Here is a 55,413-nt window from a genome sequence, read left to right as displayed (position 1 = left end):
CTGGCGCGCTTGGTCTCCGGCTCGGAGCGCATCGCCACCGCCGGCTCCTTCTTGCGCGCCGGCTCCTCGCGCCGCGTCGGCTCCTCCGGCTTCCTGGCGACCGGCTCGTCCTTGCGCCGGACGCAGTCGCCCTCGTCGTCGCGGATCTGGCCGGCGGGACAGCTGACGGTGACGCAGCTCTCGCCTTCGGCGCGCTGCCCCTTGCCGCAGACCAGCGGGCAGACGCGGCTCGTCCTGGCCTTCACGGCGTCGAGGGCATCGACGCTGGCAACCTTGATGTCGAACGTGGTGCCCGCCTGCTGGTTGAAGCGCTCCAGCGCTCGCCGCGCATTGCCGTCCCAGCTGCCGGCATTGTCGGCGGTGCCGCAGCCGACCCGGCGCAGCTCGCCGGCGAGCAGGCGCGGCAGATCCGGCGGAGGTGCGGCTGCCGCGGGCTTCTCGGCGGGCGACGGCAACGCTGCCACCACCGTCGGGTCCGACGGCTTGTCCGCACGCTGCGCCGGCTCGGGTGGGCTGCGCGTGACCTCGGTTGCCGAAGGCTCGGGGGCGCGTGCGACATCGACCGGCTTGTCGCGCGCCGGCTCTGCGCCCTTCGCGGCCGTCCCTGCGGACGAGAGCTTGGCACGCTGCGCCTTGGCGAGCGCTGCATAGAAACCACCGGGATATTTCTCGAGGAAGGCGTCGAAAGCGGCCTGGCTGCCAATGCGCTCGGCCAGCTCGTAGTCACGTCGCATCGCCGCGTCCGGGTCCATCGCGGCGGTGGCCGCCGGTGCCGCCGGCACCAACGCGACGTCGTTGCCGCCGAGCGAGCCGTAGACATAGGGCTCCTGGCGATAGCCCGTCGCCTTCAGCACGTCGTCGCGGACGAAGCCGAAGGCGCGGCGCAGATCGAGGCCGGGCTTCGGCAGATGCGTCACCAGCGCCGTCGCGAACGGGCTGTTGCTGGCATCGCCATCGGCGGCGGTCGAGCCGGCCTTGGCCGAGAACGCGATCATCGTGTTCGGACTCTGCGGCTCGACCTTGGCGAGGCCGCGGCCGATGCTGCGCGAGGCGACGCTGCGCTTCATCGTCTTGGCGAACGGATTGTCGCGGCAGGCGTCGAGCACGACGAGGCGCAACTGCCTGGCCGGTTCGATCGCGAACAGCACCCGCTCCAGAGCGATCGCTTCGTCGAGCACGTCGCTGTCGGCCTCCAGCGAGGCGTCGGTCGGGATCAGATAGTTGACGCCATCGAGCTCGATGCCATGGCCGGCATAGTAGATCACCGCGACCTCGGCCTCGCGCGCCCGCGCACCGAACTCGCGCAGTGTCCTGCGCATCTCCTGGACGCCGAGATCCAATTTGACGTCGACGCGCTCGAAGCCGGCGCTGCGGAACATGTCGCCGACGAGCTTCGCATCATTGGCCGGGTTCGATAGCCGGGCGACGGTCTTGTAGGTGGAGTTGCCGATGATCAGCGCGACGCGCTTGTCGGCCCACGCGGCGGTGCTGCCGGCGCTGATGAGAACGAGGACAATGCATAGGTAACGAAATGCCGCCATGACAACCCCAGAGTCGCTGGAGCTTCAGACTATCCGGCGATCACGGCGAAGCAAGGTCGGCGCGATGAGCGGGCGGGATGACGGGAACCCGAAGGCATGGTTTGATCATCGCGGATGGCGCCGATCGCTGGCGCGGTCCTTGCTTTGCTGAGCCAACTCGCATCACCTCAGAAGAGAAACGAATGACAAGCACACGTCTCGTCGCGTACGCCGCCCTGGTCGCAACCATGCTGGCGTCGCCGGCGTTCGCCGAGGAGCTGACCGGCACCCTGCAGAAGATCAAGGAAACCGGCGCCGTCACCATCGGCTATCGCGAAACCTCGCTGCCGTTCTCCTACATCGACGACAACCAGAAGCCGCTCGGCTTCGCGCTCGACATCTGCAACAAGATCGTCGACGAGATCAAGGCGACGCTTAAGCTCGATAAGCTCGAGGTCAAGCTGACGCCGGTGTCGTCGGCGACGCGCATCCCGCTGATGACCAACGGCACCATCGACCTCGAATGCGCCTCGACGACCAACAACATCGAGCGTCAGCGGTTGGTGTCGTTCTCCCACTCCTACTTCCTCACCGCCAGCCGCTTTGTCGCCAAGGCCGCGAGCGGGCTCAAGACCATCGATGATCTCAAGGGCAAGACGGTGGCCTCGACCTCGGGCACGACCAACATCAAGCAGCTCTACGAGGCCAACACGGCCCGGCAGCTCGGCCTCAACGTCGTCGCCGCCAAGGACAATGCCGAGGGCTTCCTGATGGTCGAGAACGGCCGCGCCGACGCTTATGTGATGGATGACATCCTGCTGGCGGGTCTCGTCGCAAGCGCGAAGACGCCGTCGGACTTCGCGATCTCGCCGGACCAGTTCTCGTTGCCCGAGCCCTACGGCATCATGCTGCGCAAGGACGATCCCGCCTTCAAGGCCGTGGTCGACCGCGCCACCGCCAAGCTCTACACCAGCCCGGAGATATCAACGCTCTACGCGAAGTGGTTCATGACCCCGGTGCCGCCGAAGGGCGTGAACTTCAACTTCCCGATGGCGCCCGTGCTGCAGAAGGCGTTCGCGCAGCCGAACGACAGCGGGGATCCGAAGGCGTATTGAGGGCGAGAATGTCGCTTGTGGATTTCGCCTGACGCTTGGTCCTCAGCATCGGATGCAGTGCGGCGCGACTTCCACCCCCAACCCTGAGGAGCCCGCCGAAGGCGGGCGTCTCGAAGGGCGAGGCCCGAGCGGGGGCCTCATGGTTCTCAAGGCGATGCGAATGCATCGCCTGAACGCGCCGCCACTCCGATTGTCCGCGGTGGCCGCACCGGTGGCGCGGCGCTCCTCACCATGAGGATCGGGCACTCGCAACCAACAATCCTGGCAGTTAGTTACTCCGTCATGGCCGGGCTTGTCCCGGGCATCCACGCCGCTCTCAGCGCGCTGAACGACGTGGATGGCCGGGACAAGCCCGGCCATGACGATGTTGAGACAGGCGGGTGCAACACTCCGATTGTCAAATGCGATCGCCCCGCCGAAAGCGGGGCGAGGAGCACCGAGCGAGCGGCACGACTTTCGCGCCTTTCGCTCGCCTGAACTACTTCAGAATCCGCACCGCGCCCTTGGCGGCGCTGCTGGCGAACGCCGCGTAGGCCTTCAGCGCGGTCGAGACCTTGCGGGCGCGGGTCTTCGGCTTCCAGGCGTGGTCGCCCTTCGCCTCCATCGCCGCGCGGCGCTGGGCGAGTTCGGCGTCGGACACCGCGAGATGAATGGTGCGGTTGGGGATGTCGATCTCGATGCGGTCGCCTTCCTGCACCAGGCCGATCAGGCCACCCTCGGCGGCCTCCGGCGAGACGTGGCCGATGGAGAGGCCCGAGGTGCCGCCGGAGAAGCGGCCGTCGGTGATCAGCGCGCAGGCTTTGCCCAGGCCCTTCGACTTCAGATAGCTGGTCGGATACAGCATCTCCTGCATGCCGGGGCCGCCGCGCGGGCCTTCATAGATGATGACGACGATGTCGCCGGCCTTGATCTTGTTGGTGAGGATCGCTTCGACCGCGGCGTCCTGGCTCTCCATCACGCGCGCGGGACCTGCGAATTTCAGGATCGAGGCGTCGACGCCGGCGGTCTTCACGATGCAGCCGTCGACGGCGATGTTGCCGGTCAGCACCGCGAGGCCACCGTCCTTGGAGTAGGCGTGGTCGATGTCGCGGATGCAACCTTTTTCGCGGTCGAGGTCGAGCTCCTGGTAGCGGCGGTCCTGGCTGAACGCCACCTGCGTCGGCACGCCGCCGGGCGCGGCCATGTAGAAGTTCTTGACGCTCTCGCTCGCCGTGCGGCGGATGTCCCAGCGCTCCAGCGCAGCACCCAGCGAGGCCGAATGCACGCTCGGCAATTCGGTGTGGACGAGACCGGCGCGGGCCAGTTCGCCGAGGATGGCGAACACGCCGCCGGCGCGATGCACGTCTTCCATGTGCACGTCGGCCACGGCCGGCGCGACCTTGCACAGGCAGGGCACCTTGCGCGACAGACGATCGATGTCGGTCATGGTGAAGGGGATCTCGCCCTCATGCGCGGCGGCGAGCAGATGCAGCACGGTGTTGGTCGAGCCGCCCATCGCGATGTCCAGGCTCATCGCGTTCTCGAACGCCTTGAAGTTGGCGATGTTGCGCGGAAGCACCGAGGCATCGTTCTGCTCGTAGTAGCGGCGGGCGATGTCGACCACGAGGTGACCGGCTTCCACGAACAGGCCGCGGCGGTCGGCATGCGTCGCCAGCACCGAGCCGTTGCCGGGCAGCGACAGGCCGAGCGCCTCGGTCAGGCAGTTCATCGAGTTGGCCGTGAACATGCCCGAGCACGAGCCGCAGGTCGGGCAGGCCGAGCGTTCCATCACCTCGACATCGGCGTCCGAGACCTTATCGTCGGCGGCCACGATCATCGCGTCGATCAGGTCGACCTTGCGCAGCTTGCCCTCGAGATTGACCTTGCCGGCCTCCATCGGGCCGCCCGAGACGAATACCGCGGGGATGTTGAGGCGCATCGCGGCCATCAGCATGCCCGGGGTGATCTTGTCGCAGTTGGAGATGCAGACCATCGCGTCGGCGCAATGCGCGTTGACCATGTATTCGACGCTGTCGGCGATCAGTTCGCGCGACGGCAGGCTGTAGAGCATGCCGTCATGGCCCATCGCGATGCCGTCGTCGACGGCGATCGTGTTCATTTCCTTGGCGACGCCGCCGGCCTTCTCGATCTCGCGCGCGACCAGCTGGCCGAGGTCCTTGAGATGCACATGGCCGGGTACGAACTGGGTGAAGGAGTTGACCACGGCGATGATCGGCTTGCCGAAATCCTCGTTGGTCATGCCGGTGGCGCGCCACAGGCCGCGGGCGCCGGCCATGTTGCGGCCATGGGTGGAGGTGCGGGAGCGATAGGCGGGCATGACGGGTTCCTCGGGCGTTCCTCAGAGAACGGCAATGTTGGTCCGGGCGGGCAGGCGCCCCCGAACGGGCGGCAATGACGCGGCGAGGCATACAGCGAAGTGGTTGAGGTTTCGACCCTAAATTTCGCCGCACGGGGATGCCGGGCGGGCAGGGCCGGCGCTTGCCTCCGGACGCTGTCCACAGCTCCGCTCACGCGGTTGTGGCTACGTGTGGAACGCCGACGCGCCGTAGATTAGAACGGAGCCGTTCTTTTCGGACGCAGCTCTCCCGCACGATGCCGTGCCTCGTCAGCCCTGACTGATTGAACCCATGCTGTCTCGTTTCGTTCGCCCGCTGCCGCCGTTCGTCGCGCTTCTGCTCGCCCTCGTTCCCGGCGTCGCCTCCGCCCATGCCGTCATCGTCTCGTCGCAGCCCGCCGCGGGCGCCACCATCGACCAGCAGGCCACCGCGATCCGGCTGCGCTTCAACAGCCGCATCGATCATGCCCGTTCGCGCCTCAAGCTGCGCGCGCCTGACGGCGCCGAGCAGGCGTTGAGCCCGGCTGGGGATGCGCCGTCGGATGAGCTCGATGCACAGGCCCAGGCGCTCGGTCCCGGAACGTGGCACCTGCAATGGCAGGTGCTCAGCGTCGACGGCCACATCACCCGCGGCGACATCCCGTTCAACGTGCGTTGAGCGGACATGGCGCTGTTCCTCGACATTTTCGGCTACCTCTCGGTGGTGCTGCGCGGGCTCACCCTGCTTGCGCAGTCCTTCACCATCGGCGGCTTGGCGTTTCAGCTGCTGCTGCTGCGTCCGCTGCAGGGCGAGCTGTCCGCCGACGCCATCGTGGTCGGGAAGCGTAGCCAGCTGGTCCTGCGCCGCAGCGCGATCGCCTGGGTCGCGGCCATCATCGCCGCGCTCGCCGTCAACATGGCCGCGCTGACCGGCACGCTCGACCTGCCGCTGCGTGAGGCCGCCGGCGCGGACTTCGCGCGCGCGGGCCTCTTGGTCGCCGCTTGCGCGCTCGGCATCGCGCTGCTGGCCCGCACCGGCGCGTGGACGACCTGGCGCGTCGCGGCACTGGTCGCACTCGCCGGCCTGGCGCTGACGATCCAGCTCAATCTCACGCATGCCGCGAGCCGGCTCGAGCTGCGCTGGCCGCTGCTGGCAGCCGACTTCCTGCATATGCTCGGCGCCGGCGTGTGGATCGGCGGCCTGCCGTATTTCCTGATCGCGCTGAACGGCTGCAAGACCGCTGACGACCAGCGCAAGATCGGCCGGCGCTATTCGCTGATGTCGATGGCCTCGGTCGCGGCGATCGTCGCGGGCGGCACGGTGATGGCGGTCGTCTATCTCGGCTCGTTCGAGGCCGTCTATGGCACCGCCTATGGCGTGATGACCTCGGCCAAGGTGGCGATGCTCGTGATGCTGCTCGCGCTCGGCGCCGGCAACTATTTTGCCGTGGAGCGGCTGCGCCGTCGCGATCCGGCCGCGCCGCTGTCGCGGATGAAGCGCTTCGTCGAGGTCGAGCTCGGCATCGGGCTCACGGTGCTGCTCACCGCGGGATCGCTGACCTCGCTGCCGCCCGGCATCGATCTCCGCCAGGACCGGCTGAGCTGGCACGAGATCGTGGAACGCGCCGCGCCGCAATGGCCGCGGCTGACCAGCCCCTCCGTCGACCAGCTCACGGTCTCGCAGCTGCAGGCGAAGATCGACGCCGCCGATGCGCAGCGCGTGACCGCGCCGCCGGCCTATGTGCCGGGCGAGGGCGTGATCCTGCCGCGTAGCGCCGCTGATATCGCCTGGTCGGAATACAACCACCATTGGGCCGGCATCTTCGTCGTGCTGATCGGCGTGCTCGCGCTGATCGAGCGCTTCTCCTGGGGCGGCTTCGCGCGGCACTGGCCGCTGCTGTTCCTGGTGATGGCGGCGTTCCTGTTCCTGCGCGCCGACGAGATGGCCTGGCCGCTCGGCCCGATCGGCTTCTGGGCCTCGTGGCGCGATCCCGAAGTGGCGCAGCACCGGATGTTCGTGGTGCTGATCATCCTGTTCGGCCTGTTCGAGTGGCGGGTGCGTCTGCGCGGGCAACAAGCAGGGCGCGCGGCGCTGGTGTTCCCGCTGACGGTCGCCGCCGGCGGCGCGCTGCTGATGACGCATTCGCACGCGATCGCCAACATCAAGGACCAGCTTCTGATCGAGATGAGCCACACGCCGCTGGCGTTGTGCGGCATCACCGCCGGCTGGGCGCGCTGGCTCGAGCTGCGCATGGACGGCCGCATCAGCCGCGCGGCGGCCTGGGTCTGGCCGGTGGCCTTCGTCCTGGTCGGGATGATCCTGCTGGATTATCGCGAGGCGTGAGGTGCGCGCGCCGAGGTCGCGAGGCGTGCCGATCAGGTGCAATTCTTGCGTGTGCTCGCGATGTATCAATATCGAGATAATTCGTCGACGGGCTTTAGAGAGTTCTTATAAGTTTCACCCTTAGGTAGCGAACGCGTTGGTGTCAGGAGAGACCACAATGACGTTCGGCAAACGCCAGTCCGGTGTTGGCGCCTCGGCGCAGACGTTCGGTGCCGGGATGGCCACTGTAAGACCGGATACTGCAAGGACCGATACTGCAAGAACCGACGTCGCGACCGAGGACCCTCCAGTCAAGGGCGGTCCGATCCGCTGGGCCATTGCCACACTGGTCTGTGTCGCGATGCTCTATGGATTTCTCACGAGCTACGGCCCGGATCTCCGGCGCGATCGGCACCTGGCCGGCACGTGGCAACCAGCTTACGATTTGCGGGCGACGGAGGGAAGGTGCAAGCGAACGAACTTCGTGATCACCAACTGCACCGCCACGATCGTCTCCGTTGCCCAGCCTGATCGAGAGCCGATCAAGGTCGACTTCTTCATGCTGTTCGCGGGCGGCGGCGGGGAGGCGATCGTGCCGGTGCGCTCGACGGCGGATCGCGCGGCGGTCTCGATCCACTACGCGGTGGAAACGAAGCTCTGGAACCGGACGCTGACGTTCGTCTTCGGGACGGTCCTCCTGGCCCTGATGACAGCAGCTGCGGCGCTCACTTTCTGGAAGACGGTCAATTCCTGACAACGCGGTGCAGGTTCACTCCTGCTTGGATTGTGTAGGCCACCGTGCCCCTGTTGAAATTGCTCGGCATCATCTGCGGCGTCCTGCTGTTCTGGGGCTACTTTCAATTGCCGTCCGGCTCGGGCGACGTCGCGTCCCGGCAGATCCTGTCGGTCAAGGAAGAGCCTGACCGCATCGTGCTCGGCTGGAGCGGGCCGGTGGAGCCGCCGATGAGCGAGCGCGTCGGCGCGGCGCTGGATCGCTACCGGGCCGACCCGCGCCGGCTGGTGCTGCTGCTGAATTCGCCGGGCGGCTCGATCCAGCATGGCCGCGACGTCGTCGCCGTGATCCGCGGACGCGATCGAACGGTCGACACGCTCGTCGAAAGAGCAGGGGTCTGCGCCTCGATGTGTGTGCCGATCTTCCTCGCCGGCGCCAGGCGCATGGCTGACCCCGAAGCCAATTTCATGTTTCACGAGGCCAGCCTGAACAGCAATGCGCGTGATGAGCTGAAGCGCCGGGAGGTAGGCGCCGCCGAGGAAGCGGTGTTGTCGACGCTCGTCAAGACCAAGGTCACCGACGAGATGTTCCGTCACGACATGGGCCTTCGCGGCGTCAGTGTGGTCTGGCTTGCCGGCTTGCGGAAGAAGATCGCGGGGCGGGATGTATGGATGAGCGCTCAGCAACTCGTCGATGAGGGCTCCGGCATCGTCGATGGTCTCGTGCGCGCATCGGGTCGATAGCCGCCGCATCCGGTCGCGTGCTTGGTCGGGCTGATGCTGCTGGGATGATCGCGCGGCGTGAGGGCACTCACGTCACGCAGTTCACCCAGAGCACGACGGCCTTGGCGTCGCCGGATGGATTGGAGAAGCGGTGCGGGCGGCGGCTGGCGAAGCGGAAGCTGTCGCCTTGCTTGAGCGACCAGGTCTCGGCATCCACCGTCAGCATCATCTCGCCTTCGAGCACGAGACCGGCTTCCTCGCCGTCATGCGTGTACAGCTCGTCGCCGGTCGAGCCGCCGGGCTCGAGATGCACCAGGAACAGATTGAGCTTGTTGTCGCCACCGGCGGAGCTGAGCAGCTGCTTGGAAATGCCGGTGCGCCAGAGCTTCAGCTCTGGACGCTGCGGCGCGCGCGTCACCACCGAGTCCGAGGCGGCGTCGCCGCCCGGGCTGGAGCCGAACAGCGCCGCGATGCCGACGCCGAGCACGTCGGCAAGCGTCGCCACCACGCGCAGCGACGGTGAGGAGAGGCCGCGTTCGATCTGGCTGAGAAAGCCGATCGACAGCGACGTCCTGGCCGAGACGGTTTCGAGTGACAATCGCCTGATGCGCCTGAGATCACGGATGCGACCGCCGACCGCGACATCCACCGGCGGCTCGGCCGCCTTGGCGACCGACCGGGACGGCGCCTTGCCTTTTCCTCCAGGCCTGGAAGCGCCCGGTTTGCGCAATGTCTTGCCGCCGCTCACGTCAGACCGCTTCCTTCATGTGCATGAAAACCGCTTGCATCATCCGCCAAAGTATGTCCAAATTTTCATATTGGTGAAAATAGGCTGAAACGGCGCGGCCTGCAACGGCTGCCATCGCGACTGACGGGACGCGCCGCGAGAGCTCGAATCCAACAGGGGGATGCGATGTCGTTGAAGCGTTTTGTCCAGGCCGCGGTGGCGGCGCTCGCGCTGGCCACCGTCGCGCCGGCCTCGGCGCAGCAGGTGCTCAAGGTCGGCTCGACCCCGACCGGCATTCCCTTCACCTTCCTCGATACCAAGACCAACCAGATCCAGGGCGTGATGGTCGATCTCATCACCGAGGTCGGCAAGGACGCCGGCTTCAACGTCCAGATCGAGCCGATGCAGTTCTCGACGCTGATCCCGTCGTTGACGTCGAGCAAGATCGACATCATCGCGGCGGCGATGTTCATCACCCCGCCGCGCAAGGAGGTGGTCGATTTCTCCGATCCGATCTACACCTATGGCGAAGGCCTGATCGTACCCAAGACCGACACCAAGGCCTATGCCTCGCAGGAGGATCTCAAGGGCGAGGTGGTCGGCGCCCAGGTCGGCACCGCCTTCGTCGATGCGCTGAAGAAGTCCGGCCTGTTCTCGGACGTGAAGGCCTACGACACCATTCCCGACATCCTGCGCGACGTGAACACGGGTCGCCTCAAGGCCGGCTTCGCCGACTATCCGATCCTGGCCTACAATCTCAAGCAGGGCAGCTTCCCGGAGGCACGGCTCGTCAGCAGCTACAAGCCCGTCACCGTCGGCTCGGTCGGCATCGGCGTGCGCAAGGGCGAGGCCGAACTGCTCGGCAAGATCAACGCTTCGCTGGCCAAGCTGAAGGCGAACGGCACCGTCGACAAGATCCTCGACAAATGGGGCCTGAAGGGCTGACCCGACAATGAATCGGTTCTGGCACGACGCCGTCGAGTTCTTTCCGATCCTGCTCAACGGCGTGGTGCTGACGATCGTCGTCACCTTGGGATCACTGCTGCTGTCGACCGTGCTCGGGCTGGTCTGGGCGATGATGCGGGTCTCCGGCATCCGCGCCCTGTCGAGCACGAGCGCCGGCCTGATCAACGTGATCCGCGGCATTCCGATCATCGTGCTGCTGTTCTATCTCTACTTCGTGATGCCCGATCTCGGCGTCACCTTGTCGGCGCTGCAGGCCGCCATTCTCGGGCTCGGCATCGCTTATTCGGCCTATCAGGCGGAGAACTTCCGCGCCGGGATCGAGGCGATCGACAAGGGCCAGATCGAGGCGGCGCAGTCGATCGGCATGGGCTGGTGGATGACGATGCGCCGCGTGGTGCTGCCGCAGGCGGTGCGCATCGTGCTGCCGCCCTACGGCAACGTCATGATCATGATGCTGAAGGATTCCTCGCAGGCCTCGACCATCACAGTCGCCGAGCTGGCGCTGCAGGGCAAGCTGATCGCGTCCTCGACCTTCAAGAACTCCAGCGTCTTCACGCTCGTGGCGCTGATGTATCTCACCATGAGCGTGCCGCTGATCCTGCTGGTCCGTCACTTCGAGAAGCGGGCGGCCAAGCGATGATCGAGCTGTCGGACGTCCACAAGAGTTTTGGCAAGGTCGAGGTGCTCAAGGGCATCACGGCGTCGGTCGAGAAGGGCGAGGTGGTCTGCATCATCGGTCCCTCCGGCTCCGGCAAGTCGACGATCCTGCGCTGTATCAACGGGCTGGAGAGCTACGATCGTGGCACGATCAGCGTCGAGGGCCTGCGCGTCGACCGCGATGCGCCGTCGATCGTGGCGATCCGCACCCAGGTCTCGATGGTGTTCCAACGCTTCAACCTGTTTCCGCATCGCACCGCGCTCGACAATGTCGTCGAAGGTCCGCTCTACGTGAAGAGGGAGCCGCGCGCCGCGGCGCTGGAGCGTGGCCGCACGCTGCTCGCCCAGGTCGGGCTTTCCGACAAGGCCGACGTGCATCCACCGCAGCTCTCCGGCGGCCAGCAGCAGCGCGTCGCCATCGCACGCGCACTCGCGATGCAGCCCAAGGCAATCCTGTTCGACGAGCCGACCTCGGCGCTCGATCCCGAGCTGGTCGGCGACGTGCTCGGCGTGATGCGCAAGCTTGCCGATGACGGCATGACGATGGTCGTCGTCACCCACGAGATCGGCTTTGCCCGCGAGGTCGCCGACCGCGTGCTGTTCATCGATGGCGGCGTCATCGTCGAGCAGGGACCCGCAAAGGCCATTCTCAATCAACCGCAGCACCCGCGCACGCAGGATTTCCTGCGCCGCGTGCTGCATCCGCTGTGATGCAAGCGAGACTGCCATGACTCCGTCCGATCGTCTTCCGCTGCCGCCGTCGGTCTACGCCGTGACGGCCGTCGCGCCGGCGGCCACCCCGCCGCTCGACACCGACCGCAGCGTCTCGGTTGCGATCATCGGCGGCGGCTTCACCGGCCTGTCGACGGCGCTGCATCTGGCCGAGCAGGGCACCGACTGCGTGGTGCTCGAGGCGCAGGAGCCGGGCTGGGGCGCCTCCGGCAACAATGGCGGCCACACCAATCCCGGCCTGAAGCACGACCCCGATCAGATCGAGGCCGATTTCGGCGCCGAACTCGGCCGCCGCATGATCGACTTCGCCTACGGCACCACGAACTTCACCCACGACCTGATCCGCCGCTACCAGATCCCCTGCGAGGCCCGGCAGCAGGGCACGCTGCGCGCCGCCTATCATCCCGCGAGCGCCGCAGGTATCGCGCGCACCGCCGAGCAGTGCATCCGCCGCGGCATGCCGGTTGAGCTGTACGACCGCGACAAGCTGCGCGAGGTCACCGGCAGCGACCGCTATGTCTGCGCCATGTTCGACGCGCGCGGCGGCGACCTGCACCCGCTGAACTACGCGCGCGGGCTGGCGCGCGCCGCGATCTCGGCCGGCGCCGCCGTTCATGGCGAGACCCCGGCGCTGTCGCTGCGCCGCGACGGCACCCGCTGGCGCATCGAAACGCCACGCGCCGTCGTCCACGCCGACAAGGTGCTGATCGCCACCAACGGCTTTACCGACGATCTCTGGCCGGCGCTGCGCCAGACCGTGATCCCGGTGTTCTCCTCGATCGCGGCCACCGCGCCGCTGCCGGACGAGGTCGCGCGCGCCATCATGCCGACGCGTTCGGTGCTCTATGAGAGCGGCCACATCACCGTCTACTATCGCATCGACCAGAACAACCGGCTGCTGATGGGCGGCCGCGGCCCGATGCGCTGGATCAATTCGCCCAGCGATGTCGCTTATCTGATGCGCTATGCCGAACGGCTGTGGCCGCAGCTCAAGGGCGTGGCCTGGACCCATGGCTGGAACAGCCGGCTGGCCATCACCAAGGACCATTACCCGCATGTCCACGAGCCGGCCGAGAGCGTCCTCATCTCGCTCGGCTGCAACGGTCGCGGTGTGGCGCTGTCCACCGCAATGGGCGCGCAATTGGCGCGTCGTCTGATCGGCGGAGCCAAGGCCGACATCGACATGCCCGTCACCGGCATCACGCCGATCCCGCTGCATGCCCTCTGGCCCGTCGCCGTGACCAGCGCCGTGATCGCCGGCCGGGTGCGCGACCGGCTGGGGCTCTGACGGCTTCGCCAGCCGCAACGATGCCGCGGGGCTGGCTGCAGCAGGCTTAGGCCGGCTGCGCGTCAGGCCACAGGATCTCGATGTGCTCGTTGTTGAAGTCAGGATCGTCGTCGCCGCCTCTGCGCCAGCAGGTCATGCCGTCCGGCAGCGTGTTCATCCGGATGTCCTGGCCATCCGGCACCAACCCGCCCAACGCGAGCAGATCGATGAAGCGGTTGATGAGGTCGAAGACGGCGTCCCGGTGCTCGGCGCGGACCCGGTGGATGCTGAGGTCCGGACGGCCGAACTTGCGCATGCCCCTGGTATGGATCCACTCGGTGCCGTCGGCGTCCTGTGAGATCAAGGTGACGACGTGGTGCCGTGGCGCGCAATGGCCGACGTTGAAAACGCGAGCGCGCCATTCCGCAGGCGTCCACCATTTCAGGATCAGCGGGTCGTAGATCGCGACCCCGCCGGCATCGAGGCAGAAGGTCAGCAGACCGACCATGTCGCGAAGATAGCCCAATGTCGGGGGATCGCTCACCTCGCCTCTGATGACGAGGCAGAAGTCCTGCGCAGCGACGACCGCCGCCAGATCAGGGTCCTCCGCCGTGAGCCTGGTCCAGGCATGGCCGCTCCGGAAGCGCGTGACCACCGTAGGATTGGCTTCCGGCCCGAAGGCCAGCAGGTCGAAGCCCTCAGGGACGCCGCGCGAACGATAGATGCTTCGGGACAGCGGCCGATCGATGTCCACCCAGCCATAGACGATGTACATCAGGCAGGGATTCCTGCCTCCCGCGGCGAAGTAGGGGCGGGGCCAGTCGATGAGGGGGAGGGGAGCGTTCATCCGCCTCCCTCCGACGATTGCCGAGACCCGACCTCACGGGTTGGCGATATCCAGATTCGAATGGCGGGCGCGACGGCCTGGCCGCCCCGTGTCGGGGCGCCCGGCAACAACAGCGACGGAATCGGGATCGGACGCACGGCTGGCTCTCCGACGGCGGCACAACGAAGACGGGCCACGCCAATGGCGCAGCCCGCTGATCGTTGGCGATAGCGAAGGCGGAAATGAGATCAATTTCGATTCTCAGACGACTGCCCGCGTCTTTAGGCTTTGCGGCATGATCTGGGCGTCGGACGCAACCGGCGGGGATCGGCTCAGGGGTGGCCGACCTGGCTGTCGGGCCAAACGATCTCGATGTGCTCGTTGTTGAAATCGGGATCATCGCTGCTGCCCTTGCGCCAGCAGGTCATGAGCGAATTGCGGCCGTAGCCGGTCAGGCAAGGGCGAGCTCTCCATGCTCTCCATACCCGGGTCAAAGCGGATCCGATGATCCAGATCACTCCTTCTTTAGGAACACATAATCCGCCGCGTAGGCCACGCTGCGAAACTGCCCCGCGGTCTCGCATGCACCATCGAGCTTGCCGCCTGCGGTGTTGATCCGCTGGACTGTGGTGACGTCGGATAGCACGCCCTGGCCGCCGCGGTGGGAGACGACGGCAAGCTTCAGCCAGGGGATGTCGTTGTCGGTGGCGCCGATCGCCGTGCCCTGCACGCGGCCGCCGACGATCGAGCCGTCCTGGTGCTCCCAGTTCGGCCCGGCGTAGTGGCGGCCGACGGTCTTGCCGTCCGTGAACAGGGTGGCGATCGGCTCGCGGAACGCCCAGGCGAGCTTGCCGTCCGCGGCCGCCTTGCACTCGTAGACCTGCGCACCTTCGGCATGCAGCGTCAGCACCGGCTTCTCACCGGCCGCCACCAGGGCATCGGGGATCGTGGTCTCGGCGGCATCGGCTTGGATGGTCAGGGCGCCCAGCAGCAACAGCGACAAACTCGAGATCACGCGCATGGTCAGGTCCTCGGTCACAGCGGAAAACAAAACGGGCCACGCTGGTGGCGTGGCCCGTTGATAGGTGACGAATGCGAAAGGCGGAAGTGGGGAAACTTACGCCGCCATCGCCTTGGTCAGGTTCTCGGCGATCTTGTCGAGGAAGCCGGTGGTCGACAGCCAGCGCTGGTCGGCGCCGACCAGGAGCGCGAGGTCCTTGGTCATATAGCCGGCCTCGACGGTGTCGACGCAGACCTTCTCCAGGGCGGCGGCGAACTTGGCCAGCTCGGCATTGTTGTCGAGCTTGGCGCGGTGCGACAGGCCGCGGGTCCAGGCGAAGATCGAGGCGATCGAGTTGGTCGAGGTCTCCTTGCCCTTCTGGTGCTCGCGGAAGTGGCGGGTCACCGTGCCGTGGGCGGCCTCGGCCTCCATGGTCTGGCCGTCCGGGGTCATCAAGACCGAGGTCATCAGGCCGAGCGAGCCGTAGCCCTGGGCCACGGTGTCGGACTGCACGTCGCCGTCATAGTTCTTACAGGCCCAGACGTAGCCGCCCGACCACTTCAGCGCCGCGGCGACCATGTCGTCGATCAGGCGGTGCTCGTAGGTGATCTTCTTGGCCTCGAACTTGTCCTTGAACTCCTTCTCGTACACCTCCTGGAAGATGTCTTTGAAGCGGCCGTCATAGACCTTGAGGATGGTGTTCTTGGTCGAGAGATAGACCGAATAGTTCTTGGAGAGGCCCATGTTGAGCGAGGCGCGGGCGAAGTCGTAGATCGACTCGTCGAGGTTGTACATCTCCATGGCGATGCCCGGGCCGGGCGCCTTGAAGACTTCCTTCTCGATCACGGTGCCGTCGTCGCCGACGAACTTCATCGTCAGGACGCCCTTGCCGGGGAATTTGAAGTCGGTGGCGCGGTACTGGTCGCCATAGGCGTGGCGGCCGATGATGATCGGCTTGGTCCAGCCGGGGACGAGGCGCGGCACGTTCTTGCAGATGATCGGCTCGCGGAACACGACGCCGCCGAGGATGTTGCGGATGGTGCCGTTCGGCGACTTCCACATCTCCTTGAGGCCGAACTCCTTCACCCGGGCTTCGTCGGGGGTGATGGTGGCGCACTTCACGCCGACGCCGACCTTCTTGATGGCGTTGGCCGCATCGATCGTGATCTGGTCGTTGGTCTTGTCGCGGCTCTCCATCCCCAGGTCGAAATATTGCAGATCGATGTCAAGGAACGGGTTGATCAGCTTGTCCTTGATGTACTGCCAGATGATCCGGGTCATCTCGTCGCCGTCGAGCTCGACGACCGGGTTGGTCACCTTGATTTTTGCCATGATCGATGGGGCCTTCTTGGGAACAGCGCGCCAGGAATGGAAAGCGCTTGTGAAATCAAGCGCGTCATAGCACTGCTGCACCGCGTGCGGAAGCGCACCCGGTAGGCTCACGGTGCTGATTTTCGCAGCCCGCTCATGCGGTGGGCATTGCCCCGCCGCCGGTCGGCTGCAGTTTCGCGCAAACTGCAAAATTCGAGCTTAAGCCGATTATTTTGCTTGAGAATTCTCGCCAGCCGGGCCAACGGAGCGGGCGAGGGGTGCACGGGCGCGCCTTCAGGTGACATGGAAGGTGAGGGCCGATCGTGTCGGGCACCGACAAGACCAAGGCAGGCGTGGACATCGCGGGACCGGTGGTGATCCTGGTCGAGCCGCAGCTCGGCGAGAACATCGGCATGGCCGCGCGCGCGATGGGCAATTTTGCGTTGTCCGAGCTTCGTCTCGTCAACCCCCGCGACGGCTGGCCGAACATCGCAGCCACCCGGGCGGCGGCCGGGGCCGACCACATCATCGATCACGTCCGGCTGTTCGACACGCTGCCGGAGGCGATCGCCGACCTCGATCTGGTGTTCGCAACGACGGCGCGCTCCCACGACCAGGCCAAGCCGGTGATGGCGCCGGAGGCGGCGGCGAAGGAGATGCAGGGCCAGATCGCGTCAGGTGGCAGGGCCGGCATCCTGTTCGGCCGCGAACGGGCGGGGCTGACCAACGAGGAGGTGGCGCGCGCCAACCGCATCATCACCTATCCGGTCAATCCGGGCTTCGCCTCGCTGAACCTCGCCCAGGCGGTGCTGCTGATGGGCTATGAATGGTTCAAGCTGGTGACCTCGGGCGCGCTGCCGTTCACGATGCCCGAGCGCTCCGAGCGTGCCACCCAGGAGCAGCTGGAGGCGTTCTTCGAGAACCTCGTCCGCGAGCTCGACCGGGTCGAATTCCTGCGCCCGGCCGAGAAGCGCGAGACCATGCTGGTCAATCTGCGCAACATCTTCTTCCGGATGGAGCCGACGAAGCAGGACATGCACACCCTGCACGGCGTGGTCATGGCGATCGCCGAGGGGCGCAAGGGCCCGGCCAAGGGCGGCGTGCTCGACAGCGCCCAGGCGAGCCGGCTGCGGGCCCTGATCGCCGAGCAAGGCACGGTCGCCAATCTGCCGGATTCGCGCGGCTCGCTGCGCGGCCTGGCGCGGCTGCTCCGCCGCAACCCGACCGATGCCGAGCGCGCGCTGTGGCACGCGCTATCGCGCGACCGCCGCTTCGCCGGCCAGTTCAAGCGCCAGACCCCGGTCGGCCGCCACATCCCCGACTTCGTCTCCTTCATCCACCGCCTCGCCATCGAGCTGGTCGGCGACGACGAGAGCGAGGGCGTGGTCGCCGACCGCGCCCAACGGCGGGCCTGGCTGGAAAGCCGCGACTATCGCGTCACCGAGGTGAGGACGGCGGATGTCGAGGCGAACCTGGAGGCCGAGCTGGTCAGGCTGCAGGCGCTGATCGCCGGCGGGAAGTAGACGCCGCGTGGGGTGTTGTCCGTATTAATACGGCATTTCTGTCATTTGCTGCCGATCCGTAAACTCCTACCGATCCGACGGCCGCGGGATACAGCTGATCGAGACAAATTTCTAAAATTCGAACGGATCGCGCAGCTTTGCCGCAACGGCTGATGCGAATGATGGGTTCCGATCGCGACGCCGATCGCGAAAGCCACATCGTTCACGGAGAGCCTCGACCAATGCCGATCAAGCCGCAGGGCGCACGTAACACGCAGACCGACGATGCCAGCAACCAGACCGGCTTCGGCGGCAGTGACAGCTGGCTTACGCCCGGATCAAATCCGACCTTGTTGCTGAATGAGGTCGCGGCGGCCATGGCAGTGCAGGCGCAGGCGGCGTCCTCCGCACCGGCCCAGCCCGATGCCACTGCCGTCTATGGCAATTTCTGCAGCGTCGGCGCCACGGTCAGCGCGACCGTGACGGTCTCGACCAGCCTTACCAGCACCGTGACGACGTCGGCCGCGGTCGGCGCGACCACGACGGTCAAGACCACCGTGCCGTCCTGGGTGAACACGCTCAGCAACGCCGCGATCAAGGCCGACATGACCTCCGCGATCGTCAACGGCACCGTCACCTATGCCGGCCTGCTCAAGGTCTTCACCGACATCGACGCCTCGCTGGCTGCGACCAAGACCAAGCTGAGCGCCAGCCAGTTCGCCGATCTCAAGACCATCGCCGCCAACCTCAACAACGGCGTCTCGACCTCGAGCTATCTCACCTACGTCACCCAGGCGTTCGTCAACGGCAACGCCGCGAACGCGACCTGGACCGGCGGCGCCGCGAGTTCTGTGGCGCTCGGCAATCTCGCGAGCGGCTCGACCGAGCTGCAGTTCGCCGAGTTGATCGGCAAATGGTTCCTCGGCACCGACCTGCCGTCGTCGAAGGTCATCCTCGGCAGCACCCAGTTCTCGGTGTCCTACGCGAACTCGACCAAGGCGCTGTTCTCGGCCGCCGGCCCCAGCATGAGCGACATCAACCAGGGCTATCTGGGCGACTGCTATCTGCTCGCCGGCCTTTCCGAGGTCGCCTACAAGGAGCAGTCGGTCATCTCCTCGATGTTCACGGCCAACGGCAACAACACCTATGGCGTGCGCTTCTACGTCAACGGCACGGCGCGCTACGTCACCGTCAACACCTCGCTCGCCAACGGCGGCACCATCTTCAACAATGGCGGCAACGCGATCTGGGCGAGCCTCGCCGAGAAGGCCTATGCCGAGCTGCAGGCCAGCGGCGTCTACACCGGCAACTCGATCAACTACGGCAACTCCTACACCACGATCGGTAACGGCGGCGCGCCGGAGATCGCGCTGGAGGCGATCACCGGCGCCACCCAGATCACCGACTATCGCGCGATGGGCGGCTCCTGGGGCAAGGTGGTCTATAACTCGTCGTTCGGCGTGACCGGCTACACGACCGGCAATTCGACATCCAGCGTGCTGGCGACGATCGCGGCCAGTCTCGCGGCCGGCGACGACGTCATCCTGTCGTCCTACACCAATGCCAAGGATGCGACCGGCAAGACCACGCTGGTGGCGAGCCACGCGATGTCGATCTACGGCTACAACAGCACCAACGGCATGCTGCAGATCCGCAACCCCTGGGGCTCGGCGGCCGGCCAGTACTGGCAGACCACCTTCGAGGTCAGCCTCGCGACCTTGCTCGCGGCCGGCGATACGATCACCATCGACAATGTCGGCGATGCCAAGAAGCTGGCGACGATGACGACCACCACGTCGTCGGGCCTGAAGCTGACGTCCGACGTCAACGATCTCTCCGGTCCGGCGTCCGGCTTCGTCCAGGCGATCGCCTCGCTGACCGACGGCGGCGCGTCGAGCGTCGCGTTTACGCAGAGCCTGGCCTCGCAGCAGCAGACGCTGGCGATGCCGATGGCGGCCTGATCCAAACACTTGTGATTGGGAATGGACCGCCCAGGCAAGCCTGGGCGGTCTTTTCGCATTTGCCGCCGGCGCGCCGAAGGCGTGGCGAACGGTCGTGCGTCATCTGTTAAGCATCTGACTTAACGCGGCACCAACGCGGGGCGAGGAATGTGTCGGCGGGGATAGCGAGCCACGAGGCGGGACCAATCGATGCAGGCGTGTACGGATCAGGGCGCATGGGCGCTGGGGTTGTCCTTGCATCTGCTCGGCATCGTCGCCGACCCCGGCCGCATCCAGCACGAGGCCGGGCGCAGCGATGCGCTGTCGGTCGATGATCTCCTGCGCGCCGCGGCGCGCTTTCCCGTCAAGGCGAAGCTCGTCACGTCCAAGCTGACGCGGCTCAAGGCCACGCCGACGCCGACGCTCGCCCTGCTCGAGGACGGTGGCTTCGTCGTCATCGGCAAGGTGACCGAGACCGGTGTTCTGATCCAGGGCATGGCGGATGGCGGGCCGCGGCTGCTGTCCTATGCCGATTTCCAGGCCATCTGGTCCGGCAAGCTGATCCTGATCGCCAAGCGCGCGGAACTGTCGGACACCGCGCGGCGCTTCAACTTCAGCTGGTTCGTCGCCGCGATCGGCAAGTATCGGCGCATCCTGATCGAGGTGCTGCTGGCGTCGTTCGTGATCCAGCTGTTCGGTCTCGCCACGCCGATGATCTTCCAGGTCGTGATCGACAAGGTGCTGGTGCATCGCGGCCTGTCGACGCTCGAAGTGATGGTCGCGGGCCTCGTGCTGATCGCGCTGTTCGAGGCGGTGCTGTCGGGCCTGCGGACCTATCTGTTCACGCACACCTCGAACCGCATCGACGTCGAGCTCGGCGCGCGGCTGTTCCGGCACCTGATGCGCCTGCCGCTGGCCTATTTCGAGAGCCGCCGTGTCGGCGACAGCGTCGCGCGGGTGCGCGAGCTGGAAACCATCCGGCAGTTCATCACCTCGTCCTCCATCACCCTGGTGCTCGACCTCGCCTTCGCCGCGGTCTTCATCGGCGTGATGTTCCTGTACAGCTCGACGCTCGCCTGGATCGTCTGCGCGACGCTGCCGGTCTATGCGGTGCTGTCGCTCGCGACGACGCCGGCGTTCCGGACCAGGCTCGATGAGAAATTCCGCCGCGGTGCCGAGAACCAGGCCTTCCTGGTCGAGAGCGTCACCGGCGTCGAGACCATCAAGGCGATGGCGGTCGAGCCGCTGATGCAGCGGCGCTGGGAGGAGCAGCTCGCGAGCTATGTCGGCGCCTCGTTCTCGGCTTCGCAGATCGGCAACTGGGCGAGCCAGTCGGCGAGCCTGCTCAACAAGGGCGTCGGCGCGCTGACCCTGTTCGTCGGCGCCGGGCTCGTGATCGCCAACAGGATGACCGTCGGCGAGCTCGTCGCCTTCAACATGCTGGCGAACCAGGTCTCCGGCCCGGTGCTGCGCCTCGTCCAGGTGTGGCAGGATTTCCATCAGGTGCGGCTCTCGGTCGAGCGGCTCGGCGACATCCTCAACACGCCGGTCGAGGCGCATAGCGGCGGCGCCGAGCAGAACCAGCCGCCGCTCGAAGGCGCCATCGAGTTCGAGCGCGTCACCTTCCGCTATGGCCTCAACACCCAGCCGGTGCTGCGCGAAGTCTCGCTAAAGATCGGGGCAGGGCAGGTGGTCGGCATCGTCGGGCCCTCAGGCTCCGGCAAGAGCACGATCGCCAAGCTGGCGCAGCGGCTGTACCAGCCTGAAGCCGGTCGCGTGCTGGTCGACGGCGTCGACACCGCGGTGCTCGATCCGTCCTGGCTGCGGCGGCAGATCGGCGTGGTGCTGCAGGAGAACGTGCTGTTCAACCGCTCGGTGCGCGAGAACATCGCGCTCGCTGATCCGGCGCTGCCGATGGAGAAGATCGTCGACGCCGCCAAGCTCGCCGGCGCGCACGAATTCATCTGCCGCATGCCGCAGGGCTATGACACCAAGATCGGCGAGCGCGGCGTGTCGCTGTCCGGCGGCCAGCGCCAGCGCATCGCGATCGCGCGCGCACTGGTCGGCGATCCCCGCATTCTCATTTTCGACGAGGCGACCTCGGCGCTGGACTACGAGTCCGAGAGCATCATCCAGGCCAACATGCGCGACATCGTGCGCGGCCGCACCGTGCTGATCATCGCCCACCGGCTGTCGACCGTCCGCAATGCCGACCGCATCCTGACGATCGAGAACGGCGTCATCGTCGAGGACGGCACCCATGAGCAACTGGTAGCCGGCGGCGGCCGCTATGCGAACTTGCACCGAATCCAGTCCGCGGGCCGCTGAGGAGAAGGTCATGAGCAAATCTGCAAGCCTTCTGCGCGGCATGTCGTTCGGACCTGCGGCCTCCGAGCGCGAATTCCTACCCGCCGCATTAGAGATCACGGAGACGCCGCCCAATCCGCTCGGGCGTCTGACGGCGCTGGCGCTGTGCACGGCCACCTTTGCCGCGCTCGGCTGGGCGGTGCTCGGCAAGGTCGATATTGTCGCCGTCGCCAGCGGCAAGGTGATCTCGCACACCCGGACACAGGTCGTGCAGCCGTTCGAGACCGCCAGCGTCAAGGCCGTGCTGGTGCAGCCCGGCCAGCGCGTGCAGGCCGGCGATGCGCTGATCGAGCTCGACAAGACCGCGGTCACCGCGGAGGCTGATCGTGCCCGCAGCGATCTGATCGCGGCGCTGCTCGACGAGGTCCGGCTCGCGGCGTTTCTCGACGGCGTTGCGGCGGCGCCGTTCGAGCTCGTCGTCGGTGCCGCGCCGCTGGACCGGGCCCGCGCGCAGTCCCAGCTCGCCGCGCAAGCGGCGTCGCGTGCCAGCCAATTGGCGGCGCTGGCGCAGGAGCGCGCTCAGCACATCGCCGAGCGCGAGGCACTGCAGCAGACGGCGGCCAAATACGAGCAGACCTTGCCGATGGTGGCGCAGCGCGCCGACATCCGCACCAAGGCCAGCGAGATCGGCAATGCCTCGATCATCGCGCGATTGGAGAGCCAGCAATTGCTGGTCGAGACCCGCTCCGAACTGGAGATCAACAAGGCCAAGATCATCGCCCTCGATGCCACGATCGCCGGGCTGGACCAGAAGATCGCGGCGACCGAAGCCGACATGCGCGACAAGGCGATGCGCGACCTCGCCACCGCGCGCGAGCGGGCCCGTGCCGCCGGCGAGGCGCTCGCCAAGGCGACGCGCCGGTCCGAGCTGCAGACCCTGCGCGCGCCGATCGACGGCACCGTGCAGCAGATGCACATCGCCGCCGCCGGTGCGGTGGTGACGCCGGCGCAGCAGCTGCTGTCCGTCGTTCCCGACGACGACAGGATCGAGGTCGAGGCGGTGGTCGAAAACCGCGATGTCGGCTTCGTCGAGGTCGGTCAGCGCGTCGAGCTCAAGGTCGATGCCTTCCCGTTCACGCGCTATGGGCTGCTCGGCGGCAAGGTGACATCGGTGGACCGCGACGCCGAGGCAGCGCCGGTCAATCCCAACGGCGTGCAGGGCGCCGAGCGCCAGGCCGACCAGACCGACCGGGTCGAGGCCAGCGAGCGGCTGCGCTACATGGTCCACATCGCGCTCGACCGCGCCACGCTCGACATCGACGGCCGCGCGGCGGCGCTGGTGCCGGGCATGTCGGTGAAGGCCGAGATCCTCACCGGCAAGCGGCGCATCATCGACTTCGTGCTGGCGCCGCTGCGCGAGCACGTTCACGACGCCATGCGCGAGCGCTGAGGCCAAGGCCGTCCTGCATGCTTAACGCGCGGCCGCGCATTTGAACGAAAATGCCCGGTCAAATTCGCATGCTCCGGGTTACGGAACACTGGTGTCCCGGACTGTAGGCTGTCGCATTGCCTGATCATCATTGCGGCTGTTTCATCATGGACGAAACCAGATCGATGTTGCGGGACCTCGAAGAGGCGATCGCGCGGGGGACCGCCGACAGCCGCGAACGCGCGCTGTGGCATGCGACCGATCTGCTGATCGCTGGCCGCTATTACGAGGAGGAGATCGCTACCTTCGGCGAGGTGATCGGTCGGCTTGCCGACGAGATCGAGACGGAGGCGCGGGCCAGGCTGGCCCATCGGCTGGCCAGGATCGAATACTCGCCGGCCAGCGTCATTCGCAAGCTCGCCTTCGACGACGAGATCGAGGTCGCGGGTCCGGTCCTGCGGCAGTCGGCGCGGCTCGATGACGCCACGTTGGTCGAGAACGCCAGCACCAAGAGCCAGGCGCATCTGCTGGCGATCGCCGAGCGCAAGACGTTGAGCCCGGCCATCACCGACGTGCTGGCCGCGCGCGGCAACCGCGCTGTGGCGACCGCAGTGGCGCAAAACCATGGCGCCCAGTTCTCCGGCCACGGTTTCCTGCACATGGTGAAGCGGGCGGAGAACGATTCCATCCTCGCCGAGCATCTCGGCAGGCGGCTCGACATTCCCAGGCATCTGTTCCAGCAGCTGATCGCCAAGGCTTCCGACGATGTCGGCCGGCGGCTGGCCGGTGAGCGGCCGGAGCTGATGGGCGAGATCCACAGCTCGGTGGCCAATGTCGCCGGCGATCTGCAGTCCAAATTCGGTCCCGGCACGCGCAACTACTTCGTCGCCAAGCGCACGGTCTCGATCCAGTACCGCGAGGGCAATCTGTACGAGAGCACCATCGCCGGCTATGCCGTGGCCCACAAGGTCGAGGAGGTGACGATCGGCCTCGCGCTGCTGTCGGGACTGCCGGCCGACGTCGTCGAGCGGGCGCTGTTCGACCGCAATCGCGAGATGCTGCTGATGCTGGCCAAGGCGCTGCACTTCGGCTGGGACACGACCATGGCGCTCGCATTTCTCGGTGCGCGCGATCACCGCATCACCGCGGGCGAGCTGCAGGAGCTGGAGCGCGACTACGCGCGGCTGGATGCGAGGGCGTCACGCAGCGTGCTGGAATTCTATCAGTCGAGAAAGGCGCCCGCCCGGAACGGCGCGCCGCGGGCGTTCGTGCATTGATGCAGTGGCAAAGGACGAGGTGATCGCGGATGAGCGGAATGGCACTTCATCTTCATGGCGGGCCCGGGCTCGGTCTGCGCGATGCGCCCGCGGATCGTGCGGCCGCCGACGCGGCCTGGCACGTGCTCGAAGCGGCCAATGAGCTGGGCGACGAGGCGACGGTCACCGCCTGCCGCCGCATCATCGACGCCAGCCTCAATGGTATGGGTGCGATGCAGGCCGACCTGCAGCTCGTCGCGGACTACTTCCGTTAGGTTTCGCATTGGTCGTGTGCTGCCAACGGCAGGATGACTGCTGTTGGAGCTAGATATGCGCGGCCCCACGATCGACGCTCGATCTCTCCTCGTCATTGCGAGCGCAGCGAAGCAATCCAGGGTGGTGGGCGGAGCTCTGGATTGCTTCGCTGCGCTCGCAACGGGCGGAAATATCTCTCGTCAAACGAAAAGCTCGTAGCCGGGGGGGACAAGCGTGACGTGACGGTTACGATGGGCCTGGCTTACACCGTCGCAAGCTGCGGGTCGGTCCGGCCCGCGCGTTTGCCGGCTTTTGCCTTCGCCGGCTCAAACAACGCGCTCGCGGCCAGCCCCGCCGTATCCGCCACCTCGGGATTGCGCGACACCATCGCGGCGACGATCGCGCCGTCGATCAACAACGCCAGCTGGTGGGCGAAACTCTCGGGCTCCGCCGCGCCCATCTCGCGGGCGAGTTTCTCGATATGCGCCAGCACCACCTTCTTGTGGCGCATCGCGATGGTGCGAAACTGCTTCTGGTCCTTGTCGTGCTCGCCGACAGCATTGATGAAGGGGCAGCCGTAGAAGCGCTCTTCGCTGAACCAGCTCTTCAGCGCCGGGAAGATGCGCGCGAGCTTGGTCTGCGCATCGCCTCCGCCGGTTTCCATCTCTGCGATGAACCATTCCCGCCACTGCTTGCCTTCGCTTTCGAGCACGGCGGTGACGAGCGCGGTCTTCGATCCGAACAGCTTGTACAGCGTGGTCTTTGCCGTGCCGGCCTCGCTGATGATCGCATCGATGCCGGTCGCATTGATGCCGTTCTTGCAGAACAGCCGCGTTGCCGCGCCGAGCAGGCGGCCGCGTGCCGATTCATCATCGCTTGCGGCGATCGTTCGGGCGATCGCCTGCTTCCTGGCCGTTGGTTTGCGCGCAGCTGACTTGCCCATGTCGCAAGCTTAATCGCTGTGCGCGTGAGTCAGCAAGACCAGTAATGGTGATGATGCGGCGCTGCGCTCATTTTCATCGCGGCGCACAGCACTCTGCATCGCGCTTGAGCAGACGGGGGTGCGCCAGATCCTGCCATCTTCTTCTAAGCCGCGAGGATCATTCCGCCTTTTGATTTTCAAGCTCCCTGGCACGCTTCGTGCAGGAAACAGACCGTTCGGTATCCTCGATCCCAGGGAGAGAAATGAGATGACCGCTGTGGTTCAGAAGACGGCCCTCACGGGCTGCCTCGCACCCATCGACAAAAACGGGCTCGAACAGCTCATCGTCAACGGCAAGGCCAACCCCAAGGTCATCAAGACCCTGAAGTGCAAGACCGTGGCGGAGGGCAAGTTCCGCCATGCCAACTACATCCGCAACCTCGCGCCGTATATCGTCGACGAGCCGCCGGGGCTGCTGGGTGACGACACCGCACCCAATCCGTCGGAGGCCTCGCTCGCCGCGCTCGGCTCCTGCCTCGCGGTCGGCCTGCACGCCAACGCGGTGCATCGCGGCTGGACCGTCAACAAGCTCGAGCTGGAGCTCGAGGGTGATCTCAACATCACCGCGGTCTGGGGCACCGGCGACACCAGCGAAAAGCCGGTCGGCTTCACGGATGTGCGCGTCAAGGTCGACATGGAGTGCGAAGGCATTCCGCAGGCCGAGATCCAGGCGCTGATCGATCACGTCAAGAAGTGGTCGCCGGTCGCCAACACGTTTACCCGCCCGGTCAATCTCGAGGTCGGGATCTGACCTGCAGTCGCGAGTAGCGGAGGACGTCATGGGTTCACTCGGACAGCATCTGGCGGTCGATGGCGCGGGCATCATGCCCGTGGCGTCGACCGTCGAGCAGGTGGCGGCGATCGCGCGCAACGAGCTCGCGCCGCTGGCCTCTGGCATCGACGCCGGCACGGTGTACCCGGCTGACGTGCTCCGCCGCTTCGGCGAGGTCGGCGCGTGGAGCAGCCACGTGCCGGAGGATGGCGCAGCGGATCTCAACTGCGCCATCGACTCGATTGCCGCGATCGGAGAGGTCTGCGGCGCCTCGGCGTTCATGGCGTGGTGCCAGAACACGCTGGTCTGGTACATCGCGAACTCGTCCAACAAGGCGCTGGTCGATCGCCTGCTCGACGACGCCGCCAGCGGCCGGCTGCTCGGCGGCACCGGGCTCTCCAACCCGATGAAGAGCTTCTTCGGCATCGAGAAGCTCAAGCTGAAGGGCCGGAAGGTCGAGGGCGGCTATGTCGTGCGCGGCGTGCTGCCCTGGGTCTCCAATCTCGGCCCGGAGCACATGTTCGGCACGATCTTCGAGCGCGAGGATGCGCCCGGCGAGATCGTGATGTTCATCGCCGACTGCTCGGATGCGGCGGTGACGCTGCAGCCGTGCCAGCCCTTCCTCGCAATGGATGGCACCGGCACCTACGGCATCCAGTTCCGCGATCTGTTCGTGCCGGATGAGCTGATCCTCGCTGATCCCGCCGGTCCGTTCGTCAAGAAGATCCGCGCCGGATTCATCCTGCTGCAGGCCGGCATGGCGCTCGGCCTGATCAAGGATTGCATCAAGATCATGCAGGAGGTCGAGGCGCCGCTCGGCCACGTCAACCGCTATCTGCCGCAACAGCCGGTCGACTTCAGCGCGCTTGCCGATGAGCTCGCGAAGGAGACCGCCGAACTCGCCCGCGATCCCTACAACTCCGACGAGACCTATTGGCGCAAGGTCGTCGCGCTGCGCCTGCGGGCCGGCGAGGCCAGCGTCGCCGCGGCTCACGCCGCGATGCTCCATTGCGGAGCGCGCGGCTACATCAAGGGCAATCGCGCCGAACGTCGCCTGCGCGAGGCCTATTTCGTCGCGATCGTGACCCCCGCGACCAAGCAGCTCCGCAAGATGCTCGCCGACGGCTGACGCCGGCGAGAATGGCAAACAACGAAGTTTAGACCAGGAGAGGCCTGCCATGACGGACGTTCTGATTACTGCCGGCGAACTCGCTGACTTCATCAAGAAAGAACCGTGTGTCGTCATCGACACCCGCAATCCCGATGTCTACGGTGCGGGACATCTCCCCGGCGCCGTGAACGTGCATGAGATCTTCACCTATCTCGCGACGTCGACTCCCGAAGGCATGGAAGAGCTGAAGACCAAGTTCGCCGATGCGTTTGGTGCCGCCGGCCTCTCGGGCAGTGAGACTGCGGTGGTCTACGAGCAGTCGATGAACTCCGGCTTCGGCCAGTCCTGCCGCGGCTACTTCCTGCTGACGATGCTCGGCTATCCCAAGGTGAAGGTGCTGCATGGCGGCTACGACGCCTGGGTCGCGGCCGGCATGCCCGTCAGCACCGACGTGCCGTCGCCGACCAAAGCCTCGTTCGCGATCGTGCCGGAGGCGGGCAGCATCCTGATCGATGCCAAGGCGATGCTCGCTGCGGTCGGCAATCCGGCGATCGCGATCCTCGACGTGCGCGATGTCGACGAGTGGATCGGCGACTCCTCATCGCCCTACGGCAAGGATTTCTGCCCGCGCAAGGGCCGCATCCCCGGCGCCGTCTGGCTCGAATGGTACCGCATGATGAAGCCGACCGGCGAAGGCCCGCGCTTTAAGTCGAAGGACGAGATCCTCGCCGAATGCGCCACCGTCGGCATCACGGTCGATACGCCGGTGTATCTCTACTGCTTCAAGGGCGCGCGCGCCTCGAACACGTTCCTCGCGCTGAAGAACGCCGGCGTGAAGGATGTGCGGATGTACTTCGGCTCGTGGAACGAGTGGTCGCGCGACCCGTCGCTGCCGATCGAGGAAGGTCTCCCGATGCCGGCGCTGACCAGCAAAGCGGCATAGAAGCTGCATGATAAGCACATCCGGCCGCTGAAAAACGCGGCCGGATGAGCAGTTCGAAGGCGCAGTCAGCGCAGGTGTGACAAAGGGGCGCAGCACATGTCGATTTTCGATGATCCGTTCGATGCCGATTCCCGCGTGAATGCCGGTTGTATTTGCGGCCAGCATCAGAGCCCGGCCGAACACGAGCACGCCATGCTGGCGCTGCGCTGTGAGCCGGTCGCCGACAGTCGCGAGAAGCGTTACGAGAACGTTGTCGCGTCTGCGGTGCTGCGCGCGGTATTTCCGGAAGTCGCCACCCGCCGCGCCTTCCTGAAATCCGTCGGCGCCGCCACCGCGCTTGCCGCGGTCTCGCAGTTCTTCCCGCTGAAGACCGCAACCGAGGCATTTGCCGAAGCGGGCGCGCCCGAAAAGAAGGATCTCAAGGTCGGCTTCATTCCGATCACCTGCGCCACGCCGATCATCATGGCGGCGCCACTCGGATTCTATGCCAAGGCCGGCCTCAACGTCGAAGTCGTCAAGACCGCCGGCTGGGCCGTGATCCGAGACAAGACGATCAACAAGGAATACGACGCCGCGCATATGCTGGCGCCGATGCCGATCGCGATCTCGCTCGGCCTGGGCGCGCAGCCGATCCCGTTCACGGTGCCCGCGATCGAGAACATCAACGGGCAGGGCATCGTGCTGTCGATGAAGCACAAGGACAAGCGCGACCCGAAGGACTGGAAGGGCCTGAAGTTCGCCATTCCGTTCGACTATTCGATGCACAATTATCTCTTGCGCTATTATCTCGCCGAGCACGGCATCGATCCCGACACCGACGTGCAGCTGCGCTCGGTGCCGCCGCCGGAAATGGTCGCCAATCTCAGGGCCGACAACATCGACGGCTTCCTTGCGCCCGACAACATCTGCCAGCGCGCGATCTATGACGGCGTCGGCTTCCTCCATATCCTGTCGAAGGAGATCTGGGACGGCCATCCCTGCTGCAGCTTCGCCGCCAGCCGCGAGTTCATCACCGCGGCCCCGAACAGCTTTGCCGCGCTGACCCGCGCCATCGTCGACGCCACCGCTTACGCGGCCAAGGCCGAGAACCGCAAGCAGATCGCGGAGGCCATTGCCCCGGCGAACTACATCAACGCACCGGTGACGGTGCTGGAGCAGGTGCTGACCGGCACGTATGCTGATGGATTGGGCGGCGTGAAGACCGACCCGAAGCGCGTCGATTTCGATCCGTTCCCGTGGCAGTCGTTCGCGGTGTGGATGCTGACCCAGATGAAGCGCTGGGGCCAGATCAAGGGCGACGTCGACTACAAGGCGGTCGCCGAGCAGATCTACCTCGCGACAGATACGCGCAAGGTCATGACCGAGATGGGCCTGACGCCGCCGGCCGAGTCGTACAAGTCGTTCTCGGTCATGGGCAAGAGCTTCGATCCGACCAAGCCGGACGATTACGTCGCGAGCTTCAAGATCAAGAAGGCGTCGTGATGGGAGCGATGGACGTGACGCTGCCAACCCCACGAATGGTGTCGTCCCGGCGTACGCCGGGACCCATACGCCGTGACCTCTCGTGGGGCAGGAGCGTTAGCGACAGTCTTACCCGTCCATTGAGTTCGGTGGCTATGGGTCCCGGCGTTCGCCGGGACGACACCGATGGGGGAGCGACGGCATGACCGCCTCACTCCGCTTCCGTGCTGCCGTCGTCTCCATCGTCCTGCTCGCCGTGTTCCTCGGCGCCTGGCATATCGCTACGCGCGGCACGGGCGCGGCGGCCAATATGAGCCCGGAATACGCCAAGCTGATGGGCATGACCGCGACGCAGGGCAAATCGGCCATGCCCGGTCCGCTCGATGTCGGCGCCAAACTGTGGGAACATCTGCGGCGGCCGTTCTACGATAATGGTCCGAACGACAAGGGGCTCGGCATCCAGCTCGCCTTCTCGCTCGGGCGTGTCATGCTCGGCTATCTGATCGCGGTCGCGGTCGCGATTCCGCTCGGCTTCCTGATCGGCATGTCGCCCTTGATGAGCAAGGCGCTGGATCCGTTCATCCAGATCCTCAAACCGATCTCGCCGCTCGCCTGGATGCCGCTGGCGCTCTACACCATCAAGGATTCCAGCCTGTCGGCGATCTTCGTGATCTTCATCTGCTCGGTGTGGCCGATGCTGATCAACACCGCCTTCGGCGTGGCCAGCGTGCGCAAGGAGTGGATCAACGTCGCGCGCACGCTCGAAGTGAGCAACATCCGGCGCGCTTTCACTGTCATCCTTCCAGCTGCCGCACCAACGATCCTGACGGGCATGCGCATTTCGATCGGCATCGCCTGGCTCGTGATCGTCGCTGCCGAGATGCTCGTCGGCGGCACCGGCATCGGCTACTTCGTCTGGAACGAGTGGAACAACCTGTCGATCACCAACGTGATCATCGCGATCCTGCTGATCGGGCTCGTCGGCATGGTGCTGGACCAACTGCTGGCGCGTGTCTCGCGGCTCGTGACGTTTCCGGAGTAGGGGGATGACGCTGGTGATCCCAAGCGACGCTGCGCCCTTACCTCTCCCTGCTTGCGGGGAGAGGTCGGATTGCATCGCAGATGCAATCCGGGTGAGGGGGTACAGGTCTCTCGACACACACTTCTGGCGCGTGTGCCCCTCATCTTTCGCCACGGCTCGCAGTATCCGTGCGGCTGCCCCTCACCCCAACCCTCTCCCCGTAAGAACGGGGAGAGGGAGCGCATCGGATTCGTGGAGGGAGCGAGGATGACACCCGACAAATTCATCTCGATCGAGGGCATCGCCAAGCGCTACGATGGCGCGCGCAGCACCACGATCTTCGAGAACCTCTGGCTGGCGATGGGCCGCGGCGAGTTCGTCTGCGTGATCGGCCATTCCGGCTGCGGCAAGACGACGGTGCTCAACATCCTCGCCGGCCTCGACGAGCCAAGCGAGGGCGTGGTCGTCGTCGACGGCCAGGCCATCGAGGGTCCCAGCCTCGATCGGGCGGTCATTTTCCAGAGCCATGCGCTGCTGCCGTGGCGGACGGTGCTCGGCAACGTCGCCTATGCGGTCTCGTCGAAATGGCGCAAATGGGACCGCGCGAGGGTCAAGGCGCATGCGCTGAAATACATCGAGCTGGTCGGGCTCGGCGGATCCGAGCACAAGCGGCCGTCGGAGCTGTCCGGCGGCATGAAGCAGCGCGTCGGCATTGCGCGCGCGCTGTCGATCACGCCGAAGATCATGCTGATGGACGAGCCGTTCTCGGCGCTCGACGCGCTGACGCGCGGCACACTGCAGGACGAGGTTCGCCGCATCTGTGTCGAGACCGGGCAGACTGTGTTCATGATCACGCATGACGTCGACGAGGCGATCTATCTCGCCGACAAGATCGTGCTGATGACCAACGGTCCGGGCGCGGTGCTTGCCGAGATCGTCGAGAACCCGCTGCCGAAGGACCGGCTACGCGGTGATCTGCACCGTCATCCGCTGTACTACGCGCTGCGCAACCATATCATCGACTTCCTGGTCAGCCGCAGCAAGACCTTCACTGCGGAGACACCGGATCACGATCCGCGTAAGGTGCCGGTGGTCAAGATCGGCCGGACCGAGCCGACCATCGTGGCGTCCAAGCCTGCCGATAGCGACGCGCCGCAGGCCGTCGCCCGCTGACGCTCGGAAGAAACCCATCAACGAAGGTCCATCAAGGGAGACCAAGCATGAAGCGATCCGACCTCACCGAGAAGCTGCTCGACATCAAGCGCGAGAAGGGCTGGAGCTGGAAGTACATCTGCGAAAAGATCGGCGGCTATTCCGAGGTGCTGATCGTCGGCGCCATTCTCGGCCAGATGAAGCTGACCAAGCCGCAGGCGGCCAATGCCGGCGAACTGTTCGGTCTCTCGAAGAGCGAAATCTCGATGCTGAACGAGACGCCGATGCGTGGCGAGGGCGTGCAGATGCCGCCGACCGATCCGTTGATCTATCGCTTCTATGAGCTGGTGATGATCAATGGCCCTGCCTGGAAGGAGCTGATCCAGGAGGAGTTCGGCGATGGCATCATGTCGGCGATCGATTTCGACATGGTGATGGAGCGCCTGCCCAATCCGAAGGGCGACCGCGTCAAGATCTCGATGTCGGGCAAATTCCTGCCGTACAAATATTACGGTGCCAGCGGCAACGTGCCGGAGTATGGATTCAAGGAAGAATAGGGAAGGGGCGAATGGCGAATAGGGAGTAGCGAGTAGGGAACGAGGGCAAGTTGCCCCTATTCGCTACTCGCCATTCGCTATTCGCCTCTCGTCACTGTCCCGCCTTGACCTGCGCCACCGCGGTCGCGAGCAGCTCGCTCATCTTCGCGCGCACGTCCGCCTCGGTCACCGTGGCGCCCTTGGCGGTGAGATCGCCCAGCACCTTGCGCACGACGTCGGCATCGCCGGCTTCCTCGAAATCGGCGGCGACGACTTCCTTGGCGTAGGCGTCGGCATCGGCGCCGGACTTGCCGAGCTTCTCGGCCGCCCAGAGGCCGAGGAGCTTGTTGCGGCGGGCTTCCGCCTTGAACTTCAATTCCTCGTCATGGGCGAATTGCTTCTCGAACGCGTCCTCGCGCTTGTCGAACGTGGTCATGGCCGGAACTTCCAGTGTTGCCGAAGAGGGTTAACCGCGGAGGCGGTTGCGGGGCGGTATCCGCACGCCTAAATAATTGGAACATCTTGCCAATACAACGGGCACGAGGCCGCAGGGAAGGGCGGTAAAACTCCGCCGCCCGGGTCTGGATCGATTGTGCTCGGCACACCAATGGGATAGGTTTCCCACAGGCCCGGTTCTTGTTCTGTTTCCGTAGAGATCCAGGCCCTCGCGGCAGCTCCGTCGTGGTCCTGTCCAAAGTCATCCGGAGCCCACCATTTCATGGATTTCAACAAAACACGGTACATCCCAATGAGCCGTCGGCGTCGCATTTATGAAGGCAAGGCCAAGGTCCTTTACGAAGGTCCGGAGCCGGGCACCCTGATCCAGCACTTCAAGGACGACGCTACCGCCTTCAATGCCAAGAAGCACCAGGTGATCGAAGGCAAGGGCGTCCTCAACAACCGGATCTCGGAGTACCTGTTTCAGCACCTCAACGACATCGGGGTGCCGACCCACTTCATCCGCCGCCTCAACATGCGCGAGCAGTTGATTCGCGAGGTCGAGATCGTGCCGCTCGAGGTCGTCGTCCGCAACGTGGCGGCGGGCTCGCTGTCGCAACGCCTCGGCATCGAGGAAGGCACCCAGCTGCCGCGTTCGATCATCGAATTCTATTACAAGAACGACCAGCTCAACGACCCCATGGTGTCGGAAGAGCACATCACCGCGTTCGGCTGGGCCACGCCCCAGGAGATCGACGACATCATGGCGCTCGCCATCCGCGTCAACGACTTCCTGACCGGCCTCTTCCTCGGTATCGGCATCCGCCTCGTCGACTTCAAGATGGAGTGCGGCCGGCTGTTCGAGAACGAGATGATGCGGATCATCGTCGCCGACGAGATTTCCCCTGATTCCTGCCGTCTGTGGGACATCAAGTCGAACGAGAAGCTCGACAAGGACCGCTTCCGTCGTGATCTTGGCGGCCTTCTGGAGGCCTATACCGAGGTCGCCAAGCGGCTCGGCATCCTGATGGAGAACGAGCGTCCGGCGGGCTCCGGCCCGGTCCTGGTCAAGAGCTGAGGGTTAAAGACGTGAAAGCGCGTGTCACGGTGACACTGAAAACCGGCATCCTCGATCCGCAGGGCAAGGCGATCGAGGGCGCCCTGAAATCGCTCGGCGTCGACGGCGTCGCGAGTGTGCGCCAGGGCAAGGTGTTCGACATCGAGCTCGCTGGCGCCGACAAGGCCCAGGCGGAGGCGGCCCTCAAGGCCGCCGCCGACAAGCTGCTCGCCAACACGGTGATCGAGAATTACCGGGTGGAGCTGTTGGGGTAGGGCTATGGCCGCGATCACCAACGAGCTGATGTACGAGGTCCTGAAGTCGATCCAGGCGCGGCTCGCGCAGGTTGACGGCAAGATCGACGAGCTCAAGTTGGCTGAACAGGCCGCGCGAACGGCTCAGATTGCTCTTCGTCAGGAGATCACTGGAATCCACCAGGAGCTCTCCGGCATCCATGCCACTTTGGTTCGCCACGAGGGCCGTCTCGATCGTATCGAGCGGCGGCTCGAACTCAACGATGTACCTTCGCTATGAAATCTGCCGTCCTCGTCTTCCCCGGCATCAATCGCGAGCGCGACATGGCGCGCGCGCTGCGCATGATCTCCGGCCATGAGCCGGCGATGGTCTGGCACGCCGAGACGGCGCTGCCCAAGGGCACCGACCTCGTCGTCGTCCCCGGCGGCTTCTCCTATGGCGATTATCTGCGTTGTGGCGCGATCGCGGCGCGGGCGCCGGTCATGGATGCGGTGCGCGATCACGCCGCCAAGGGCGGCCTCGTGCTCGGCGTCTGCAACGGCTTCCAGATCCTGTGCGAGTCCGGCCTGCTCCCGGGCGTGCTGATGCGCAACGACCGGCTGAAGTTCATCTGCAAGGACGTGCATCTGCGCGTCGAGCGCTCCGACTCGCCGTTTACCCGTGGCTATAATGCCGGCCAGGTCATCCGCGTCCCCGTCGCCCACGGCGAGGGCAACTATGCGGCTGACGAGGAGACATTGAAGCGGCTCAATGGCGACGGGCGCGTGCTCTATCGCTACTGCTCGGCCGATGGCGAGGTCGGCGACCTCAGCAACATCAACGGTGCGGCGCATTCGATCGCGGGCATCGTCAACGAGAGCGGGAACGTGCTCGGCATGATGCCGCATCCCGAGAATCACGTCGAGGACATCATGGGATGCACCGACGGCCGCGGCCTGTTCGCCGGCCTCGTCGCCCATCTCGATCGCGCCGCCTGATCGCGGCTCTCCTCACTTGTGTCATGCCTCGACCGGGTCCGATCGAGGCCGGGCCAACAAACGGCCGATTGCTGATGCAGTGTCGGGCACTTGCTTCATCCTACGGACCGCAAATGACCTCTGCCCTGGTTTCGATGTCGACGCGCCTGCTGCTGGCGCTGTTTCTCTGTGTCGGCATCGGACTTGATGTCGTCCAGGCCGAGATCCCCGCGGCCGCTCCGCCGGTCAACCCGTCGCCTGCTGCGCCGTCTCTGCCGTTCTCGGTCGGCGGCTGGAAGTCTCAGCGGCCGAACGGCACGGACATCACCTTTTTCCTGTGCCAGGAGGCCCAGTGCGGCCCGGGCTCGAAGGTGAGCTACCGGCTCTACGCGCCCGACACGACCATGACCCTCGAGCAGTTCCGCGCGTCCCAGGAGCAGACGATCCGGATTCTGGACGAGCGCGCGCCGGGCCAGACGACCACCATTCTCGCCGCCGAAGGCGACACGGGCACCGGCGTGCCGCGTGTCTTTCGCGTTCGGCGCCTCAAGGTGGCGCCTGATGGCAGCCGGGAATATCAGGTGAGCGGGATGCTGTTTGGATCGAGGGGCAGTGCGAGCCTGATCAGCTCGGCGAGTAGCGAGACCAACAGCACCACCAATTTCGCGCAGTTTGCGATCCCGGTGCTGGTCCTGCTGGGGGTGCCGCAGCGTTGAGGCGTTGGCTGCTTCCAGGCGTTGCTTGACGCGTGTCGAGCTCCTAGCCCGAGACGTTCATCCAAATCGTTCCGCAGTTTTTTCTCGCGGCGGCCCGCAACGCCGGGCGGTCGTTCGCGTTGTCGCCCACGAATGGGGCAGGGAACCAAGGAGGTTCTCACATGACGACGAAACACTGGCTGGGCACGGCCGCAATCATCCTGTCGATCGGCACGGCATCAGGTGCTGCATCGGCACAAGGCGAAATGAAGCGCGAGGGCGGTCCTGCCGCTTCGACCGCGCGTGAGGCGACCCGTCCCGCCGCCGAGGCCAAGGGAGAGGCCAAGGGAGAAGCCAAGAGCGGTGCCGCGGCGATGGAACGCGGAGCGTCAGAAACGAAGCAGAGCGCGCAGGAGCAGCGTCGCACCGAGCCGACGGCGGCCGGGCGCGAGCAAGCCCAGGAGCGTGCCTCGGAGCGTTCGGGGCATGATGCCAAGCAGAGCGCCGAGAGCAAGGGCGAGCACGCGGCAGGCGCAGCCGAACGCGGCCGCGATGCCAAAGAGAGCGCCGAGACGAAATCGTCCACCGACAGCAAGCAGGCCGACAAGCAGCCGGACAGCAAGGCCAAGGCAGAGTCCAAGCAGCAGCAGGGCCGTGCGGACGAGACGCGCAAGGGCGAGGATCGCGCCGCCGAGAGCAAGTCGGGCACGTCTGACCGCAAGTCCGACCGCGAGGCCGATCGCAACGAGCGCAACAACGACAAGGCCCGGCAGAGCGAGGACGAGCGCAAGGGCGGCACCTCCGACAAGGCTGCAGACAAGGCCGGCGACAAGCAGGACAATGACCGCAACAAGCAGGCCAATCAGCCGGGCTCGACCGACAACAAGAACACGACGGCGCAACAGAACCAGCAGAACGGCGCGACGGGCGGCGGTCAGCGGGATCAGACCGGACAGGCCAACAATCAGACTCAGCCCAACGGCAACCGCTCCAGCACGCAGGTCCAGGTCAACGAGCAGCAGAAGACCCGCGTGGTCGATCAGCTCAAGCACGATCACGATTTCGATCGCGCTCGCACCGATATCAACATCAACGTCAGTGTCGGCGAGCGTCTGCCGGAGCGCGTGCGGCCGCGTCCGCTGCCGTCTGATATCGTGACCATCGTGCCGGAATATCGCGGCTATGAGTACACGGTGGTGCATGACGAGATCGCGATCATCGATCCGCGCAGCCGCGAGATCGTCGACGTCATCCCGCAGAACGGCATGCGCGCCGACCGCGGCGGTTACGATCGCGGCGGCTACGGCGTGAATTCGACCCGGATCGTGCTGTCGGACGATCAGCGCCAGATCCTGCGCCGCGCCGCCACCGAGACGGGCACGGTGGGCTCGACCACATCGTCGTCGTCGACCTCGTCGGGCTCGAGCTGCCTCAGCCTGCGCCGGGTGCCCGACGAGCTCGCCCGCGCCAATCCGGAGCTCGCCAACTACCAGTATCTGGCGATCGGCGATCAGGTCGTGCTGATCGACCCGCGTGACCAGAAGGTGGTGCAGGTCATCGACCAGCAGCAGTAATCCGGCTGCAGGTTCGGCTTGGAAGGGGCGGGAGCGCGCGGCGCTTCCGCCCTTGTCCGTTCGTGCCGGCCGTCTGCCGTACGGCCATCGAACGTCATCACGCCGGGCGTTGAACCGGCTGTGGCAGCGGTGCGTCAAACGGGCAACGCCCATTCAGCCTCGTGCCGGCATGGGATTGTGGGCGTCTGCCGGTCACGCTATCAATTTCGGCGTGTGTTGTCCGGGCTGCGTGACTGGGGGTCTGCCGTGCCTGTCGCAATTGTCGTTCTGCTGCTCGACATTTCGTTGATCTATCATGCCTCGCGCACCGGGCGCATGCAGCCCTGGGCCTTCATCATTCTGATGGTGCCGATGATCGGCGCGCTGGCCTACATCGTCGTCGAGCTGATCCCCGAATGGCTCGGCAGCCATGACGTCCAGAAGGCACGCAAGCGGGTCGCCAACAAGCTCGATCCTGAAAAATACTATCGCGAGCTGTCGGATCGCGTCGCTGTGACGGACACCATCGCCAACCGCGCCGCGCTTGCCGAGGAATGCGTCGCGATCGGCCGCTATGACGAGGCCGAGCAGCATTACGATCACATCCTCAGCCTGCCGCTCGGCCACGAGCCGTTGTTCGCGCTCGGCAAGGCCAAGGCGCAATTCGCGCGTCGGCGGCCGGCCGACGCGCTGGTGACGCTCGATGAGCTGCAGAAGACCTGGCCGGACTACAATTCGGCCGAGGCGCACATGCTCTATGCGCGCGCACTGCAGGACGCCGGCCGTACCGGAGAGGCGCTAGACGAGTATCAGGCCTTGCTCGACTACGCGCCGAGCAGCGAGGCGAAGGCGCGCTACGGCACGCTGCTCAAGCTGGTCGGTCGCGTCGATGAGGCCAAGGTGGTGTTCACCGAGCTCTTGATCCAGATGAAGCGCTCGCCCCGCCACGTCCGCAAGGCCCAGGCCGAGTGGATATCGATCGCCGAAAAGCAGATCGCGGGGTAGGAGCGGCTGGCGACCCACGCTCCCTCTACGCGTCATTCCGGGGCGCGCGTAGCGCGAGCCCGGAATCCATACTCACGAACGGGCATGTTTCGCGAGCTGCGCGTGGGGCCGATTTTCGTCCCAACCACCGCTCCGGGTTATGGATTCCGGGCTCATTCGCGCTGCTTCAAAATGGCTTCGCCATTTTGCGCGCGAATGCCCCGGAATGACGGCGAGAGCTGGGGGGGATCGCTCTTGCCCACCGCTACGGCGAACTCGCCGCGTCCGGCGTTCGCCGCTTCACCCGCTTGATCGTGCCGGAGAACGAGAACAGCGGCTTCGTCCCGGAATGCAGCATGCCGCGCAGGAAGATCAGCGAGGCGCCGGCGCGGGTAACCTCGCCGGTGGCCTCGATCAGCTCGCCCTCGCGCGCGGCATCGAGGAATTCCGACGAAAACGACACCGTGACACCCGGCCCCTGCATGATCGGCGCGGCGAACGCAAACAGGCAGTAGTCTGCGAAGGTCATCAGGCAGCCGCCATGGACGTTGCCGCCGCCGTTCAGATGCTTCTTCTCGACCCGGAAGGCGCAGCGGATCGAGCCGTCGTCCTCCATGCGGTGCCAGAACGGGCCGGTGTGGGATTCGTAGCTGTCGCGCATCCAGGTGCGCCAGCCGGCAAATTCGCCTGATGTGGCGATGTGGATGCCGGGGCGGTTCTCGAAGGCGGAACGGGTCAGGTCGTGCACGTCGCGGGGCCTTTAACTGTTGATTTACCGTCTTAAATCCGATCGGTCGCAAATCTGCAAATATCCCGCCAGACGGTCCCGGCCAAAGCTCTGGACAGGGCGGATGAGGGCCGTAAAAGGCCTTTTCCCACTTGGCCTCTGTATTTATGAAGCAGGGTTTAAGGGACCAGCGGCCCACGGGCAAAGGCATCTCTCCATGCGCAATGAACCGCAGATCACCCCCGAGCTCGTCGCCGCCCATGGCCTGAAGCCCGACGAGTACGAGCGCATTCTGAAGCTGATCGGGCGGGTGCCGACCTTCACCGAGCTCGGCATCTTCTCGGCGATGTGGAACGAGCACTGCTCGTACAAGTCGTCGCGCATCCATCTCAAGGGCCTGCCGACCAAGGCGCCGTGGGTGATCCAGGGGCCCGGCGAGAACGCCGGCGTGATCGACATCGGCGACGGCCAGGCGGTCGTGTTCAAGATGGAGAGCCACAACCACCCGAGCTACATCGAGCCGTACCAGGGTGCGACAACCGGCGTCGGCGGCATTTTACGCGACGTCTTCACGATGGGCGCGCGTCCGATCGCCTGCCTGAACGCGCTGTCGTTCGGCGCGCCGGAGCACCCCAAGACCCGGCATCTGGTGTCCGGCGTCGTCGCCGGCGTCGGCGGCTACGGCAATTCGTTCGGCGTGCCGACGGTGGGCGGCCAGACCCGGTTCCACACCCGCTATGACGGCAACATCCTGGTCAACGCCATGGCGGTCGGCCTCGCCGACGCCGACAAGATCTTCTATGCGGCGGCCTCCGGCGTGAACATGCCGATCGTCTATCTCGGCTCCAAGACCGGCCGCGACGGCATCCACGGCGCCTCGATGGCGTCGGCCGAGTTCGACGATTCGTCGGAGGAGAAGCGCCCGACCGTGCAGGTCGGCGATCCCTTTGCCGAGAAGTTGCTGCTCGAGGCGTGTCTGGAGATCATGGCCGCCGATTGCGTGATCGCGATCCAGGATATGGGCGCGGCCGGCCTGACCTGCTCGGCGGTCGAGATGGGCGCCAAGGGCGACCTCGGCGTCGACCTCGATCTGGATTCCGTGCCGACCCGCGAGACCGGCATGAGCGCCTACGAGATGATGCTCTCCGAGAGCCAGGAGCGCATGCTCATGGTGCTGAAGCCGGAGAAGGAAAAGGAAGCCGAGGCGATCTTCCGCAAATGGGGCCTCGATTTCGCGGTCGTCGGCTACACCACCCCGAGCAAGCGGTTCGTCGTCAAGCATGGCGGCGACGTCATGGCCGATCTGCCGATCAAGGAGCTCGGCGACGAGGCGCCGCTCTATGACCGCCCGCATGTCGCTTCACCCGGCCTGCCGGTGATCCATGCCCGCGAGGTCAAGGCGCCGATGGACATCATCCCGGCGCTGGAGAAGCTGATCTCGACGCCGGATCTGTGCTCGAAGCGCTGGATCTGGGAGCAGTACGACCACGTCATTCTCGGCAACACCGTGCAGCGCCCCGGCGGCGATGCCGCCGTGGTGCGCGTGCAGGACGGCCCGAAGGGCTTGGCACTCACCGTCGACGTGACGCCGCGCTATTGCGAGGCCGACCCGTTCGAGGGCGGCAAGCAGGCCGTGGCGGAAGCCTGGCGCAACATCACGGCCGTCGGCGGCCGGCCGCTGGCCATCACCGACAACCTCAATTTCGGCAATCCGGAGCGGCCCGAGATCATGGGCCAGTTCGTCGGGTGCCTGAAGGGCATCTCGGAAGCCTGCCGCGCGCTGGACTTCCCGGTCGTGTCCGGCAACGTCTCGCTCTACAACGAGACCAACGGCCGCGCGATCCTGCCGACGCCATCGATCGGCGGCGTCGGTCTGCTCGACGACTTCACCAAGTCCGCCAGCATTGGCTTCAAGGCCGATGGCGAGGCGATCCTGTTGATTGGCGAGACCCATGGCTGGCTCGGCCAGTCGGTCTATCTGCGCGACGTCTGCGGCCGCGAGGAGGGCGCTCCGCCGCCAGTCGATCTCGCCGCCGAGAAGCGCATCGGCGATGTCGTCCGCGGCATGATCCACGCGGGCACGGCGACGGCGGCACATGACCTGTCCGACGGTGGCCTGCTGGTCGCGCTGGCCGAGATGGCCATGGCCTCCGGCATCGGCGCGCGCCTGCTGGCCGCGCCGGCGTCGATCGTGCCGCACGCCTATTGGTTCGGCGAGGACCAGGCCCGCTATCTCGTGACGGTGCCCGAGACCGAAGCCGGCCGCGTGCTCGCCAAGATGCGAGGCGCGAACGTGCCGTGCACGCGCATCGGCACCACCGGCGGGACCGCGCTGGCCATTGCCGGCGAAGCCTCCCTCGAGATCGCCGCGCTGAAGACCCGCTTCGAAAGCTGGCTGCCGAGCTATATGGGCGGTGGCGCCGCATAAACCACCGCCGTCGTCCCGGACAAGCCATGACGGCGCCACGCGCCGTCATGGCGCCGATCCGGGACCCATACTCCGTGACCGGAGTTGTCAAGCGGGCTGGTCGTTGACCTGCGCCAACAACGACACCCTGTGGTTATGGGTCCCTGCGTTCGCAGGGACGACAGCGGAGTTTGTTAGCGCGGCGCCCCTTCCACATTCGTCATTGCGAGCGAAGCGAGCTGTCCGCCGAAGCTCGAAGAGCGTAGGCGGAAGCAATCCAGGGCTCCGGCGGGACTGCTGGATTGCTTCGTCGCTTCGCTCCTCGCAATGACGGACGGAAGCAGATGCGTGCTTACAGCACGTTCTTCGCACCCGGAATCTGCCGCAGCACCCAGGTCGCGCCCCAGCTCAGGAGCACGCTGCCGATGAAGGCGATCGTGGCCTTGGCGATTGCCGGCAGATTGAGGTCGAACAGCCAGTACTGGATCCACAGCACGATCGGATAGTGCACGAGGAACATGCCGTAGGCGTCCGCCTGCATACGATCGAGCACGGAGAACTCCGAGCGGCGGTGGTTGAGGAAGTAGGACAGGATCGCGAACATCATCGCGGCGCTGAAGATCACGAACAAGAAGCCGTAGGCTCCTTCGTACCAATGCGGCAGCACCGGCGGGTTGTCGAGCACCTCGCGCTTGATCGTGATCAGCACCCAGAGCAGCACATACGGCACGAGCGTCACGACGATCCAGGCGCCGAGGCCGCGTTGCGACATCTGTCCTTCGGCGGCGAGCAGGCCGCGCTCGAAATTGGCCGAGCCGATGCCGGCGCCGACGTAGAAATAGGCCGCATACAGCAGCACGCGGCTGGCCTGCACCGAGAACGGTCCGGCCTCGAACCAATGTGTTGGACCGAAATACAGCCGCGCCGGAATGTAGAGCAGGCCCGTGATCAGCAGGAAAATGAAGAAGAAATCCCGCGGCTGCGCAAAGCCGCGCTGCGACAGGTTGTTGATCGGCTCGAGCAAGCGCGGCGACACCCGAAAAAGCAGGGCGGCCGAGGTGTCGAACGCCAGCAGCACCCAGATGAACCAGATCGGTCCGCTCGGCCAGGGGCCGACGGTCACGGTCTTCCACCAGAAGGCCGAGAAGCTGGTGTCCGGATTGGCGCGCAGCTCGATCGCATAATAGGCGAGAGGGATCAGGGTCAGCGCGGCGATCGCGAAAGGTAGTCCGAGGCGGAGCAGCCGGTCGCGCAGGAATTGCAGCGTCGTCTTGTGGGCCAGGCCCGACCACACGAACAGGCCCGACAGGAAGAAGAACATGGCCATGAAGAAGCTGTCGGTGGCCAGCACGATGCCGTCGAAGCCGAGGAAGGAGGTCGGATCGGTGTGCCCGAAATAGGTGTAGGGAATCACGGCGTGGTGCAGCAGGACCACCAGCGTCAGAAATGTCCGGGCATGATCCAGCGCGGCATTGCGCGCCCGGGCGCGTGGGCGAGCCTGCATCTCGACCTTGGCGGCGGCCGCCGATTGCGTAACCGATATGACCATGTGACCCCCAGCACCGCTGCTGCCGTGCCCGATTATAAAGCTCGCTGCCAGTGCTGCAAATCAGCAAGCGTGCCGGCCCGCAAGCCGATTCCTCACACATCGCGCTGATTCTTGCACCTGATGTCGGTACGAACCCACGAACTGCGAAGTTACGCGCCGCCCGATCTAAAGTTGCGGAAATTGCCCAGGGGCCTGTCTGGACCCTGAAAGGAACCGGTTCCAGCCGTCGTCGTTAGTGAGACGAAACGCGCCGCCCGGCGCTGCACCGGAGGACGATACCGTGACTCTTCTCAAATGGGCGCTGCTGTTCTTCGTGATCTCGGTGATCGCCGGCATTCTCGGCTTCACCGGTATCTCGGCAGCTTCCGCCGATATCGCGCGGATCCTGTTCTACATCTTCCTGGCGATCTTCCTCGTGCTCCTGATTCTCGGGCTCACGATCTTCAGGGTCTAGCGTGCCGAGAGGCTGCTGACGAAAGACGCCGGACCGGTTGGCTCCAAGCCGACCGGCCGGCGATCTCAGGCAAGGTCAACCTGCCGGAATTTCCTCGATTCGCACCTTGTCCGGATAGAATGCCAGATGGCCCGCGATCTCGGCCATGGCTGGAAAAGGCGTCTCATAGCTCCAGATCGCGTTGTCGAGCGTCTTGCCGTTGGCGCTGATGCTGAAATAGCTGGCATCCCCCTTGTAGGGGCAATGGGTCACGCGATCAGTCTTTTGCAGGGCCGTCATGTTGGCGTCGGCCCGCGGCACGTATTGAACCGCCGGATAGCTCGCTTCCTTCAGCGTCAACGCGCTGGTCGTATCAGCAATGACCATACCATCGGCGAGCACGCGGATCCGCTTTGGATTGCGGGTAATCGTGATCGGGTGGTCCGGCCCTGGCAGTTTCATATGAACCTCCTCATCCCGGTTTTCGGGTGCGTCACCCGGTCCACGCCATCTCGTCCGAGGCTGGTATATAGTGGTTCCGGGCGTGACCTCGAAAGCGGTTCGCGCTAGATTTCATCATCACGGTCGCGCGAGAGCGCCTTGATTCGATGCGTCGAACGGGCCACTGAGGGGCAGCAGAGCATGTCTCTGTGGCTCTGATCAGTTTGCCGCCGGACAGAAGGAGATGCACTGGGATGCCCATGGATGCCCACGATATCGAGCAGATGATCAAGGCCGCCATCCCCGACGCCCAGGTGACGATCCGTGATCTCGCCGGCGACGGCGACCATTATGCCGCGACGGTGATCTCCGAGGCTTTCCGCGGCAAGTCCCGCGTGCAGCAGCATCAGCTCGTCTACCAGTCGCTGCGCGGCCAGATGGGCGACGTCCTGCATGCCCTGGCGTTGCAGACCGGGGTGCCGGACCAGCACTGAGCGAGCGAAGCAGGCGGCCGCAGGCGCATCGGGGGAGATGGCGGTGGACAATCCGCGTGGTGCGCTGTTCCGCGTCATCGAGCCGAACCAGCACAGCCGCGTGACCTTCGTCGAGCTGTTTTTCGATCTCGTCTTCGTCTACGCGGTCACGCAGATCTCGCATTATCTGATCGGTCATTTCACGCCCCTCGGAGCCGTGCAGACCGCCGTCCTGTTTCTCGCCGTATGGTGGGTGTGGGTCTACACCGCCTGGGTCACCAACTGGCTCGATCCCGAGAAGGCGCTGGTCCGCAGCCTCCTGTTTGCCTTGATGCTCGCCGGCCTCGTGCTGTCGATGTCGATCCCGCGGGCGTTCGACGATCGTGGCCTATGGTTTGCCATCGCCTATGCGGCCATGCAGGTCGGCCGGACCGCTTTCTGGTGGATGGCGACACCGCCGCACAGGGTGGCGGTTCGCCGTAACGCCATCCGCATTCTCGCCTGGCTTATCGCCTCCGCCGTGCTGTGGCTGCTCGGTGGCCTGGCTGAGGGCTCCGTGCGGATGGGGTTGTGGGCCGCAGCGCTGACGCTCGAATACATCTCGCCCGCCGTTCGCTTCTGGGTACCGGGCCTTGGGGCATCGACGGTGGAAGACTGGATGGTCGAGGGCGGCCACATGGCCGAGCGCTGCGCGCTCTTCATCATCATCGCGCTCGGCGAATCGATCGTCGTGACCGGCGCGACCCTTGCCGATCTCGACTGGACCGCTGCCAACGTCGCCGCCTTTGCCTGCGCCTTTATCGGCACGGTCGCGATGTGGGCGGTGTACTTCAACCGCGGCGCCGAGGCCGGTTCCGAGATGATTTCGCGATCGACCCGGTCCGGGCTCGTCGCGCGATCCGCCTACACCTATCTGCACATGCCGATCGTGGCCGGCATCATCCTGACGGCCGTGTCCGACGAGATCGTGCTCAAGCATCCCGCGGGACACACCGATTTCAAGACGGCCGCCGTGACGATTGGAGGGCCGGTCGTGTTTCTGATCGGGACCGTCCTGTTCAAGCGCGAGGTGCGCGGATTCCTTCAGCTATCCCACGGGGCGGGCCTGCTGGCCCTGGCCGGTCTCGGCTGGTTTGCGACCGAGCTGTCGCCGCTGATCCTCTCGGCGCTGACGAGCGCGCTGCTGGCGATCGTCGCGCTGTGGGAGACGCTGTCACTGCGTTCGAAGCCGGAGGCTCACGCCTCTGCGACCAGCGCCTGAACCGAGAACATCTTCGCCGCATCGGTCCACACGGTCTGGACCTTCCAGCCCGAACCGCGCGCCAGCGCGCCGAACCGTTCGATGCTGTATTTATAGCTGTTCTCGGTGTGGATGCTCTCGCCGGCACGGAACGCGATGGTCGTGCCGAGCAGCCGAACCGACTGCGGCTTCCGCGCCACCAGATGCATCTCGATGCGATGCTGCTCGCGATTGTAGATCGCGCGATGCACGAAGGCGGACAGATCGAAATTGCCGCCGAGCTCGCGGTTGATGCGCAGCAGCAGATTGAGGTTGAAACGCGCGGTCACGCCGGCCGCATCGTTGTAGGCCTCATGCAGGACGCGTTCGTCCTTCTCGAGATCGACGCCGACGATCATCAGCGCACCAGCGCCCAGGATCTCGCGCGCCGAGCGCAGGAAGCGGCAGGCTTCATGCGGCTCGAAATTGCCGATCGTCGATCCCGGGAAGAAGCCGACCTTCGGCTGTCCTGTGATGGCGTCGGGCAGCTTGAACGCCGTGGTGAAGTCGGCGATGACCGGATGCACGGCGAGATCGGGGAAGTCGCGGCGCAGGCTGTCGGCCTGTGCGGTCAGGAAGTCGCCGGAAATGTCGACCGGGACGTAGCTGGCAAAGCGGCAGCTTTCGAGCAGCAGACGCACCTTCGTGGTAGCGCCGGCACCGAATTCGATCAGCGCCGCATTCTCGGGAATGATCGCGGCGATCTCGGCGCCGCGATCCCGGAGAATGCCGAGCTCGGTACGCGTCGGATAGTACTCGGGCAGCCGCGTGATCTGCTCGAACAGATCCGAACCTGCCGCGTCGTAAAAATATTTCGGCGACAGCTGCTTCGGCTGCCGGGTGAGGCCTGCGACCGCATCGAGCGCGAAGGCCGACGTCTTGTCGTCGGGAAGGTGGGCGTTGGACAGAGCGTTGACGTGCACGTTCATGATACTCTCCTGGACGCGCACACGCGCGACTGTCGTGCCGGATGGCCGGCGGCTCAGGTGTAGTCGGCGAGCCTTAGTCCCGTGAATTGCCAGCGATGGTGGGGATAGAAGAAGTTGCGATAGGTGACACGGCTGTGACCCTCGGGCGTCGCGAGCGAGGAGCCGCGCAGCACCAGCTGGTTGACCATGAACTTGCCGTTGTACTCGCCGAGCGCGCCTTCGGTGGGGCGATAGCCGGGATAGGCGCTGTAGGCGCTACGCGTCCACTGCCAGACGATGCCGAACGCATCGTTGAGCTGGCCGCCGCGCGCGGCCACCTCCCACTCCATCTCGGTCGGCAGATACTTGCCCGACCAGCGCGCGAAGGCATCGGCCTCGTAGTAGCTGACGTGACAGACGGGGGCGGCCGGGTCGATGCCGCGCAGTCCGCCGAGCGTCATGATCCGCCATTCGCCGTCGACCTTGTACCAGTGGCCGGGGGCCTGCCAGTGCTCGCGGCTTGCCGTGGCGAAGCCGTCCATCAGCCACAGCGTCGCTTTCTCGTAGCCGCCGTCCGCCATGAAGGCGAGCCACTCGCGATTGGTGACCAGATTGCGCGCCAGCTTCACCGGCCCGACCAGTGCCCGATGGGCCGGCCGCTCATTGTCGAAATGATAGCCGTCCCCGGCGTGGCCGACGGTGTGGATGCCTTCGGGAAGCCTGATCCAGTCCTCGCCGGTGCCGGCCGCGGCTGGGAAGCTCCAGGCCGGATCGTAGGCCGGCGCCGTTGGGTTCTGCGCGAACGCATGCAGGATGTCTGTCAGCATCAGCTCCTGATGCTGCTGCTCGTGATTGAGGCCGATCTCGACGAGCGGCGCCACCGCCTCCAGCGCCGTGACGTCGGCGCCGCGAAGAAATTCGACCATGGCTGCATCGACGTGCTTGCGATAGGCGGTGATCTCGGCCGCTCCCGGACGGGTGATCAGCCCGCGCTCGCCCCGCGTATGTCGGGGCCCGGCGCTGACGTAATAGGAGTTGAACAGGTATGCATAATCGGCATGGAAGGGCGCATATCCCGGGCAGTGCTCGCCCAGGATGAACTGTTCGAAAAACCAGGTGGTGTGGGCCCGGTGCCATTTCGCCGGACTGGCGTCCGGCATGGATTGGATGACCTGATCCTCCGGGCTCAGATGCGCGGCCCGGCGCTCGGTCTCGCCGCGGACAGCCAAAAAGGCCTCGATCAGGCTCTCCGCGAGGAGGGGAGACCGTGCCGTGGATACATCATCAGGGGAGAGCGGGGCCGTAGCGGAGGCTGAACTGGTCACGAGGGTCTCCGTTTGCCGGGAGAAAACGATCTTCGACGGAACAGGTTCCTTCGAACGGTTCGTCCTAGATAGGGGTTTGGTTACGGGATGAAACCCTCGGAATGGCTATTATATTGCTGCCGTCAGGCTATGGTCGGGGCGGGGGCGGTCCCCTGAACCGACCCCCGGCATTTTACTTTGGCTGCCCAACGGTTTGCGCTACATATGGGGAGTGACCCGTCGCCCGGGACGGCCTTCGTCCCGGCGCGATCAGAGCGGCACCGAGCCCCAGGCGTTCCTTGAGGCGCCCTAGAGGAAGCGAAGATGAGCATCGAGCAATTCATTGACAACGAAGTGAAGTCGAACGACGTCGTCCTGTTCATGAAGGGGACGCCGCAGTTTCCGCAGTGTGGATTTTCCGGCCAGGTCGTGCAGATCCTCGACCATGTCGGCGTCGGCTATAAGGGCCTCAACGTTCTGGAATCGGCTGAACTGCGCAACGGCATCAAGACGTTCTCCAACTGGCCGACCATCCCCCAGCTCTATGTGAAGGGCGAGTTCGTCGGCGGCTGCGACATCGTCCGCGAGATGTTCCAGAGCGGCGAGCTGCAGCAGCTGTTCACCGACAAGGGCATCCCGGTCGGCACGGCGGCCTCGGCCTGAGCTATCCTGTCCGCAAGATCGGCGCGACCCGGTTCGAGGTCATCACGGCCGACATCACCAAGCTCGGCGTTGACGCCATCGTCAACGCCGCGAACTCGTCTCTGCTCGGCGGTGGCGGCGTCGATGGCGCCATCCACCGCGCGGCAGGGCCGGATCTCGTCATGGAGTGCCGCATGCTCCATGGCTGCAAGACCGGTGAGGCCAAGATCACGAAAGGCTATCGCCTGCCGGCGCGCCACGTGATCCACACCGTCGGCCCAGTCTGGCAGGGCGGCGAGCGCGGCGAGCCGGAGCTGCTGGCGTTGTGCTACCGTCGCTCGATCGAGCTCTGCCACAAGCACCTGCTGGACTCCGTCGCATTTCCGGCGATCTCGACCGGCATCTTCCGCTTTCCCGCAGATCGGGCGGCATCGATTGCTGTGGCTACATCGATCGACGCGATCAGCGAGCAGACGTCGCTGTCGCAGATCGTGTTCTGCTGCTTCTCCAGCGAGAGCGCCGAGTTGCATGACGAGGCGCTGAGCGCCGCGATCATGAGCCGCGGTCGCGGGAGATGACGACGCCTGGCCCGTCGCGAGGTCGCTAGGATGGGTCGTCAGATGTCGCGGCGGGCGCTGCTCGCCAGCTTGCCTGCAACCGCGATGCTCTCGGTCTGGGCCCGCGCCAGCCGGGCCTCGCCGCGCGATCTCGACCGGCAGCGGCTCGGCAAGGTCTCCGACTATTTTCAGCACGAGGTCGCTGCCGGCACCATTCCCGGCGCGGTCGTGCTGGTGCAGCAGCATGGCAGCCCGGTGCTGCTGCAGAGCTTCGGCCTGCGCGATCCCGCGTCCGACGCGACGATGACGGAGGATGCGATCTTCCGCATCTACTCGATGTCGAAGCCGATCACGTCGGTGGCCGCCATGATGCTGATCGACGATGGCCGGCTGAGGCTGGATGATGCGCTCTCGCGCTACATTCCCGCCTTTGCGGACGTGAAGGTCGACGGTCGGCCGCTCGCCCGTCCGATCACCATCCTCGATCTGCTGCGCCATACATCGGGTATCACCTACGGCTTCTACGGCGAGACGCCGGTGCGCCGGCTCTATGCCCATGCGCAGCTGTTCGATGGCGACATCGACAATGCGACATTCGCCGCGCGTCTCGCCAGGCTGCCGCTGGCCGAGCAGCCGAGGACGTTGTGGGACTACGGCCACTCGACCGACGTGCTCGGACGGGTGATCGAGATCGTCTCCGACAGCTCGCTGTATCAGTTCGAGCGCGACCGGCTGCTCGGTCCGCTCGGCATGCACGCGACCGCGTTCTCCCTCGCTGACCCGAGCCGACGCAACCGCGTTGCCGAGCCGTCGCCGCGCGACTGGTTCGATCGGCCGATTGCCGGCCTGGACGATCCGATCCGTCCGAAGCGCTGGGAATCGGGCGGGGCGGGCATGATCGGCACCATCTCGGACTACGCGCGGTTCGCGCAGATGCTGCTGAACGGCGGCGAACTCGACGGCCGCCGCTATCTCAGGTCCGAGACCGTCGCGCTGATGACCCGAGATCATGTCGTGGGGGCAGGGATTCGTCGTGACGACCTCTATTTTCCTGGTCCGGACCACGGCTTCGGCCTGGGCTTTTCCGTGCGCCTCAAGGCGAAGCCTCCGCTGCCATCCGGCGAATATGGCTGGGATGGCGTCGGCGGGACGTTCTTCTTCGTCGATCCCGCCGACGATCTGTTCGTCATCGTCATGATGCAGGCGCCGTCGCAGCGTGGCCGCATCGCGAGCGATGTGCGGCAGCTCGTCTACGGAGCGCTTGCGTCGTAATGCTCATGCGCCGCGCGCGATCTCCCTGACATGCCCGATCATCTCCTCGATCATGGCTGCCGTCACATCGAGATGCGTGCAGGCGCGGATGCGGCCGTCCATCATGGCGAGCAGCACGCCGCGCTTGCGCAGCTCGGCCACCATCCTGTCGCCGGGCACGCCAGCGCCGTCGGGCTTGAAGAACACCAGATTGGTCTCGGGCTCCTGCACCTCGATGCCCTGGATCTGCGCCAGCCCACGCGCCAGCGCGCGCGCATTGGCGTGATCCTCGGCGAGCCGGTCGACATTGTGGTCCAGCGCGTAGATGCAGGCAGCGGCGACCACGCCGGCCTGGCGCATCGCGCCGCCGAGCCGCTGCTTCCAGCGCCAGACCTCGTCGATGAAGGCGGCGCTGCCGGCGAGCACGCCGCCGATCGGCGCGCCCAGCCCCTTGGAGAAATCGATCCAGGCCGAATCCCAGCCTGCGGTCATCTCGGCGGCTGGAATGCCGGTGGCGACCGTCGCATTGAGCAGCCGGGCGCCGTCCATATGGGTTGCCATGCCCTGCGCCTTGGCGATGTCAACGATCTCGTCGAGCGCGGCCTTCTTCCAGATCGTGCCGCCGCCGATGTTGGCGGTCTGCTCGACGCTGACGACGGTCTGCGGCGGCTGATAGCGGCTGCGCGGATGCAGGGCGGCGCGGAACGTCTCCGGCGTGAACTGCCCGTCGGGTCCCTTCAGCTGCGTCACCTGGAAACCACCGAGCGCCGCATGCGCGCCGCCCTCGCGGGAGATGATGTGGGCGGTCTCGTGGGCCAGGATCTCGTCGCCGGGGCGGCAATGCACCAAGGTCGCCGCGACGTTGCACATCGTGCCCGACGGCATCAGCACCGCGGCCTCCTTGCCGAGCAGGGCGGCGACGCGGGCGGTGAGCTCGTGCACGGTCGGATCGTCGCCGATCTGCTCGTCGCCGACCTCGGCCCGCGCCATCGCCTCGCGCATCGCAGGTGTCGGGCGGGTCTGCGTGTCGGACAACAGGTTGACGCGCACGGGCGGCGCCTTCGGATCGCGCGGGGGCGGGGTGTAGTACATCGGATGTCCTCGTTCGCTTATCAGACCCCGACCTTACCCAACTCACCGCGCTCCCGCAAAACGCCCCTCCGTTTCGATCACGCCGCCAGCCAGATGTCCGGCTGCAGCGGCCTGGAGACATCGATCGGCTCGGTGACCAGGAGCGGTGCCTCCGTGCAATCGAACACCCAGGAGTCGAGCGGACTCCGCCGCGACGGTGAAAGCAGCAGCGATGCGCCCGGGCGCTGTCGCTTGATGTTCCAGCCCATGTTCACGGCGGCCCAGCCGATCAGCATGGTTTGCCAATCGTCGGCGGGTTCGGGAGAATTGTCGAAACAGTGCAGAAGCTCGAGCGCGAACGGATCGTAGCGAAGCTGCGCGTCGGCAAAGGTGAGCCCGGTTCCGAGATGGCGGATCACATGGGCTGTCGCATCGGACTGGACGTGCCAGCAGGAGCGTTCGAGGTGATCGAAGACGGTCGAGGGATAGATGCCGTCGTTGAACCGGTAGCGGATCCCCGAGGGCCGTGCACGTAATGGCGAAGCGCGAAGCGGTGGCGACCGCAACGGCGGCAGAGGCGGAGCACCGACCGCATCGGCCGGCAATGCGCCGAAGATGATATTGCGCCTGTTGAACTCCATGGCGAACGCCCCGCGACTTTACAACTGCAGACAGTGAATCACGGGATGGACACGCTGTCAGCCCAGCTGAGGCGATTTCGTGGCAAGTGTGGCATTCGGGAATCGGTTCGCCTGGTCCGAAAACCAAAAAACAAAGGCCCCGGCGCATGCCAGGGCCTTCGGATTATCAGATGGGATCGGGCCGTCGTCAGTTCAAGACGCGTCCGGTCAAGATCAGCGCGAGTAGAACTCGACGATCAGATGCGGCTCCATCTGCACCGCGAACGGCACGTCGGACAGCGCCGGGATGCGGATGAACTTCGCGGTCATCTTGGAGTGATCGGCCTCGATGTAGTCGGGCACGTCACGCTCGGCGAGCTGGCTCGCCTCGAGCACCACGGCGAGCTGCTTGGAGGCTTCCTTGACCTCGATCACGTCGCCCGGCTTGACTTGGTAGCTCGAGATGTTGACCTTGCGGCCATTCACCTTGATGTGGCCGTGGTTGATGAACTGGCGCGCGGCGAACATCGTCGCGACGAACTTGGCGCGGAACACCACGGTGTCCAGACGGCGCTCGAGAATGCCGATCAGGTTTTCGCCGGTGTCGCCCTTGAGACGGCCGGCCTCGACATAGATGCCGTGGAACTGGCGCTCGGAGATGTTGGCGTAGTAGCCCTTCAGCTTCTGCTTGGCGCGCAGCTGCACGCCGAAGTCGGAGAGCTTGCCCTTGCGGCGCTGGCCGTGCTGGCCGGGGCCGTATTCGCGGCGGTTGACGGGGCTCTTCGGGCGGCCCCAGATGTTCTGGCCCATGCGGCGATCGATCTTGTACTTCGCCTCACTGCGCTTAGTCATCGCGTCCTCTTCAGTCTTTCGTTCGGGTTTGAGGAAACGCGCCCTCCTGTGTGTCCGGAAAATCCGGTCCACCGACAGGCCCATCCCCAAAGCATGAAGGGAGAAGGCCACGGGTCGCGAAACGCAACGCGGGCCGAAAGCGGCCCGCGAGCAGGGCGGTTCTTAAGGGAGAAACCGCCGTCTTGTCAAACCGCTAGGCCGGCTTTTTGCGCCCAAATCGCCTCGCGGGCCCGATTTCCTGCGCCACGGCGCCGATTCCGCCTTCTCAGCCACCGATCGCCCTGACGGGCTTGGCTTCGGCCGCGCGCGAGGCCCGGATCTCGGCGGCAATCTCGCCATTCAGCACCTGCTCCAGCCGGGCAAAGGTCTTGGCGATCAGCGCGGCGTCGGTAACCCGGTGGTCCCAGCGGATCATGACGCCGATGCTGCCGTCGGGCTGGGCGACGTCGAAGCTCAGGATGTACGGACCCGGGCTCAGCGCCTGCAATTGGCCGCCGCCATAGGCCGAGACCCCGGTGACGCCGAAATTGCCGAACCAGTTGGCCCGCTGCCGGCCGAAGCTCAAGCCCACCCACCAGGCGAACCGGCGCAGCGGCCAGGGCAGGCGGGTGGTCAGCAGCATCTTGCGGAACGACGGCACCTGGTCGGCCGGCGCTTCCTTGCCCTGGCGGATGATGGCGTCGACCTCGGAAAGCGTCAGCCGGTCGGGATCGCCGACCCGCTGCGGCAGCACGCAGGGCTCGCCGTCCTCGACCCGGGCGGTCGCCACCATCGCGATGTTGCGCGGCAGCTCGTAGAACGCCGGCCAGGGCCATCTGACGTAGAGCGTCCGCAAGGTCGGTTCGTCCCGGGCGACCAGCGCGAAGGCCTTGACGAAGATTGCGGCGAAGCCCGGCGGCTTGACGGCAGCGCCGCGGGCGTCGAGCAGCGGCCGGATGTTGAGGGTCCGCGCCAGGGAGACGAACGGAACGTCGCTGGACGCGCGCATCAGATCGATGATCAGGCGGCGTGGCACCGAGATGGACCTGGTCGTTCCGCGCATCCTGAAACCGTCACTCCCGTGCATTCTGCTTGGCCTGGTCCGTCTCCGGCGGCGGCTGCTGTTAGCACCGCGCGCCGGGTTACGGAAGCGCCGCGCTAGATCATGATGCGCTTCCACGAAATCGCATCATGATCTATCCCTTTGTTTGAGCATGATCTTTTCGGAAAACCGGCGTCCACTTTTCCGGATCATGCTCTAAGGCGCCGGGGAGGCCAGCGGCTTGGTCTTGTCGACGACGTAGACGCCCAGGACCTTCAGCCCCTTGTCGCCGTGAACCTTGGCGTCGTGCACGACGCCTGCCGGGATCTGGAACGAATCGCCGGCCTTGAGGTGCCGGTCCGGCTGGCCCTCGACGATCAGATCGGCCTCTCCCTCCAGGATGTAGGCGGTCTCCACTCCCGGGTGGGTATGGCGACCCGCCGAGCCGCCGACGGCGACCTCGGCGATCGCCTGGACGATGGCATAGCCGTCCGGAAAATCGGTCTTCTGCAGCATGGTCCGCTTGATCGCCGGCTGCTGCGCCAGCGCGGCGCCGAGCCCCAGCACGGCCAGCGACAGGCCGAAAATCGTCTTCTTCATCATGGTGTTCTCCCCCACTATTGGTTCTCGTTTGGAACATGAAGTGCGCGGGCCGTGGCCCACGGACTCAGCGATTGATCCCCTCGAAGCTGGCGGCAATGCCGCGCTGGAACAAGGACCAGTCGAAGCCGAGCGCCAGCGCCAGGTAGCCGCGCGCGATCATCGCATTGGCCTGCTCGGCCGTGCGGGCGACGCCGCCGATCGGCACGCCGGATTTGAGGATGCCGGCCTCGGCGCGGGCGATCAGGGATTTCACCTGGGGATCATCGAGTTGGCCGCGCTTGTTGATCGAGGTGGCCAAGTCGCCGGGGCCGATCACGGCGATGTCGATGCCGGGCGTTGCCATGATCTCGTCGATGCGCTCGACCGCCTCGACATGCTCGATCGTCACCATGCAGATCATGTCGTCATCGGCAGTCGCCATGTACTCGGCCATCGACACGTTCCAGTGAAACGGCGC

General features: G+C 65.7%; 55 protein-coding genes (2 of these 55 only partly in view). 36 read left to right on the top strand and 19 right to left on the bottom strand.

From position 1 onward, the window contains the following. On the bottom strand, positions 1-1,541 hold the 5' portion of the coding sequence (locus ACQR1I_RS12800; RefSeq protein WP_434864945.1) for a caspase family protein. It extends 163 nt beyond the left edge of the window; only the first 1,541 of its 1,704 coding nucleotides appear in the window; it begins with the start codon at positions 1,539-1,541; its stop codon lies off the left edge, out of view. Between the two features lie 182 nt (positions 1,542-1,723). On the opposite strand from ACQR1I_RS12800, the gene ACQR1I_RS12795 reads away from it, so the two are divergent. Then, the gene (locus ACQR1I_RS12795; RefSeq protein WP_434864944.1) at positions 1,724-2,635 is read left to right on the top strand and encodes an amino acid ABC transporter substrate-binding protein; all 912 of its coding nucleotides are present in this window, start codon (positions 1,724-1,726) and stop codon (positions 2,633-2,635) included. Between the two features lie 478 nt (positions 2,636-3,113). Here the strand turns inward: ACQR1I_RS12795 and ilvD are convergent, their stop codons facing one another. Continuing rightward, entirely contained in the window at positions 3,114-4,952 is a 1,839-nt protein-coding gene (gene ilvD, locus ACQR1I_RS12790; RefSeq protein ID WP_434864943.1) for a dihydroxy-acid dehydratase, read from the bottom strand. A 310-nt stretch (positions 4,953-5,262) separates the two neighbouring features. Between ilvD and ACQR1I_RS12785 the strand changes: the two genes are divergently transcribed. The 4 genes from ACQR1I_RS12785 to ACQR1I_RS12770 all read left to right on the top strand — a co-directional run bounded on the left by ACQR1I_RS12785 (position 5,263) and on the right by ACQR1I_RS12770 (position 8,748). Further along, entirely contained in the window at positions 5,263-5,628 is a 366-nt protein-coding gene (locus tag ACQR1I_RS12785) for a copper resistance CopC family protein (protein ID WP_434864942.1), read from the top strand. Between the two features lie 6 nt (positions 5,629-5,634). Beyond that, positions 5,635-7,293 (top strand): copper resistance D family protein, encoded by a 1,659-nt coding sequence (locus tag ACQR1I_RS12780; protein WP_434864941.1) that lies wholly within the window; start codon positions 5,635-5,637, stop codon positions 7,291-7,293. Between the two features lie 157 nt (positions 7,294-7,450). Beyond that, positions 7,451-8,026 carry a hypothetical protein gene (locus ACQR1I_RS12775; protein WP_434864940.1) on the top strand — a complete coding sequence of 192 codons (576 nt, stop codon included), beginning with the start codon at positions 7,451-7,453 and terminating at the stop codon, positions 8,024-8,026. 44 nt (positions 8,027-8,070) lie between these two features. Beyond that, positions 8,071-8,748, top strand: a complete 678-nt coding sequence (locus tag ACQR1I_RS12770) for an ATP-dependent Clp protease proteolytic subunit (RefSeq protein WP_434864939.1) — start codon at positions 8,071-8,073, stop codon at positions 8,746-8,748. Positions 8,749-8,815: 67 nt separating this feature from the next. Here ACQR1I_RS12770 and ACQR1I_RS12765 read toward each other — a convergent pair whose 3' ends face one another. Continuing rightward, positions 8,816-9,475, bottom strand: coding sequence for a helix-turn-helix domain-containing protein (locus tag ACQR1I_RS12765; RefSeq protein ID WP_434864938.1), 660 nt, complete (start codon positions 9,473-9,475; stop codon positions 8,816-8,818). A 165-nt stretch (positions 9,476-9,640) separates the two neighbouring features. Here ACQR1I_RS12765 and ACQR1I_RS12760 point away from each other — a divergent pair, with 165 nt between their 5' ends. From ACQR1I_RS12760 to ACQR1I_RS12745, 4 genes are read left to right on the top strand one after another with little or no spacing between them, the layout of a single operon-like run. Beyond that, positions 9,641-10,399 carry an ABC transporter substrate-binding protein gene (locus ACQR1I_RS12760; protein WP_434864937.1) on the top strand — a complete coding sequence of 253 codons (759 nt, stop codon included), beginning with the start codon at positions 9,641-9,643 and terminating at the stop codon, positions 10,397-10,399. A gap of 7 nt (positions 10,400-10,406) precedes the next feature. Further along, positions 10,407-11,060, top strand: a complete 654-nt coding sequence (locus tag ACQR1I_RS12755; protein WP_434864936.1) for an amino acid ABC transporter permease — start codon at positions 10,407-10,409, stop codon at positions 11,058-11,060. Further along, positions 11,057-11,788: an amino acid ABC transporter ATP-binding protein gene (locus ACQR1I_RS12750; protein WP_434864935.1), complete on the top strand. Its 732-nt coding sequence runs from the start codon at positions 11,057-11,059 to the stop codon at positions 11,786-11,788. The genes ACQR1I_RS12755 and ACQR1I_RS12750 overlap by 4 nt, the downstream gene beginning before the upstream one ends. Before the next feature lie 16 nt (positions 11,789-11,804). After that, a complete protein-coding gene (locus tag ACQR1I_RS12745; protein ID WP_434864934.1) occupies positions 11,805-13,097 on the top strand; it encodes an NAD(P)/FAD-dependent oxidoreductase in 1,293 nt (430 codons plus the stop codon). A 46-nt stretch (positions 13,098-13,143) separates the two neighbouring features. Here the strand turns inward: ACQR1I_RS12745 and ACQR1I_RS12740 are convergent, their stop codons facing one another. The 3 genes from ACQR1I_RS12740 to ACQR1I_RS12730 form a co-directional block, all read right to left on the bottom strand. Further along, positions 13,144-13,923: a hypothetical protein gene (locus ACQR1I_RS12740; protein ID WP_434864933.1), complete on the bottom strand. Its 780-nt coding sequence runs from the start codon at positions 13,921-13,923 to the stop codon at positions 13,144-13,146. 493 nt (positions 13,924-14,416) lie between these two features. Continuing rightward, positions 14,417-14,923, bottom strand: a complete 507-nt coding sequence (locus ACQR1I_RS12735) for a DUF3455 domain-containing protein (protein ID WP_434864932.1) — start codon at positions 14,921-14,923, stop codon at positions 14,417-14,419. A 96-nt stretch (positions 14,924-15,019) separates the two neighbouring features. Further along, entirely contained in the window at positions 15,020-16,234 is a 1,215-nt protein-coding gene (locus ACQR1I_RS12730; protein WP_434864931.1) for an NADP-dependent isocitrate dehydrogenase, read from the bottom strand. Between the two features lie 302 nt (positions 16,235-16,536). Here ACQR1I_RS12730 and ACQR1I_RS12725 point away from each other — a divergent pair, with 302 nt between their 5' ends. The 6 genes from ACQR1I_RS12725 (at position 16,537) to ACQR1I_RS12700 (ending at position 24,922) form a co-directional block, all read left to right on the top strand. Continuing rightward, on the top strand, positions 16,537-17,736 hold the full coding sequence (locus ACQR1I_RS12725) for a TrmJ/YjtD family RNA methyltransferase (RefSeq protein ID WP_434864930.1): 1,200 nt from the start codon (positions 16,537-16,539) through the stop codon (positions 17,734-17,736). Between the two features lie 221 nt (positions 17,737-17,957). Beyond that, positions 17,958-19,676: a C2 family cysteine protease gene (locus ACQR1I_RS12720; RefSeq protein ID WP_434864929.1), complete on the top strand. Its 1,719-nt coding sequence runs from the start codon at positions 17,958-17,960 to the stop codon at positions 19,674-19,676. 189 nt (positions 19,677-19,865) lie between these two features. After that, a complete protein-coding gene (locus ACQR1I_RS12715) occupies positions 19,866-21,983 on the top strand; it encodes a type I secretion system permease/ATPase (protein ID WP_434864928.1) in 2,118 nt (705 codons plus the stop codon). A 10-nt stretch (positions 21,984-21,993) separates the two neighbouring features. Then, on the top strand, positions 21,994-23,412 hold the full coding sequence (locus tag ACQR1I_RS12710; protein ID WP_434864927.1) for an HlyD family type I secretion periplasmic adaptor subunit: 1,419 nt from the start codon (positions 21,994-21,996) through the stop codon (positions 23,410-23,412). 146 nt (positions 23,413-23,558) lie between these two features. Next, a complete protein-coding gene (locus tag ACQR1I_RS12705) occupies positions 23,559-24,668 on the top strand; it encodes a DUF2336 domain-containing protein (protein ID WP_434864926.1) in 1,110 nt (369 codons plus the stop codon). Positions 24,669-24,706: 38 nt separating this feature from the next. Then, positions 24,707-24,922 (top strand): hypothetical protein, encoded by a 216-nt coding sequence (locus ACQR1I_RS12700; protein ID WP_434864925.1) that lies wholly within the window; start codon positions 24,707-24,709, stop codon positions 24,920-24,922. Between the two features lie 242 nt (positions 24,923-25,164). On the opposite strand, the gene ACQR1I_RS12695 is transcribed toward ACQR1I_RS12700, so the two are convergent. After that, a complete protein-coding gene (locus ACQR1I_RS12695; RefSeq protein WP_434864924.1) occupies positions 25,165-25,845 on the bottom strand; it encodes a TetR/AcrR family transcriptional regulator in 681 nt (226 codons plus the stop codon). Positions 25,846-26,092: 247 nt separating this feature from the next. On the opposite strand from ACQR1I_RS12695, the gene ACQR1I_RS12690 reads away from it, so the two are divergent. The 7 genes from ACQR1I_RS12690 (at position 26,093) to cynS (ending at position 32,901) form a co-directional block, all read left to right on the top strand. Further along, positions 26,093-26,635 carry an OsmC family protein gene (locus tag ACQR1I_RS12690; protein WP_434864923.1) on the top strand — a complete coding sequence of 181 codons (543 nt, stop codon included), beginning with the start codon at positions 26,093-26,095 and terminating at the stop codon, positions 26,633-26,635. A gap of 28 nt (positions 26,636-26,663) precedes the next feature. Next, on the top strand, positions 26,664-27,785 hold the full coding sequence (locus ACQR1I_RS12685) for an acyl-CoA dehydrogenase family protein (RefSeq protein WP_434864922.1): 1,122 nt from the start codon (positions 26,664-26,666) through the stop codon (positions 27,783-27,785). 49 nt (positions 27,786-27,834) lie between these two features. Then, positions 27,835-28,710 carry a sulfurtransferase gene (locus ACQR1I_RS12680; protein ID WP_434864921.1) on the top strand — a complete coding sequence of 292 codons (876 nt, stop codon included), beginning with the start codon at positions 27,835-27,837 and terminating at the stop codon, positions 28,708-28,710. Positions 28,711-28,806: 96 nt separating this feature from the next. Further along, positions 28,807-30,192 (top strand): CmpA/NrtA family ABC transporter substrate-binding protein, encoded by a 1,386-nt coding sequence (locus tag ACQR1I_RS12675; RefSeq protein WP_434864920.1) that lies wholly within the window; start codon positions 28,807-28,809, stop codon positions 30,190-30,192. A 181-nt stretch (positions 30,193-30,373) separates the two neighbouring features. Further along, entirely contained in the window at positions 30,374-31,213 is an 840-nt protein-coding gene (gene ntrB, locus ACQR1I_RS12670; protein ID WP_434864919.1) for a nitrate ABC transporter permease, read from the top strand. A 246-nt stretch (positions 31,214-31,459) separates the two neighbouring features. Beyond that, complete coding sequence (locus tag ACQR1I_RS12665) at positions 31,460-32,365, top strand: ABC transporter ATP-binding protein (protein ID WP_434864918.1); 906 nt, start codon at positions 31,460-31,462, stop codon at positions 32,363-32,365. 47 nt (positions 32,366-32,412) lie between these two features. Continuing rightward, entirely contained in the window at positions 32,413-32,901 is a 489-nt protein-coding gene (cynS, locus tag ACQR1I_RS12660; RefSeq protein WP_006614502.1) for a cyanase, read from the top strand. 91 nt (positions 32,902-32,992) lie between these two features. On the opposite strand, the gene ACQR1I_RS12655 is transcribed toward cynS, so the two are convergent. Then, positions 32,993-33,316: a DUF1476 domain-containing protein gene (locus ACQR1I_RS12655; protein WP_434864917.1), complete on the bottom strand. Its 324-nt coding sequence runs from the start codon at positions 33,314-33,316 to the stop codon at positions 32,993-32,995. 312 nt (positions 33,317-33,628) lie between these two features. Between ACQR1I_RS12655 and purC the strand changes: the two genes are divergently transcribed. The 7 genes from purC (at position 33,629) to ACQR1I_RS12620 (ending at position 38,839) form a co-directional block, all read left to right on the top strand. Next, on the top strand, positions 33,629-34,396 hold the full coding sequence (purC, locus tag ACQR1I_RS12650; RefSeq protein ID WP_008974302.1) for a phosphoribosylaminoimidazolesuccinocarboxamide synthase: 768 nt from the start codon (positions 33,629-33,631) through the stop codon (positions 34,394-34,396). An 11-nt stretch (positions 34,397-34,407) separates the two neighbouring features. Continuing rightward, positions 34,408-34,650: a phosphoribosylformylglycinamidine synthase subunit PurS gene (gene purS, locus ACQR1I_RS12645; RefSeq protein WP_006614499.1), complete on the top strand. Its 243-nt coding sequence runs from the start codon at positions 34,408-34,410 to the stop codon at positions 34,648-34,650. A gap of 4 nt (positions 34,651-34,654) precedes the next feature. Next, positions 34,655-34,909, top strand: coding sequence for a hypothetical protein (locus tag ACQR1I_RS12640; RefSeq protein ID WP_434864916.1), 255 nt, complete (start codon positions 34,655-34,657; stop codon positions 34,907-34,909). Further along, complete coding sequence (purQ, locus tag ACQR1I_RS12635; RefSeq protein WP_012045343.1) at positions 34,906-35,607, top strand: phosphoribosylformylglycinamidine synthase subunit PurQ; 702 nt, start codon at positions 34,906-34,908, stop codon at positions 35,605-35,607. Before ACQR1I_RS12640 ends, purQ begins: the two co-directional genes overlap by 4 nt. Before the next feature lie 134 nt (positions 35,608-35,741). Continuing rightward, positions 35,742-36,302, top strand: a complete 561-nt coding sequence (locus ACQR1I_RS12630) for a hypothetical protein (protein WP_434864915.1) — start codon at positions 35,742-35,744, stop codon at positions 36,300-36,302. A 245-nt stretch (positions 36,303-36,547) separates the two neighbouring features. Continuing rightward, complete coding sequence (locus ACQR1I_RS12625; RefSeq protein ID WP_434865134.1) at positions 36,548-37,855, top strand: DUF1236 domain-containing protein; 1,308 nt, start codon at positions 36,548-36,550, stop codon at positions 37,853-37,855. 246 nt (positions 37,856-38,101) lie between these two features. Continuing rightward, complete coding sequence (locus ACQR1I_RS12620; RefSeq protein ID WP_434864914.1) at positions 38,102-38,839, top strand: hypothetical protein; 738 nt, start codon at positions 38,102-38,104, stop codon at positions 38,837-38,839. Positions 38,840-39,083: 244 nt separating this feature from the next. Here ACQR1I_RS12620 and ACQR1I_RS12615 read toward each other — a convergent pair whose 3' ends face one another. Beyond that, entirely contained in the window at positions 39,084-39,566 is a 483-nt protein-coding gene (locus ACQR1I_RS12615; protein WP_434864913.1) for a PaaI family thioesterase, read from the bottom strand. A gap of 196 nt (positions 39,567-39,762) precedes the next feature. On the opposite strand from ACQR1I_RS12615, the gene purL reads away from it, so the two are divergent. Then, complete coding sequence (purL, locus tag ACQR1I_RS12610; RefSeq protein WP_434864912.1) at positions 39,763-41,973, top strand: phosphoribosylformylglycinamidine synthase subunit PurL; 2,211 nt, start codon at positions 39,763-39,765, stop codon at positions 41,971-41,973. 331 nt (positions 41,974-42,304) lie between these two features. Here the strand turns inward: purL and ACQR1I_RS12605 are convergent, their stop codons facing one another. Then, complete coding sequence (locus ACQR1I_RS12605; RefSeq protein WP_434864911.1) at positions 42,305-43,501, bottom strand: acyltransferase family protein; 1,197 nt, start codon at positions 43,499-43,501, stop codon at positions 42,305-42,307. A 280-nt stretch (positions 43,502-43,781) separates the two neighbouring features. On the opposite strand from ACQR1I_RS12605, the gene ACQR1I_RS12600 reads away from it, so the two are divergent. Continuing rightward, complete coding sequence (locus ACQR1I_RS12600; protein WP_434864910.1) at positions 43,782-43,955, top strand: DUF1328 domain-containing protein; 174 nt, start codon at positions 43,782-43,784, stop codon at positions 43,953-43,955. A 75-nt stretch (positions 43,956-44,030) separates the two neighbouring features. Here the strand turns inward: ACQR1I_RS12600 and ACQR1I_RS12595 are convergent, their stop codons facing one another. Then, positions 44,031-44,396 carry a DUF427 domain-containing protein gene (locus ACQR1I_RS12595; RefSeq protein WP_434864909.1) on the bottom strand — a complete coding sequence of 122 codons (366 nt, stop codon included), beginning with the start codon at positions 44,394-44,396 and terminating at the stop codon, positions 44,031-44,033. Positions 44,397-44,629: 233 nt separating this feature from the next. Between ACQR1I_RS12595 and ACQR1I_RS12590 the strand changes: the two genes are divergently transcribed. Beyond that, entirely contained in the window at positions 44,630-44,869 is a 240-nt protein-coding gene (locus ACQR1I_RS12590; protein ID WP_434864908.1) for a BolA family protein, read from the top strand. A 37-nt stretch (positions 44,870-44,906) separates the two neighbouring features. After that, positions 44,907-46,109 carry a low temperature requirement protein A gene (locus ACQR1I_RS12585; RefSeq protein WP_434864907.1) on the top strand — a complete coding sequence of 401 codons (1,203 nt, stop codon included), beginning with the start codon at positions 44,907-44,909 and terminating at the stop codon, positions 46,107-46,109. Here the strand turns inward: ACQR1I_RS12585 and egtD are convergent. Both egtD and egtB read right to left on the bottom strand, forming a co-directional pair. Next, positions 46,085-47,056 (bottom strand): L-histidine N(alpha)-methyltransferase, encoded by a 972-nt coding sequence (gene egtD, locus ACQR1I_RS12580; protein ID WP_434864906.1) that lies wholly within the window; start codon positions 47,054-47,056, stop codon positions 46,085-46,087. The two genes, ACQR1I_RS12585 and egtD, sit on opposite strands and share 25 nt — an antisense overlap. Positions 47,057-47,109: 53 nt before the next feature. Then, entirely contained in the window at positions 47,110-48,360 is a 1,251-nt protein-coding gene (gene egtB / locus ACQR1I_RS12575; RefSeq protein WP_434864905.1) for an ergothioneine biosynthesis protein EgtB, read from the bottom strand. 303 nt (positions 48,361-48,663) lie between these two features. Here egtB and grxD point away from each other — a divergent pair, with 303 nt between their 5' ends. The 3 genes from grxD to ACQR1I_RS12560 are packed head-to-tail and all read left to right on the top strand — an operon-like array spanning position 48,664 to position 50,810. Next, positions 48,664-49,002, top strand: coding sequence for a Grx4 family monothiol glutaredoxin (gene grxD, locus ACQR1I_RS12570; protein WP_006609190.1), 339 nt, complete (start codon positions 48,664-48,666; stop codon positions 49,000-49,002). Further along, positions 48,999-49,559, top strand: a complete 561-nt coding sequence (locus ACQR1I_RS12565; protein WP_434865133.1) for an O-acetyl-ADP-ribose deacetylase — start codon at positions 48,999-49,001, stop codon at positions 49,557-49,559. Before grxD ends, ACQR1I_RS12565 begins: the two co-directional genes overlap by 4 nt. 30 nt (positions 49,560-49,589) lie before the next feature. After that, a complete protein-coding gene (locus ACQR1I_RS12560) occupies positions 49,590-50,810 on the top strand; it encodes a serine hydrolase domain-containing protein (protein WP_434864904.1) in 1,221 nt (406 codons plus the stop codon). Positions 50,811-50,813: 3 nt separating this feature from the next. Here the strand turns inward: ACQR1I_RS12560 and ACQR1I_RS12555 are convergent, their stop codons facing one another. The 6 genes from ACQR1I_RS12555 to ACQR1I_RS12530 all read right to left on the bottom strand — a co-directional run. Continuing rightward, entirely contained in the window at positions 50,814-51,881 is a 1,068-nt protein-coding gene (locus ACQR1I_RS12555; RefSeq protein WP_434864903.1) for a threonine aldolase family protein, read from the bottom strand. Positions 51,882-51,958: 77 nt separating this feature from the next. After that, positions 51,959-52,501, bottom strand: coding sequence for a hypothetical protein (locus tag ACQR1I_RS12550; RefSeq protein ID WP_434864902.1), 543 nt, complete (start codon positions 52,499-52,501; stop codon positions 51,959-51,961). Positions 52,502-52,714: 213 nt separating this feature from the next. Beyond that, positions 52,715-53,332 (bottom strand): 30S ribosomal protein S4, encoded by a 618-nt coding sequence (rpsD, locus tag ACQR1I_RS12545; RefSeq protein ID WP_434864901.1) that lies wholly within the window; start codon positions 53,330-53,332, stop codon positions 52,715-52,717. Between the two features lie 265 nt (positions 53,333-53,597). Beyond that, positions 53,598-54,374 (bottom strand): acyltransferase, encoded by a 777-nt coding sequence (locus tag ACQR1I_RS12540; RefSeq protein WP_434864900.1) that lies wholly within the window; start codon positions 54,372-54,374, stop codon positions 53,598-53,600. A 195-nt stretch (positions 54,375-54,569) separates the two neighbouring features. Next, positions 54,570-54,956, bottom strand: a complete 387-nt coding sequence (locus ACQR1I_RS12535) for a cupin domain-containing protein (RefSeq protein ID WP_434864899.1) — start codon at positions 54,954-54,956, stop codon at positions 54,570-54,572. Between the two features lie 64 nt (positions 54,957-55,020). Further along, positions 55,021-55,413, bottom strand: the 3' portion of a protein-coding gene (locus ACQR1I_RS12530; RefSeq protein ID WP_434864898.1) for an HpcH/HpaI aldolase family protein. Its footprint extends 381 nt past the window's final position; only the last 393 of its 774 coding nucleotides appear in the window; its start codon lies beyond the right edge, outside the window; it ends in the stop codon at positions 55,021-55,023.

Source organism: Bradyrhizobium sp. HKCCYLS2038, from assembly GCF_051167655.1.
Classification (GTDB): domain Bacteria; phylum Pseudomonadota; class Alphaproteobacteria; order Rhizobiales; family Xanthobacteraceae; genus Bradyrhizobium.
This window is presented reverse-complemented; position numbering and strand designations above follow the sequence as displayed.

Bases quoted from the DNA above. Each gene is read 5' to 3' on its own strand.
- ACQR1I_RS12795 (WP_434864944.1), top strand. From the start codon at position 1,724: ATGACAAGCACACGTCTCGTCGCGTACGCCGCCCTGGTCGCAACCATG.
- ilvD (WP_434864943.1), bottom strand. From the start codon at position 4,952: ATGCCCGCCTATCGCTCCCGCACCTCCACCCATGGCCGCAACATGGCC.
- ACQR1I_RS12785 (WP_434864942.1), top strand. From the start codon at position 5,263: ATGCTGTCTCGTTTCGTTCGCCCGCTGCCGCCGTTCGTCGCGCTTCTG.
- ACQR1I_RS12780 (WP_434864941.1), top strand. From the start codon at position 5,635: ATGGCGCTGTTCCTCGACATTTTCGGCTACCTCTCGGTGGTGCTGCGC.
- ACQR1I_RS12775 (WP_434864940.1), top strand. From the start codon at position 7,451: ATGACGTTCGGCAAACGCCAGTCCGGTGTTGGCGCCTCGGCGCAGACG.
- ACQR1I_RS12760 (WP_434864937.1), top strand. From the start codon at position 9,641: ATGTCGTTGAAGCGTTTTGTCCAGGCCGCGGTGGCGGCGCTCGCGCTG.
- ACQR1I_RS12755 (WP_434864936.1), top strand. From the start codon at position 10,407: ATGAATCGGTTCTGGCACGACGCCGTCGAGTTCTTTCCGATCCTGCTC.
- ACQR1I_RS12750 (WP_434864935.1), top strand. From the start codon at position 11,057: ATGATCGAGCTGTCGGACGTCCACAAGAGTTTTGGCAAGGTCGAGGTG.
- ACQR1I_RS12745 (WP_434864934.1), top strand. From the start codon at position 11,805: ATGACTCCGTCCGATCGTCTTCCGCTGCCGCCGTCGGTCTACGCCGTG.
- ACQR1I_RS12740 (WP_434864933.1), bottom strand. From the start codon at position 13,923: ATGAACGCTCCCCTCCCCCTCATCGACTGGCCCCGCCCCTACTTCGCC.
- ACQR1I_RS12735 (WP_434864932.1), bottom strand. From the start codon at position 14,923: ATGCGCGTGATCTCGAGTTTGTCGCTGTTGCTGCTGGGCGCCCTGACC.
- ACQR1I_RS12730 (WP_434864931.1), bottom strand. From the start codon at position 16,234: ATGGCAAAAATCAAGGTGACCAACCCGGTCGTCGAGCTCGACGGCGAC.
- ACQR1I_RS12720 (WP_434864929.1), top strand. From the start codon at position 17,958: ATGCCGATCAAGCCGCAGGGCGCACGTAACACGCAGACCGACGATGCC.
- ACQR1I_RS12715 (WP_434864928.1), top strand. From the start codon at position 19,866: ATGCAGGCGTGTACGGATCAGGGCGCATGGGCGCTGGGGTTGTCCTTG.
- ACQR1I_RS12710 (WP_434864927.1), top strand. From the start codon at position 21,994: ATGAGCAAATCTGCAAGCCTTCTGCGCGGCATGTCGTTCGGACCTGCG.
- ACQR1I_RS12705 (WP_434864926.1), top strand. From the start codon at position 23,559: ATGGACGAAACCAGATCGATGTTGCGGGACCTCGAAGAGGCGATCGCG.
- ACQR1I_RS12700 (WP_434864925.1), top strand. From the start codon at position 24,707: ATGGCACTTCATCTTCATGGCGGGCCCGGGCTCGGTCTGCGCGATGCG.
- ACQR1I_RS12695 (WP_434864924.1), bottom strand. From the start codon at position 25,845: ATGGGCAAGTCAGCTGCGCGCAAACCAACGGCCAGGAAGCAGGCGATC.
- ACQR1I_RS12690 (WP_434864923.1), top strand. From the start codon at position 26,093: ATGACCGCTGTGGTTCAGAAGACGGCCCTCACGGGCTGCCTCGCACCC.
- ACQR1I_RS12685 (WP_434864922.1), top strand. From the start codon at position 26,664: ATGGGTTCACTCGGACAGCATCTGGCGGTCGATGGCGCGGGCATCATG.
- ACQR1I_RS12680 (WP_434864921.1), top strand. From the start codon at position 27,835: ATGACGGACGTTCTGATTACTGCCGGCGAACTCGCTGACTTCATCAAG.
- ACQR1I_RS12675 (WP_434864920.1), top strand. From the start codon at position 28,807: ATGTCGATTTTCGATGATCCGTTCGATGCCGATTCCCGCGTGAATGCC.
- ntrB (WP_434864919.1), top strand. From the start codon at position 30,374: ATGACCGCCTCACTCCGCTTCCGTGCTGCCGTCGTCTCCATCGTCCTG.
- ACQR1I_RS12665 (WP_434864918.1), top strand. From the start codon at position 31,460: ATGACACCCGACAAATTCATCTCGATCGAGGGCATCGCCAAGCGCTAC.
- cynS (WP_006614502.1), top strand. From the start codon at position 32,413: ATGAAGCGATCCGACCTCACCGAGAAGCTGCTCGACATCAAGCGCGAG.
- ACQR1I_RS12655 (WP_434864917.1), bottom strand. From the start codon at position 33,316: ATGACCACGTTCGACAAGCGCGAGGACGCGTTCGAGAAGCAATTCGCC.
- purC (WP_008974302.1), top strand. From the start codon at position 33,629: ATGAGCCGTCGGCGTCGCATTTATGAAGGCAAGGCCAAGGTCCTTTAC.
- ACQR1I_RS12640 (WP_434864916.1), top strand. From the start codon at position 34,655: ATGGCCGCGATCACCAACGAGCTGATGTACGAGGTCCTGAAGTCGATC.
- purQ (WP_012045343.1), top strand. From the start codon at position 34,906: ATGAAATCTGCCGTCCTCGTCTTCCCCGGCATCAATCGCGAGCGCGAC.
- ACQR1I_RS12630 (WP_434864915.1), top strand. From the start codon at position 35,742: ATGTCGACGCGCCTGCTGCTGGCGCTGTTTCTCTGTGTCGGCATCGGA.
- ACQR1I_RS12625 (WP_434865134.1), top strand. From the start codon at position 36,548: ATGAAGCGCGAGGGCGGTCCTGCCGCTTCGACCGCGCGTGAGGCGACC.
- purL (WP_434864912.1), top strand. From the start codon at position 39,763: ATGCGCAATGAACCGCAGATCACCCCCGAGCTCGTCGCCGCCCATGGC.
- ACQR1I_RS12605 (WP_434864911.1), bottom strand. From the start codon at position 43,501: ATGGTCATATCGGTTACGCAATCGGCGGCCGCCGCCAAGGTCGAGATG.
- ACQR1I_RS12595 (WP_434864909.1), bottom strand. From the start codon at position 44,396: ATGAAACTGCCAGGGCCGGACCACCCGATCACGATTACCCGCAATCCA.
- ACQR1I_RS12590 (WP_434864908.1), top strand. From the start codon at position 44,630: ATGCCCATGGATGCCCACGATATCGAGCAGATGATCAAGGCCGCCATC.
- ACQR1I_RS12585 (WP_434864907.1), top strand. From the start codon at position 44,907: ATGGCGGTGGACAATCCGCGTGGTGCGCTGTTCCGCGTCATCGAGCCG.
- egtD (WP_434864906.1), bottom strand. From the start codon at position 47,056: ATGAACGTGCACGTCAACGCTCTGTCCAACGCCCACCTTCCCGACGAC.
- grxD (WP_006609190.1), top strand. From the start codon at position 48,664: ATGAGCATCGAGCAATTCATTGACAACGAAGTGAAGTCGAACGACGTC.
- ACQR1I_RS12560 (WP_434864904.1), top strand. From the start codon at position 49,590: ATGGGTCGTCAGATGTCGCGGCGGGCGCTGCTCGCCAGCTTGCCTGCA.
- ACQR1I_RS12555 (WP_434864903.1), bottom strand. From the start codon at position 51,881: ATGTACTACACCCCGCCCCCGCGCGATCCGAAGGCGCCGCCCGTGCGC.
- ACQR1I_RS12550 (WP_434864902.1), bottom strand. From the start codon at position 52,501: ATGGAGTTCAACAGGCGCAATATCATCTTCGGCGCATTGCCGGCCGAT.
- rpsD (WP_434864901.1), bottom strand. From the start codon at position 53,332: ATGACTAAGCGCAGTGAGGCGAAGTACAAGATCGATCGCCGCATGGGC.
- ACQR1I_RS12540 (WP_434864900.1), bottom strand. From the start codon at position 54,374: ATGCGCGGAACGACCAGGTCCATCTCGGTGCCACGCCGCCTGATCATC.
- ACQR1I_RS12535 (WP_434864899.1), bottom strand. From the start codon at position 54,956: ATGATGAAGAAGACGATTTTCGGCCTGTCGCTGGCCGTGCTGGGGCTC.